A 48,988-nucleotide genomic window follows, 5' to 3' on the forward strand; every position below is an offset into this window, starting at 1 on the left:
ACCCTCGTAGCTCTCGCGGCTCTCGTCGCCGCCGTGACCGTCGTGGCCCTGGTAGCCCTCGTAGCCCGGGTGGGGGCGGTCCCCCTGATAAGAGGCGTCGTACGGCTGGTCGGTCATCTCACCCTCCTGCGAACGGCGGGAGCACCTCGACCGTGCCGCCGTCGGCCAGCCGTACCGTCTCATGTGCGCGGGTGCCCACGGGGTCACCGTCGACGAGGAACGAGCATCGTTGCAGGACACGCACGAGTTCGCCGGGGTGTCGCTCCCGCGCGGCGGCGAGCGCCTCGGCGAGCGTGGCCGCGTCGTGCGGCTCCTCGGCGACTCCGGCCGCGGCCTTGGCGGCCGCCCAGTAGCGCACCGTGACCTTTGCCATCTCGTTCCTCATGTCCGTTCGTCACTTCGCGTCTCGGTGGCCGGCGCGTTGGCCGGCAGGGCCCAGGCTAGCCCGCCCGTGCGACCGCCCAGTCCGCGATGCGGGCGAGCAGGCCGTCGTCCGCGGCGTTCTCCGCGTGGCCCATGCCGTGCTCGAGCCAGAGTTCGCCGTGTCCGTCGGAGGCCTCGGCCAGCATGCGGGGGTGGTCGAGGGGGAAGTAGGCGTCCCGGTCACCGTGGACGATCAGCAGCGGGGTGGGCGCGATCCCGGGCACCGACTCGACGGGGGACGGCGGCACCGGGTTCCACTCCCGGTGATGGATGCGCGTGCGGAACCCGTAGCGGCCGACCAGCCGGCCGGCCGGGCGGGTGACCAGCCAGTGCAGGCGGCGCATGGGAGCCGTGCCGCGGTAGTACCAGCGGGCGGGCGCGCTCACCGAGACCACGGCGTCCACGGCCTCCCCGGGCAGGGCCGCGTGCCGCAGGACCACGGAGCCGCCCATCGAGAAGCCGACGGTCACCACGCGCGTGTGCCCCAGCGAACGCGCCCAGGCGACGGCCGCGGCGAGGTCCAGCACCTCGCGGTCGCCGATGGTGGAGCGTCCGCCGGAGCGGCCGTGCCCCCGGAAGGAGAAGGTGACGACGGCTCCGCGCCGGGCGAGGACGGCGGCCGCCCGCCGCAGGTGCGGGCGGTCCACGTCACCCGTGAACCCGTGTGCGACGACGAACACCGGGCGGGAGGCGGCCGGCCGGGCCGCGTCGGCCGAATCCGCCGAATCGGCCGAATCCGCCGTTTCGTATACGGCCTCACCCGGTTCGTATACGGAATCGAGCGGAATCCCGTCGGCTGTGGTCAGAAACGTCCGCAATGGTGCGCACCCGCCCGTCTCGGAATGCGGACGAACGGTGGAACGCGCCACACGACCTGCCGGGCTCCTGCTCATGTGGGCTATTCTGCTGGACAGAGGACTCGGGCAGCGCAGCCCCCGGGTCCTTTCGTGCTTTCGGAAGCGTTGTATACGAAGCGGCGTCCGGGTGGGAAACACCAGGTGGCCGCGGGTGTACGGGCCCCGGGAACGCGAGCCGGCCGCAACAGCCGCAGTGCCGCACGACTCCCCCACCGCCCCCGAGGCGCGGGAGAGCCCCACGCAGGGACCGAGGAGGAACCAGACAGATGAGTTCTCTGCTGCTCCTGACCAACGCTCTCCAGCCGTCGACGGAAGTGCTGCCGGCCCTCGGCCTGCTGCTGCACAACGTGCGGGTGGCCCCGGCGGAGGGCCCCGCCCTGGTCGACACCCCCGGCGCCGACGTCATCCTCGTCGACGGCCGCCGCGACCTGCCCCAGGTCCGCAGCCTGTGCCAGCTGCTGCGCTCCACGGGCCCGGGCTGTCCGCTCCTCCTGGTCGTGACCGAGGGCGGTCTCGCGGCCGTCACCGCCGACTGGGGCATCGACGACGTGCTGCTCGACACCGCCGGTCCGGCCGAGGTCGAGGCGCGGCTGCGGCTGGCCATGGGCCGCCAGCAGATCGTGGCCGACGACTCCCCGATGGAGATCCGCAACGGCGACCTGTCGGTGGACGAGGCGACCTACAGCGCGAAACTGAAGGGGCGGGTCCTGGACCTCACCTTCAAGGAGTTCGAGCTGCTGAAGTACCTCGCCCAGCACCCGGGCCGGGTGTTCACCCGCGCCCAGCTGCTCCAGGAGGTCTGGGGCTACGACTACTTCGGCGGCACCCGCACGGTCGACGTCCACGTACGGCGTCTGCGCGCCAAGCTCGGCCCCGAGCACGAGTCGCTGATCGGAACGGTGCGCAACGTCGGTTACCGATTCGTTACCCCCGAGAAGGGGGAGCGGCCGACCGACGAGACGAAGGCCGGAACGGAGCGGTCCGGGCGGGCAAAGACGGAGGATGCGGACACCGCGGCGGCCCAGGACGCCGCCGAAGTGCCGGCGGACGCCTAGTACCCACCGGTAGCCCCGCACCCGCCCGGACAGGGCGTCGCCCACGCTCTGAGAAGGTTTTGTCCGCCCTGCCCAGAGCGGGTCCATCCGCGTAGACTCCGCGCGTGGCAAAGGTGACTCGCGATGACGTGGCACGGCTGGCGGGGACTTCCACCGCGGTCGTCAGCTACGTCATCAACAACGGACCCCGGCCGGTCGCCCCGGCCACGCGCGAGCGTGTCCTCGCCGCCATCAAGGAGCTGGGGTACCGGCCCGACCGGGTAGCCCAGGCGATGGCGTCCCGGCGCACCGACCTCATAGGCCTGATCATCCCCGACGCCCGTCAGCCGTTCTTCGGCGAGATGGCGCACGCGGTCGAACAGGCCGCCTCCGAGCGCGGGAAGATGGTGCTGGTCGGCAACACCGACTACGTCGCCGAGCGCGAGGTCCACTATCTGCGGGCGTTCCTCGGGATGCGGGTCTCCGGCCTGATCCTCGTCAGCCACGCGCTCAACGACCAGGCGGCCGCCGAGATCGACGCCTGGGACGCGCGCGTGGTGCTGCTGCACGAACGGCCCGAGGCCATCGACGACGTCGCCGTCGTCACCGACGACCTCGGTGGCGCCCGGCTCGCCGTGCGCCACCTCCTGGAGCACGGTCACGCGTACGTGGCCTGTGTCGGCGGCACCGCCGAGACCCCCTCCGTCGGCGACCCGGTCTCCGACCACGTCGAGGGCTGGCGGCGGGCCATGGACGAGGCCGGCATCAGCACGGAGGGCCGCCTCTTCGAGGCGCCGTACAACCGCTACGACGCCTACCGCGTCTCCCTGGAACTGCTGTCCGGCCCCGACCGCCCCCCGGCCGTCTTCTGCTCCACCGACGACCAGGCCATCGGCCTGCTGCGCGCGGCGCGCGAGCTGCGCATCGACGTGCCCGGCGAGCTGGCGGTCATCGGCTTCGACGACATCAAGGAAGCGGCCCTCGCCGACCCGCCCATGACAACGATCGCATCGGACCGCTCGGCGATGGCCCGCGCCGCGGTCGACCTCGTCCTGGACGACGGTCTGCGGGTGGCCGGGTCGCGGCGCGAGCGGCTCAAGGTGTTCCCCTCCCGCCTGGTGGCCCGCCGCTCCTGCGGCTGCGAGCAGCCCGCGGCGGCGGTCCGTCCGTGAGAGCCGCCTGAGAGCCGTCCCGGAGCCGTCCGGGAGGCGTCCGGGAGGCGGCGCCCCGCTGCCGGTTCGGCCTTTATGGCGGACATACGAGGTTCTGCTCCCGTTCTCAGGGAGCACTCAGGGTGCTCTCATGGTGAGGCGACACGCTTCTCTCCATGACCGAGAGCTTCCGCCGCAGCGGCGAGTACGAGAACCCGTACCAGGCCCCGTACGAGGGCGCCCGGCAGCACGCCTCCTCCCCCGCGTCCGCCTCTCCCGTGCCCCCCTCCCCCGTGAACCCGGAGTGGCCGCCCCCGCCGGCGTACCGGCCGGCCGCGCAGCCGCCGGTCGAGCCCACCGCCGTGTGGCAGACGCAGACCGGGGACGGCGCGGGCCACGGCCACGGCGGGGGCGCGGCCGCTCCGTTCGGCGCGACGGCCGCCGGGCCGACTCCGCCCGGCAGGAAGAAGCGCGCCCGCGGCCCGTTCGCGCTGCTCGCCGCCGTGGCGGTCGTGGCGGCCGCGATAGGCGGCGGCACGGCCTACGGCATCCAGGAGCTGACCGGCAAGGACACCGTGGTCTCGTCGTCCACCACCACCAGCGTGGTGCCGTCCGGCAAGACGGGTGACGTGGCCACCATCGCGGAGTCGGTCAGCCCGAGCGTCGTCGAGGTCGGCGCCACGCTCGCCAACGGGACCTCCACCGGCTCCGGCGTGATCATCACCGGCGACGGGGAGATCGTCACCAACAACCACGTCGTCGCGGGCGCGAACTCGATCAAGGTGACGACCAGCGACGGCAAGTCGTACACGGCCAAGGTCCTCGGCACCGACAGCAAGAAGGACCTCGCGCTGATCAAGCTGGAGAACGCCTCCGGGCTCAAGGCGGCGACCCTGGGCAACTCCGACGGCGTCAAGGTCGGCGACACGGTCGTGGCGATCGGCTCGCCCGAGGGCCTGACCGGCACCGTCACCAGCGGCATCGTCTCCGCCCTGAACCGGGACGTGACCGTCTCCACCGGAGAGAACCAGGGTCAGCAGCAGCAAGGCGGCGGGGACAACTGGCCGTTCCAGTTCGGCGGCCGTCAGTTCAACGGCGACACCGGCGAGTCCACCACGACGTACAAGGCGCTCCAGACGGACGCCTCCCTCAACCCTGGCAACTCCGGCGGCGCGCTGATCAACGCGGCGGGCGACATCATCGGCATCAACTCCGCGATGTACTCGGCCGCGGCGGACTCGTCCTCCTCCGACGCCGGCAGCGTCGGCCTCGGCTTCGCCATCCCGATCAACACCGTCAAGGCCGACCTCGCCACGCTGCGGGCCGGCGGATCCGACAGCTGAACCCCTCACCGACCGAGCCAGGGAGCACGTCATGATCCAGCAGGTTTCGCACACGGTGACCGGTGTCGGCGCGGCCGACCTCGCCCTGGCCCTCGACGTGGCGTCCGCGCTGCACCCGCCGACGACGGCCGGGCGGCGCGCGCCCGAGGTCGCGGCCCCGCAGCTGATGGGCCTGCGCACCACGGCCGCCCGCCCCCATCAGCGCAAGGTGCCGTTGAAGCGGCTCGCGGCGATGCGCGCCTGACCCCGCCCTTCACGCACACCACGCGAACCGTGCGACGCTGAACGCATCCAGCACGTTCAGCGGGCCGGCTCCCCGTCGTCCCACCACACCCGAGGAACCCACGCCCATGAGCCCCGCCGAAGGCGACCGCGAGACCCAGCGCATCCTGATCGTCGACGACGAGCCGGCGGTGCGCGAAGCACTCCAGCGCAGCCTCGCCTTCGAGGGGTACGGCACGGAGGTCGCCGTGGACGGCGCGGACGCGCTGGAGAAGGCGATCGCCTACCGCCCCGACCTGGTCGTGCTGGACATCCAGATGCCGCGCATGGACGGCCTGACGGCGGCCCGCCGCATCCGGGGCGCGGGCGACACCACCCCCATCCTGATGCTGACGGCCCGCGACACGGTCGGCGACCGGGTGACGGGGCTGGACGCGGGCGCCGACGACTACCTCGTCAAGCCGTTCGAACTCGACGAGCTGTTCGCCCGGGTGCGGGCCCTGCTGCGGCGCAGCTCCTACGCGGCGACGGCCGGCGCCGGGGCCCCGGCCGACGACGCCCTGGCCTTCGCCGACCTGCGCATGAACCTCGCGACCCGGGAGGTGACGCGCGGCGGACGCCCGGTCGAGCTGACCCGCACCGAGTTCACCCTGCTGGAGATGTTCCTCGCGCACCCGCGCCAGGTCCTCACCCGCGAGCAGATCCTCAAGGCGGTCTGGGGCTTCGACTTCGAGCCCTCCTCCAACTCGCTGGACGTGTACGTGATGTACCTGCGGCGCAAGACGGAGGCGGGCGGAGAACCGCGCCTGGTGCACACCGTGCGGGGCGTGGGGTACGTGCTGCGGCAGGGCGGGGCCGAGTGAACAGGGTCGGACGGAGGTTCCGGGCCCTGCCCATCCGGGCCCGGCTGTCGCTGCTGGTCGCCGCCGCGGTGGCCTTCGCGGTGGCGGCGGTGTCGGTGACCTGCTGGTTCATCGTGCAGGGGAAGCTGTACGACCAGGTGAACGATGACCTGACGGAGATGGCCCAGAGGCCGGGCACGGTCAACGCGCTTCTGCAGAGGTGCACACAGAGTCCTCGGGGGAGCACCCAGCCCTTCCCCGGCCGGAACAACTACGTCCAGGCGATCAAGGAACAGGGCGCTCCCTGCGTCGACCCGACCTCCCCCGGCACGGTCGAGGTCACGGGCTCCGACCACGAAGTGATCAAGAACGCGAAGAGGGGCGAAGCCCTCTTCCGCAACGGCACCGACGAGCACGGCAAAGCCGTACGCGTGCTGACGATGTACCTGGGAGTCGACCAGAACGACTCGCAGGGGGTCGCCCTGCAACTCGCGGTCCCCCTGAAGGGCACGCAGTCCACCCTCAACGAACTCGCCCTCATCCTCCTGCTCGTCTCCGGCATCGGCGTCGTGGGCGCCGGCGCCGCCGGGCTCGCCGTCGCGCGGGCCGGGCTGCGGCCGCTCGACAGGCTCACCGAGGCCGTCGAGCACGTGGCCCGCACCGAGGACCTGAACGTGCGGATCCCCGTCGAGGAGGACGCCGAGGACGAGGTTGCCCGGCTCTCGCGCTCCTTCAACTCGATGACCGCCTCCCTCGCCGGCTCCCACGAACTCCAGCAGCAGCTGATCGCGGACGCCGGGCACGAGCTGCGCACCCCGCTGACCTCCCTGCGCACCAACATCGAGCTGCTCACCCGCAGCGAGGAGACGGGCCGTCCGATCCCCGAAGCGGACCGCAAGGCGCTGCTCGCCTCCGTGAAGGCGCAGATGACCGAGCTGGCCGCGCTCATCGGCGACCTCCAGGAGCTGTCCCGCTCCGACGACCAGCGCGCCGAGCGCGTGCAGGTGGTGTCCTTCGAGGACATCGTCGAGTCGGCGCTGCGCAGGGCCAGGCTGCGCGGGCCTGAGCTCACCATCACCGCCTCGCTTGAGCCCTGGTACACCCGGGCGGAGCCTGCCGCGCTGGAGCGTGCGGTGGTCAACGTCCTGGACAACGCGGTGAAGTTCAGCCCCGAGGGCGGCATGGTCGACGTGCGGCTCGCGGACGGCACGCTGACCGTGCGCGACCACGGCCCCGGCATCCCCGCCGACGAACTCCCTTACGTCTTCGACCGTTTCTGGCGCTCGCCCGGTGCCCGCGCCCTTCCCGGTTCGGGGCTCGGCCTGTCGATCGTCGCCCGCACGGTGGAGCAGGCCGGCGGCCAGGTCACCCTGGCCCGGGCGGACGGCGGCGGCACGGTGGCGACGCTCCGGCTGCCGGGCGCGCCCGTCCCTCCCCCGGACGGACCCCCCGCCGCCTCGCCGCAACTTCCTTAGACGTCCGGCGAGTTCGGCAAGCTCCGGCAACCTTCCCGCGACGGACGGCGACTCCCCCGCAGTCAAGCCCCCACACACGGAAGGGTTCGCCGCATGAGCGAGCATCGCCGCACGTCACCGGAGCCGGCCGGGACGCCCGCCCCGGACGGCACGGCCGGATCGACCGCATCGGCCGGGCCCCGTCACCGCAGAGGCCGCAAGGCGCTCTCGGCCGGTCTCCCCCTCGCACTGATCGCCGCCGGCGCCGTCGCCTACGGCACCGGCCTCTTCGGCGCGGCCGGGCAGGCGACGGCGGCCGCCGCGACCACGGCCGCGCCCGACTGGACCACCGCCTCCGCCGACGGCTTCGCGTCCGTCCACGCCCTGGGCCAGAACGGCACGTACGGCGGCCGCGACGGCCGGACCGTCACCGTGAAGACCCTCGCCGACCTGGAGAAGTACGCGACGGCCCCCGAGCCGTACGTCATCGTCGTCGCCGCGACGATCACCATGAACCCGGTCGGCAAGGAGATCAAGGTCCAGTCGGACAAGACGATCGTCGGCTCCGGGACCGCCGGGCAGATCGTGGGCGGCGGCTTCTTCCTCGGCCAGGGCGTCCACAACGTCATCCTGCGCAACCTGACGATCCGGGACGCCTACCAGGGCGTCTGGAACGACAAGGAGCACGACTACGACGGCATCCAGATGGACGGCGCGCACCACGTCTGGATCGACCACAACGACATCCGGCACATGGCCGACGGGCTCATCGACAGCCGCAAGGACACGACCTACCTGACCGTCTCCTGGAACAAGCTGAGCCAGGAGAACAAGGCGTTCGGCATCGGCTGGACCGACAACGTCACCGCCGACATCACGATCCACCACAACTGGATCCGCGAGACCGAGCAGCGCAACCCCTCCACGGACAACGTCGCGCACGCGCACCTCTACAACAACTTCCTGGAGGACGTGGCGGGGACGGCGATCAAGTCGTCCTACGGCAACTACTCCCGCGGCCGGACCAACATGGTGCTGGAGAACTCCAACTTCCAGGGGATGACCGACCCCGTGGTCCGGGACGCGACGGCCACGCTCGTCCAGCGCGGCAACCTGTTCTCCGGCACGAGCGGCAGGAACGAGAGCGGCGGGTCGGGCGCGGCCTGGGACCCGAGGACGTACTACCCATACACCCTCGACAAGGCGGCGGACGTACCCGCCCTGCTCAAGTCCGGGGCCGGACCGCGCAGGTCGATCGGCACGACGACGGCCACCACGAGGTCGACGACGGCCACGACCGGGGCCGCGACGAAGGCCGCCACCGCTCGGGCCGCCGCCGCGACCACGCTCACCGTCGCCAAGGACGGCAGCGGGCAGTACTCGACCGTGCAGGCCGCCGTGAACGCCGTACCCGCGAACAACACCTCGCGCGTGGTGATCGCCGTCAAGCCGGGCACGTACCGCGAGCTGGTGAAGGTGCCGTCCGACAAGCCGCACGTCACCATCCGGGGCACCGGCGGCAGCCGCAAGGACACCACGATCGTCTACAACAACGCCTCGGGCACGCCCAAGCCCGGCGGCGGCACGTACGGCACCGGCGGCAGCGCGACCGTCGCCGTCGAGGCGGACGACTTCCAGGCCCGCAACCTGACCATCTCCAACGACTTCGACGAGGCGGCCCACCAGGACATCGCCGGCCAGGCGGTCGCCCTGCGCACCGCCGCCGACAAGGTGTTCCTGGACGGCGTCATCGTCAGCGGCGACCAGGACACCCTGCTGGTGGACACCGCCTCCAAGGACAGGCTCGGCCGCGTCTACATGACGAACTCCTATGTGATCGGCAACGTCGACTTCATCTTCGGCCGCGCCACCGCGGTGATCGACAAGTCCGTCATCACGCTCAAGAAGCGCTTCAACGGCACCTCGGCCGGCTACGTCACCGCCCCCAGCACCGCCGCCGGCCGCAAGGGCATCCTGATCGCCGGCACCACGATCGGCGGGGACGTCTCCGACCGCAGCTTCTACCTCGGCCGCCCCTGGCACGCCGGCGGCGACGCGAGCCTCGACCCGCAGGCCACGGTCCGCAACAGCACGCTGAGCGCGGCGATCAGGACCGCGCCCTGGACCGACATGAGCGGCTTCTCCTGGCGGGACGACCGGTTCGCCGAGTACCAGAACAAGGGCGCGGGAGCGGGCGCCGCGAGCACCGACCGGCCCCAGCTGAGCGCCGCGCAGGCCGCCGAGCAGGAGGTCGCGGACTGGCTCGGGGACTGGACCCCCACCGCGTCCTGACCTGACGGGGCGCCGGCCGCACGGCGGACGGGCGGCCGGCGCCCGCGTTCACACCGGCGGCGCCGTTCAAATCAGTGGCGGCGCAGCCGTGCGGCTGTTTGAATGCAGCGGCCTCCAATGCTGCCTGACGTACCGTCATATAGCGGACGTACAGGCGTACTTCAGGCGGCGAGCGGAGTAGCGCCACCGTCCCGCGACGGGACGGGCACAGGGCACGCACGGCAACTCTCGTCAGGGGGACCACCACCTTGAAACACGCACGGCGGATCATCACCACCGGTGCGGTCGCCGCCGCCTGCGCCGGAGCCGTCGCCTTCGCGTCGGCCCCGCTCACCTCCCACCACCCGCCCGCCTCCCGCGCCGCCGCCGGTCACGCGGCGCCGGCCGCCGACGGCGCGCCCGGCTACGCGGTCGAGGACTTCGCCTACCCCGGCGCCGACGCCGTCAAGGCGCAGCGTGGCATCACGCTCAAGCGCGGCGACGGCCACATCACGCTCGCCGACTGCGCCTCCGGCGCCGGTCTGCTGGAGGTGTACTCGCGCAGGAGCGACAAGGTCTGCTTCCGCGCCACCGGCGCCTCCGGCCGCCTCACCCTGGAGATCCCCTCCGTCTACGGAGTGAAGGGCGAGGCCGGCCACGACGCCGCCGTACAGCTCACCGCCGACGGAGCCACGCAGAACCTCGACGTCGGCAGGGGCGAATGGAAGGCGGCCGGCGAGGCCGCCGATCCGGACGGCCGGGAATTCGTCCTGGTCGAGATACGCACCAGCAGGTAACACCGAACGGGGAAGACGACCACCACATGACCACCACCGGCAAACGCTCCACCGCGCTCGCGGCCCTCGTGACCGCCGCCGTCATCGGCGCCCCCCTCCTCTCCGCGCACGCCGTCTCCGGCAAGCCCGAGACCGACTCCAGCCACGCCTACACCGCCCGCCTCGACATCGGCGGCGGCGCCAAGGGGTGCTCCGCGGTCCTGATCGCCCCCCAGTGGCTCGCCACCGCCGCGTCCTGCTTCGCGGACCACCCGGCCGACTCCGTCAGGATCCCCGCCGGGGCGCCCCGGCTGAAGACCACGGCGACCATCGGACGCACCGACCTGACCACCGCCGCGGGCGTCGTCCGAGGCGTGGTCCAGCTCGTCCCGCGCGACGACCGCGACCTGGTCCTGGCCCGGCTGTCCGCGCCCGTCGCCGGCATCGCCGCGCCCGGCCTCGCCGCCACCGCCCCGGCCGCGGACTCCGCCGTGTCGGTCACCGGCTACGGGCGCACCAAGGACGAGTGGGCCCCGCTCAAGCTTCACGGCGACAGCTTCCTGGTCGATCAGGTCGGCGCCACCGACCTCACCGTCCACGGCGCCTCCGGCGCGGCGATCTGCGCCGGCGACTCGGGCGCCCCCGTCGTCGCCCCCGGCGGCCTGATCGGCGTCGCCTCCCGCTCCGACCAGGGCGGCTGCTTCGGCTCCGACCCCGCGCAGACCTCCACCAGCGGCGTCGTCACCCGCACCGACGACATCGCCGCCTGGATCCGGTCCACCACCGAGTCCGCCCCCTTCACCGACTTCAACGGCGACGGCGTCGAGGACACGGCCGTCGGCGACCCCAAGGCCGCCGTCGGCGGCGACGCCGAGGCCGGGGCGGTCCACGTCGTCTACGGCGGCGGCAAGGGCGCCGCCGAACTGGACCAGGACCAGGACGTCGTGCCCGGCGGCGCCGAGCCCGGCGACCGCTTCGGCTACGCCCTGGCCACCGTCGACTACGACAAGGACGGCTACACCGACCTCGCCGTCTCCACCCCGTACGAGGACGCCGGCACCGTCGCCGACGTCGGCATGGTCTCCGTGGTCTACGGCTCCCCCGACGGCCTGGGCAAGGGACGCGCCTCCGACAACTACGCGCAGGGCGAGGGCACCGGCGGGCTGAAGGGCGCGGCCAAGGAGAAGGGCGACACGCTCGGCTACTCCCTGGCCGCCGGCATCACCCGCGACGACGAGCCCTACATCGTGATCGGCGACCCGGGCGAGGACGTCGGCTCCGTCGTCGACGCCGGCTCCGTGGTCTACGTGCACGGCGACACCAACGTGTACCTCTCCCAGAACGCCGGGCTGCCGGGCTCCCCCGAGACCGGCGACAAGGTGGGCACCGCCGTCGCCGCCGACATGACGAACATCGTCATCGGCATACCGGGCGAGGACATCGGCGACAAGGCCGACGCGGGCGGCCTCGCCGTCCTGACCCACACCCTGGGCGCGAACGCCCAGCCGGTCGTGCGCGCGGGCATCGACCAGGACCTCGACAAGATCTCCGGGGGTGCGGAGAAGGGCGACGAGATGGGCAAGTCCGTCGCCATCGTCCCCAAGGGCACGAACGGCGACTCGATCGTCGCCGTGGGCGCGCCGGGCGAGTCGATCGTCCCGTCGGGCACCACCACGAACGTGGCGAACGGCGGCACCGTGTTCGTCATCGCCTTCCCCGCCAAGAGCGACTGGTCGCAGCAGACGGTGATCAACCAGGACCAGGCGAGCGTGGTCGGCGGCGTCGAGACCGGCGACCGGTTCGGCGAGAGCCTCGCCGCCGTGAACCTCGCCCCCGGCAAGGCCGCGCCGGGCTGGGCCGACCTCCAGCTCGCCGTCGGCGTCCCCGGCGAGTCCCAGGGCACGGTGGCCGGCGCGGGCTCCGTGCAGACGTTCTCCCTGGTGGGCGCCCCCGGCGACCACGACGACGTCCTGTACGCGGGATACAACGGCGTGCCGGGCACGCCGGGCGCCGACCAGCACATGGGCCAGTACATCGACGCGTCCCCGACGCATGTCTCCATCGGCATGCCGAACGGGCCGCAGGCCGGCGGATCGGTCTACCAGGCGCCGTGGAACAACGTCGTCTCGCACGCGGACGGCGCCGACCCGAACGAGACCGTCACGGTGCTCCGGCCGGGCGCGGGCGGCATCCCGGCGGGCGGCAAGGCGTTCGGCTGGGTCATCAGGTGACCGCAGGGCGGTGACGGCCGCCCGGCCGACGGACGGGCGGCGAGAACACGACGAGGCGGCCGCGTTCGTGACGCGGCCGCCTCGTCGTGTCGAGAGGGGCGCCACCGCGCGGTGTGCGACCGCGCGGTGGCTGTGCCCGTGCACGTGGTGCCGGTGCACGGCGGGGGTACTGCCGTACTGCTGGGGCGCTGCTGCCCTGCGGTGGTGCTACTGCACGACGGTGATCCGGTTCGCCGCCGGCGGGGCCAGCGGGGCCGACGCCGAGGAGTTGGCCGTCAGGTACTGCTCCAGAGCGGTCAGGTCGTCCGCGCCCACCAGGTCGTTCGTGCCCAGACCCAGCGTGGTGAAGCCGTCGCCGCCGCCCGCGAGGAAGCTGTTGGTGGAGACGCGGTAGGTGGCGGCCGGGTCGATGGCCACGCCGTCGAGCCGGATGGAGTCCGTGACGACACGGTCCGCGCCCGCCTTCGTCATGTCCAGCGTGTACGTCAGGTTGGCGGACGGCTGAAGGATCTTCGGCGCGCTCGCGTTCACCCCGCTCACCTGCTCCTTGAGGACCTGGATCAGCTGGGCGCCGGTGAAGTCCTGGAGGTTCACGGTGTTGGAGAACGGCTGCACGGTGAAGCCCTCGGCGTAGGTCACCACGCCGTCGCCCTCAGCGCCCTTGGCCGCGTAGGTGAGGCCGGACCGGACGCCGCCCGGGTTCATCAGCGCGACGTCGGTCCCCGCGTCGAGCTTCCTGCCGTACCAGAGCTGGGCGTCCGCGATCAGGTCGCCCATCGGCGACTCGGTGCCCGTGCTCGGGACGTCCGCGGTGATGTAGCCGATCGCGCGGTTGCCGATCGGCGCCGCCAGCGTGTTCCACCGGGAGATCAGCTCGGTCATGTCCGGCGCCTTGGCGACGGTCCGGGTGACCACGTGGTTCGCCGACCGGACCGCCGTGCGCGCGATGTCGCCGGTGCGGCGGTCGTACGTCAGCGTGGTGTCCGTGTAGAGGCGGCCGAAGGAGGACGCCGACGTGACCGTGCGCGGCCGGCCCGACGGGTCCGGGATCGTGCAGGCGTAGGCCGTGTGCGTGTGGCCCGTCACCAGCGCGTCCACCGCCGGCGTGACGTTCTTCGCGATGTCCACGATCGGGCCGGAGATCCCGGCGCCCGCGCCCGGCGAGTCGCAGTCGTAGTTGTAGGAACCCGAGGCCGGCAGACCGCCCTCGTGGATCAGCGCCACGATCGACTTGACGCCCTGCTTCTGAAGCACCTTGGCGTACTTGTTGATCGTCTCGACCTCGTCCTTGAACGTGAGGCCCTTCACGCCCTCGGCCGACACGACGCCCGGAGTGCCCTCCAGCGTCACGCCGATGAAGCCGATCTTGACGTCCTTCTTCTTCCACACCCAGTACGGCTTCAGGATCGGCTTGCCGGACTTCTCGTTCAGCACGTTCGCCGCGAGGTACGGGAAGTCGGCGCCCCGGAACCTCTTGCCGCCGTAGCAGCCGTCGGTCGGATGACAGCCGCCCTTCTGCAGCCGGCCCAGTTCCTTCGCGCCCTCGTCGAACTCGTGGTTGCCGACGGAGGTGACGTCCAGGTCGAGCCCGTTGAGCGCCTCGATGGTCGGCTCGTCGTGGAACAGGCCCGAGACCAGCGGGGAGGCGCCGACCATGTCGCCGGCGGCGGCGGTGACGGAGTACGGGTTGCCCTTGCGGGCCTCACGCAGATGGGTGGCGAGGTACTCCACACCGCCCGCGTCGATCGTCTTCGTCGTACCGTCCGCCTGGAGCTCCGTGACCCGGCCCGAGGAACCGGACGGCGGTTCCAGGTTGCCGTGCAGGTCGTTGAAGGACAGCAGTTGCACGTCCTGGTAGCGGCTCGGCGACGGCTTGCCGTGCCCGCCCTCGTGGGCGTCCGCCGGGAGCGCGGCGGCGAGCGCGCCGGCGGTGGCGAGAACCGCGGAGGCCGCGACAAGACGGTACGTACGGCGCCGGCCGGGTCTGTCGGCCCGGTGCGGCTGGGAAGTGGCTGGCATGCGCCCCCCTGTGGTCGGCTGGGAATAGGTGGCTCCCGTCCGGCGCAGCCTAAGGTCAACGCGCGTAGCGCGACAGGGGGTTCATGGTTACATCCTGGTTTCCCTTTGCCCCCTGCTTTGCCCCCACTTTGCGGCGTCCGCCCCTTACCCTCGTACGCATGACCAGCGACGACATCGCACGGATCCCCGGCTCCCGATCCATCGAGACCCACTCCGAGCTCACCCCCGCACAGGCCGAGGCCGTCCTCGACCTGCTCGCGGCCGCCGCCCGGACGGACGGCCAGCAGGCGGTGTCCGAACAGGGCCGGCTGCAACTGCGCGGAGGCCCCCGCGACGGCGTCAGTCATCTGGTCCTCACCCTCGACGGCGAACTCGTCGGATACGCCCAGCTGGAGGACACCGACCCGGTCGAGGCGCCCGCCGCCGAACTGGTCGTCCACCCCTCCCACCGCGGCCACGGGCACGGCCGGGCCCTCGGCTCGGCCCTGCTCGCCGCCTCCGGCAAACGGCTGCGGGTCTGGGCGCACGGCGGCCACTCCGCCGCCCGGCACCTCGCCCAGGTCCTCGGCCTGACGCTGTTCCGCGAACTGCGCCAGATGCGGCGGTCGTTGACCGACCTCGAACTGCCCGAGCCGGTGCTGCCCGCGGGCGTCGGCGTGCGCGCCTTCGTCCCCGGGCAGGACGACTCGGCCTGGCTCGCCGTCAACGCCGCCTCCTTCGCCCACCATCCCGAACAGGGCTCCCTCACCCAGCGAGACCTCGACGACCGCATGGCCCAGCCCTGGTTCGACCCCGCCGGCTTCTTCCTCGCCCACCGCGGCGAGCGGCTCGTCGGCTTCCACTGGACCAAGGTCCACGCCGAGGACCAGCTCGGAGAGGTGTACGTCCTCGGCGTCGCCCCCGACGCCCAGGGGAGCGGCCTGGGCAAGGCCCTCACCACGATCGGCCTGCGCCACCTCGCCGCGCAGGAACTCCCCACGGCGATGCTGTACGTCGACGCCGACAACAAGGCGGCGGTGTCGGTGTACGAACGCCTGGGCTTCGTCACCCACGAAACGGACCTGATGTACCGCTCGGAAACGTGAGCCGGGGGGTGGAGGCATCAGGGCGGGTGCGGGCGTCGGGGGCGGGTGGCGTGGAGGGCCGCAGGACCAGCTCGGTCTCTCAGCCCTAGCTCCTCCCGGTTCCGGTCATCTCGGTCATCTCGGCCCTCTACGCCGTCCGTCGGGCCGGCGCGGGCGCGGGTGCGGACGCGGGTTCAGGCGCAGGCGCAGGCCGCGGCGGCCGACGGGTTCTCCGAACAGGGCGACCACCGTCAGGGCGGCCGCTCCCAGCAGTGCGGTCCACACCCCGCGCGAGGGGTCCCAGCCCCTCGACAAGGGCGGCGCGAACGGCTGCGACCACTCGGGCAGCGGAGCCAGCGCGGTGAGGACGACGGCGAGCAGGACGCCGGACGTCGCGAGGGCCCCACCGCCGCTCCCGGCGGTGCGGCGCAGTCCCAGCGCGGCGAGCGCCAGCACGAGGGCGAGCAGCCCCGCGGCTTCCAGCGTCAGCCCGCCCCACGGCAGCAGCCCGCGCTCGTCCGGCCCGACCGCCCGGGCGCCCCCGGTCAGCACACCGGCCCAGCCCAGCCCCACGGACACCACGGCCACGCCGGCGCGCAGGGTGCGCGGCAGCCAGCGCGGCACCGGCGTCACCTCGGTCGTGGCGGCCGCGGCGTCGTCCAGCACGAACGCCGCGCCCACGGCGAGGAGCACCGCTCCCGCACGGATCAGCAGCACCGCCTCGGAGAGCCGCAGACCGGACGGGACGGCAGCGGGGACGCTCACGAGCAGCCACCCGACCGCCCCCGTGACCAGCAGCGGCGTCGTACGGGCGGAGCGCAGCACGTACGGCACGAGCTGCGGCCACAGCCGCCCGGCGCGTTCTCCCCGCGCCTCGCCCCTTCCACGCACCTCGCTCGCTTCCCGCGCTTCGTCCGCTTCCCGTGCTGCGTCGGCTCCGCGTGCCTCGCCTACTCCTCGCACTTCTCCGCCTCCTCGGGCACCTCGACGCCCAGGAGCCTCGCGGCCTGCGCGGTCGTCGTGCCCGGGGACGTCAGCTGCGCCCAGTGGGCCTTGACGCGCGCCGTCATCGCCGCACGCGGACGCTTCAGCAGTTCCCGGACGACCGTCGTCTGCGGGCCCGTCAGGCTCATTCCGTTCGTCGGGGCCAGGACGACGGCCGGGCCGCTGAGGCTGTCGTCGAGCCGCACGTTCCGGAAGGTGGCCGTCGGGGTGGGATCGGTGCTCAGGACCAGCCACATGACGGTCACCGCACGCGCGTCGTCGCAGAGGCCCTGCGTCGTCATGTCCTCCCTGCCCCCGACCAGGACCACGGCGGCGCCGACCGCGAATTCGGGGACGCGGTTGCCGCCCCAGCGGGTGCCGACGCTCACCTCGCCCGGCGTCGTGGAGGGTTCGAGGGCTCCGTCGACCTCCACCTGATCGTCCAGGTAGACACGCTGGCGGATCGTCAGGCGCGCCTCGGCGGCCGCGCCTGCGGCCGCGGACTGCACGCGGTCGACGACCTCGGCCCACTCGGAACGCACACCGCTCCACTCGTCGAAGGAGCAGTAGGTCGAGCGGCCGCGCCGCTCGCACGACTGGACCTTCTGCGGGGTGGCGGCCGCCGTTCTGCGGGCCTTGTCCAACGCCTCCGCCTCCCGCGGGTACTGGCCGACCGCACCGGTCACGGTCACCGCCAGCGCGAGGACGGCAGCCGCCCGGACGGCCCGGGTGCGGCCGCCGGAGCGCAGCAGCGCCACGCAGGTCAGCACCGCGCACAGACCCGTCACGTACAGGGCGTGCCAGCCGGCCGGGCGGCCGAGCAGATCGCTGGGCACCGGGTCGCCGCCGCTTTGGACCGCGAAGAGGAACGGCGAGAGCCAGCCCTCCCACCGGCCCGAGTCCTCCGCGGCGGAGGCGACGACGAAGAGCATGTAGAGGGGGATCGAGAGCAGTATGGGAACGAAGGAGGACGGCAGCAGACGGGCCAGCAGCACTCCCAGGACACCGGCCAGCAGCACGGTCAGGGGCGCGACGGCCAGCTCTCCCACCGAGCCGTGGCCGATCGCGCCGGGCTTCAGCGCCTCCCGCGCGAACTCGACCGCGACGACGAGCGCGGTGAGCGCCGCGAACGGCACCACGGACAGCACATGGGCGATGGTGCGCCGCCAGGGCTCCATCGCCAGGACGTCGAACTGCTGCTCCGTGTGGTTCTTGCGGGAGCGCAGCACAGCCGCGTTGCAGCAGATGAACACGGCGACGGCGAACAGCAGAGGCTCCGCCTGGGTCTGCCGGTCGACGGTGTTGAGCACGGGATAGTCGTCCATGCCGTCCCGGTGCATGAGCCGCAGGGCCACGAAGCCGATGTAGAGGGCGAAGGTCAGCAACAGCGGGACCTGCAACAGCAGTTCGCGGACCTCGAACCGGGCGAGGGCGAGGACGGCCCGGACGCGGTGACCCTCGCGCGGGGGCTCGGCGAACGCCGCCGCCGGCTCGGTGGTCGTCATGGTCGCCGCGCTCATGCCGCCACCGCCGCGTCGTCGCCGTCGAGAGCGAGCAGGTACCCGTCCTCCAGGGTGGGTTCCAGCAGGTCGGCGCCCTTCGGCGGGTCACCCACGTTCCGGAAGGCGCCGGTGCCGGTGCGCCAGCCGGCCAGAGCGCCGGGGTCGCGTTCGGCGCTGCTCCACACCCGGCCCGCCGCGCGGGCGGTCAGCTCGGCCGGAGTGCCCTCGAAGCGGACCCGGCCGCGGGCCAGCACCACCACACGGTGGCAGAGCATCGCCACGTCCTCCGTCAGGTGCGTGGACAGCAGCACCGTGCGGCCCTCGCCCGCCTCGGCGATCAACTCCCGGAAACGCATCCGCTGTTCGGGGTCGAGACCGACGGTCGGCTCGTCCAGCACCAGGAAGCCGGGGTCCCCGACGAGGGCCGCGGCCAGGGCGACGCGCTGACGCATGCCGCCGGACAGCCGCTTGATGCGGGTCCCGCGCACGTCGGAGAGGTCGACGGCGTCCAGCACGCGCCGCACCTCGCGCAGCCGGGCGGAGCGGTCGGTCAGCTCTTTCAGGATCGCCACGTAGTCCACGAAGTCGAAGGCCGTGAAGTCCGGGTGGAAGCCGGGGTTCTGCGGCAGATAGCCGAGCGTGCGGCGCAGCGCGAGCCGTCCGGAGGCGGTGCCGGGATCATGGCCGAGGGCCGTGAACCGCCCGCCGTCGGGCGGGACGGCCGTGGCCAGTACCCGCAACAGACTCGTCTTCCCCGCGCCGTTGGGACCCAGCAGGCCCGTGACGCCCCTGCGCAGGCGGAGTGAGACCCCGTCGAGGGCCCGGGTCCCGCCGAAGCGCAGCGACAGGTCGGTGGCCGTCACGGTGGCGGGGCCCGAGGCGCCGCGCCCGCCGTGCCCGGTGACAGGTCCGGTGGCGGGCCCGGTCGCAGGCCCGGAAACGGGCTCCGGACCGGGCTCCGGAACGGGTCCCGAGGCGGATGCGGTGGTCATGTGAGGCTCCTGGGAATCCGGTTGAGGGACGGGGACGGGGGCGGGGGCGGGGGCGGACGGGGAAGCGGGGAAGGAAGGGGAGGCGGGGAGGGAAGCGGGAGCGGGGCCGGATCCGGGTGCGGCGCCGGGATCCGGATCGGCGCCGCCGTCGTCCTGGTCGGGGCCCGGGAGGCGGGTCATGCGGCGCCGCCGTCGTGGAAGCCGCCCAGAGGACGCGCGTCGAAGCGGTCCCGGCCGTGGTAGAGCAGGAGGGCGGCGAGGGCCGTCACCGCCGCCGCGGCCGCCTGACCCCCGGCCGTGAACGGGGAGAGGGTGTCGTGTGCCGGCGTCTGGTTCCCGGTGAGGACCAGCAGCGTCAGCCATCCCCCGCCGACCAGGACGGGCGCCAGGACCGAACCCAGCCGGGCGCTCAGCGCGAGCCCCGTGGCCGTCAGGGCGAGCGCCGGCAGCAGCCAGGCCAGGGCCGGCAGCCCGTACCCCGGGAGGGCCAGCGTGGCCAGGCCGTTGCAGAACAGCCCGGCGGTGAGCACCGCCACCGTGCGGATCATCAGCAGCCGGAAGCCGTGCAGCGGGGCGACCACCGCCATCTCGTACGTCGGGTCGAGCGAGGGCCCGTAGGACAGGGCGACCCCCGCGAGCGGGAGCAGCGGGGCGAGCGCGAGGAACAGCGTCGGCCGATCCGCCACGCGCACCGCCAGCACCGTCGTGACCAGCAGGAACAGCACCGAAAGCAGCCAGGAGCGCCGCAGCACCGGAGTCGCGGCGAGCAGCCGCGCGGTGTGGTCGGCCACGCCGAGCCGCGTCAGCAGCCGCTCGACCGGGCCCGGCCGCGGCGCGTCCAGCTCGGCGTCCAGCCGCTCCCAGGCGGCGTCCAGGGCGACCGGGTCGACGGCCTCGGCGAGCCGGGCCCGGCACAGGGCGCATCCGGTGAGATGGGCGTCGGCGGACCACAGCAGGGGTGGTGCCAGCTCCCCTTGCGCGTAGGCGCGCAGGTCGTCCTCCGCCACGTGCCACGTCATGCCATGACCTCCCTCGACCGTTCGTCGCCCGCGCGGACGCGCAGACCCGCTCCGCACACGTACCGGCTCATGCCAGCGCCTCCCGCAGTTGCTTGCGGGCACGCAGGGCCCGCGTCTTGACGGTGCCGGGCGGGATGCCGAGCAGCACGGCCGCCTCCCGGGTGGTGAGCCCGTCGATGACGGTGGCCTGCAAAACGGCACGCAGCTCCGGCGAGAGGCGGGTGAGGGCCCCGGCGAGATCGCCGTGCTCGACTCCCGCGAGCACGCGCTCCTCCGCCGAGGCCTCGTCGCGATGACGCAGCCGGGCCAGCGTCTGCCGCAGCCGGCCACGCGCCCCGTCCCCGCGCACGGCGTCCACCAGACGACGCGAGGCGATGCGCCACAGCCAGCCGGCCGCGTCGGAGGAGCCCTGCTCACGGTGGCGGGCGGTGCCGCGCCACACGGCGAGGAACGTCTCCTGGACGACGTCGTCGACTATCGCCGCGTCGGCGCACCGGCCGCGCATGCGCGCGGCCAGCCAGGGGGCGTACCGCCGGTACAGCTCCTCGAAGGCATGACGGTCCCGGTCCGCCGCGATGGCCCGCAGCAGCTCCCCGTCGCTTCTCGTTTCGCTCACATCTCCTCATCGGACGAGCCCCGCCGCTCGGTTCACACTTCCGCGCACGATCTTTTCCGACCGGCCCCCGGCCCCCCTCTCCGCACCCGGTTCTCCGCCCCCTGCGCGCGCTGTTTCCGCACGCCCACGCCCTGCTTTCCGCACGCTCCACCGCATCCGGCCGGGCCTCGCCCTCCGCACCCCACCCCGTCCGGCTCACGCCTCGCCCCCGTCCGGCCCCCGGGACCCGTCCCATCCGCCCCCCGTCCGCCCCGGGGAGCCGCCCGCCGATATCCCGCACGCCATGTCTCCGTAACCGTCGGTTAAGACGGCCTTGCGAGGCTCGCCGGATGAAGCCCGCCGTGCCCGAGCCTTCGCCGCCTCCCGGGGGAATCGAGCCCTCCGGAGGTTCCCCCGCGATCCCGCGCGCACGTTCCGACGCGCCTGTCTCGCCGTTCGCGCGGAAGAATGGGTACATGAGCCAGTCAGACACCCAGGCCGAGGTCCAGCACGCGCAGCCCTCCGTGGGCTCCATAGCCGCGCACCGCCCGCACACCGTGGCTGCCGTCGTCTCCGATCTGGAGCCCGACATCGATGCCGACCTCGACACCTACGAGGAGGCGCCCTACGACGGACCCCAGCTCCCGCAGGGCCGTTTCCTCGACCGGGAACGCAGCTGGCTCGCGTTCAACGAGCGCGTCCTGGAACTCGCCGAGGACCCCGACACGCCTCTCCTGGAGCGGGCGAACTTCCTCGCGATCTTCGCCAGCAACCTGGACGAGTTCTTCATGGTCCGGGTGGCCGGACTGAAGCGCCGCATAGCCACCGGCGTCGCCACCCGCTCCGCGTCCGGCCTCCAGCCCCGCGAGGTGCTGGAGATGATCTGGGCGCGCTCGCGCGAGCTCATGGCCCGGCACGCCGCGACCTACCACGAGGACATCGCCCCCGCACTCGCGGAGGAGGGCATCCACCTGGTCCGCTGGAGCGAGCTCACGGAGAAGGAGCAGGCACGCCTGTTCACCCTCTTCCGGCACCAGATCTTCCCGGTCCTGACCCCCCTCGCCGTCGACCCCGCGCACCCCTTCCCGTACATCTCGGGTCTGTCGCTGAACCTCGCGGTCGTCGTGCGCAACCCGGTCAGCGGCCACCGGCACTTCGCGCGGGTCAAGGTGCCGCCGCTGCTGTCCCGCTTCCTGGAGAGCTCCCCCGGCCGCTACGTCCCCATCGAGGACGTCATCGGCGCCCACCTGGAGGAGCTCTTCCCGGGCATGGAGGTGCTGGAGCACCACGCCTTCCGCCTCACCCGCAACGAGGACCTGGAGGTCGAGGAGGACGACGCCGAGAACCTGCTCCAGGCTCTGGAGAAGGAGCTGATGCGGCGCCGCTTCGGGCCGCCGGTGCGCCTGGAGGTCGAGGAGTCCATCGACCGCGAGGTGCTCGACCTGCTGGTGCGCGAGCTGAAGATCTCCGAGGCGGAGGTCTACCCGCTGCCCGGCCCGCTCGACCTCACCGGCCTCTTCCGCATCCACGGCCTCGACCGGCCCGAGCTGAAGTACAAGAAGTTCATCGCCGGCACCCACCGCGACCTGGCCGAGGTCGAGTCGGCGTCCCCGCCGGACATCTTCGCGGCCCTGCGCAGCCGCGATGTCCTGCTGCACCACCCGTACGACTCGTTCTCGACGTCCGTGCAGGCGTTCCTGGAGCAGGCGGCGCTGGACCCGGACGTCCTCGCCATCAAGCAGACCCTGTACCGCACCTCGGGCGACTCGCCGATAGTGGACGCGCTCATCGAGGCCGCCGAGACCGGCAAGCAGGTCCTCGTCCTGGTCGAGATCAAGGCCCGGTTCGACGAGCACGCCAACATCAAGTGGGCGCGCAAGCTGGAGGAGGCCGGCTGCCACGTCGTCTACGGCCTCGTCGGTCTGAAGACGCACTGCAAGCTGTCGCTGGTGGTCCGCCAGGAGGGCGACACGCTGCGGCGCTACTGCCACGTCGGCACCGGCAACTACCACCCGAAGACGGCCCGGCTCTACGAGGACCTCGGTCTGCTCACCGCCGACCCGCAGGTCGGCGCGGACCTGTCCGACCTCTTCAACCGGCTCTCCGGCTACTCCCGCCGCGAGACCTACCGCCGTCTCCTGGTCGCCCCCAAGTCGCTGCGCGACGGCCTGATCTCGCGCATCGACAAGGAGATCCAGCACCACCGCGCGGGACGGCCGGCGCACGTGCGCATCAAGGTGAACTCGATCGTCGACGAGGCCCTCATCGACTCCCTCTACCGGGCGTCGCAGGCGGGCGTGCCGGTCGACGTGTGGGTGCGCGGGATCTGCGCGGTGCGCCCCGGCGTTCCCGGCCTGTCGGAGAACATCCGCGTCCGCTCCATCCTCGGCCGTTTCCTGGAGCACTCGCGGGTCTTCGGCTTCGGCAACGGCGGGGAGCCCGAGGTGTGGATCGGCAGCGCCGACATGATGCACCGCAACCTCGACCGCCGTATCGAGGCCCTGGTCAGGGTCACCGACCCGGGCCACCGGGCGTCGCTGAACCGGTTGCTGGAGACCGGCATGTCCGACGGCACCGCCTCGTGGCACCTCGGCCCGGACGGCGAATGGACCCGGCACGCGACCGACGCGGACGGCGCCCCCCTGCGCAACGTCCAGGAGATGCTCATAGACGCCCGGAGGCGCCGGCGTGGCACAGCGACACCCTGACCTGACCGGCCCCGCGGCCGGGCCCGCGACGACGGGGGACGTCCTCGCGGGCCACCTCCGGGCCCAGGCGACGGAGTTCCTCCGCGCGCTGCGCCTGCACCGGGAGGCGGGAAGCGCCGCGTCGCACGGCGCGTCCCACGCGCGCGCGGGGGACCTCGGCGCCGGCCGGTCGCACCCGCGCGCGGGGGACGCCGGCCCGGCGGGCGGGCCGCCCCCGGACCGGGTGGACGCCGTGCGCGCCCTGCGCCGTTCGGCCCGCCGCATCAGCGGCGCCCTGCACACCTTCCGCCCTCTCCTCGACCCCGAGTGGGCGGAGGAGATCCGGCCTGAACTGGTCTGGCTGTCGGGCACGCTGGCACTGGAGCAGGCGTACGGGGCCCGCCTGGAGCGGCTGCTGCTGGCGTTGAACCGGCTCTCGGGCACGGCCCCCAGCCCTCCCGCCCCGCCCCCGGCCGTGCCGCCCCGGACCACGCCCGCCCACCTGCCGGTACCCCTGCCGGCGCCGGTGTCCGCACCGGCCCCGGCCTCCGTACCCGTCCAGGCACCGGAGCAGACACGGGCACAGGGACCGGCACGGGCGCAGACGCAGGTTCGGGGGCATGCGCCGGAACCGGCGAGTGACGCGCCCGGTGGGGCGGCGGCCGCCGGTGGCCGTGCCGGGGCCCGTCCGGCCGCCCAGGACCGCGGCAACGGCAACCTCACCGTGGGCGCGGCGAAGGCGGGCGCCCTCCTGGACCGTCAGCTCACCCTCGCCCGCACCCGGGCCCACTCCGCCGCGCTCCAGGCCCTCGGTTCCTCCCGCTTCCACGCCGTCGCCGACAAGGTCGCCGTCCTCGCCAGCGAGGTCCCCCTCGCGCCGGCCGCCCTCACCACCGACCTGCGTCCCCTGGTGCTGGCGGCGGAGAAACGTCTCGCCGACGCGGTCACCGCGCTGCCGCTCATCACCGCGGGCAGCCCGTACAACGCGCAGGCCCTGGTCCACGGCCTCTCCCCGGACCCGTCGCCGCACCCGCAGGACGCGCCCTGGCACCAGGTCCGCCTGCTCCTGCGGCTGCACCGGTACGCCTGCGAGGCCGTCCACGGGGCCGGCGCTCCTGTGGAGGTCCGGCTGCTCGCCGCGGGCGAGGCCCTCGACCGGCACCGCGACGCGTCGGAGGCGGCGTCGGCCGCGGCCCAGGCGGCCCGCACCCCGCGGATCGCCCCCGCGACCGCGTACGCGCTCGGGGTGCTCCACGCCGACCAGCGCCACGAGGTGGAGGCGGCGCGGTACGCCTTCCAGCGGATGTGGCAGAAGCAGCTCGCCGGCGCCGCCGGCGCACCCTGACCGGACGGGCGGTGAGAACGAGGTGAGCACCGCGGGAAACCCCGACGAGGACGCCGTCGTCCACGCGGCCGGGTGTGTGCTGTGGCGACGGTCCCCGGTGGACGCCACGCTCGAGGTGTGTCTCGTGCACCGTCCCAAGTACGACGACTGGTCGCACCCCAAGGGCAAGCTGAAGCGCGGTGAGGACGCCCTCGCGGGCGCCTTGCGCGAGGTCGAGGAGGAGACGGGCCACCGGGCCGTCCCCGGCGTGCCCCTGCCGACCGCCGAGTACGAGGCGAACGGCCGGCCCAAGCAGGTCCGCTACTGGGCCGCCGAAGCCGTCGCGGGGACGTTCACCCCGAACGACGAGGTGGACCGCGTCCTCTGGCTGTCCCCGCCCGCCGCCCGCGACCGGCTCACCCAGCCGAGGGACCGGTACCTCCTGGACGCCCTGCTGCACGTCCTGCACCCGGCCTGACGGACGCCGGGACCGCCGAGGCCGCGCGCTCCCCCTCCCCCCGGTCCACCGGGGACGCGGTCTTCCCCGTGTCCTCGGCGTGGCGTTTTCCGTGCCCCTGGGCCTGCCGGCCCGCCTGCCGCGCGCCCTGCTCATCCGGACCGACGGGCCCTAACCGCACCGTCCCCAGGGATTCACCCGCCGTTCATTCGTGCCCGTGAGCGCCTTCACCTGATCTGCCTAATTTCGGCCTTACGTGGTGCGGCTCGCGAACGAGCGGCACGCAACGGCGGCAATCGCACCGTCCGTGCCGGACGGCGCCGATCCGCACCACGCAGCACCGGACCGCACGAACCGCAGCACATCGCACCACACCGCACGAACCGCAGCACATCGCACCACACCGCACCACTCGCACTTCGCACACTCCGCACGCCGCCGGATTCAGGACGGCGGCTCCTGGAAGGACCTTCCCCAAGTGAAGCTTCAGCGCATGAACCGGCGGGCTCTCTCCCTCGGTGCTCTCGCCGTCTCCGGCGCCCTGGCCCTCACGGCGTGCGGCTCCGACGACACCGGCTCCCAGTCGAAGAGCGGCGGCAACTCCTCCGCCGCCGCGGCCGCCGGGTCCGTCAAGTGCGACGACGCCAAGGGCCAGCTCCTCGCGGACGGCTCCTCCGCGCAGAAGAACGCGATCGACGCCTGGGTCAAGAACTTCACCCAGGCCTGCCCCGGCGTCCAGGTCAACTACAAGGGCTCCGGCTCCGGCGCCGGCGTCACCGCGTTCACGCAGGGCCAGATCGCCTTCGCCGGCTCGGACTCCGCGCTCAAGCCCGACGCCGTCGCCGCCTCCAAGTCGGTGTGCAAGGGCGGCCAGGGCATCGACCTGCCCATGGTGGCCGGCCCGATCGCCGTCGCCTACAACGTCTCCGGCGTGGACAACCTCGTCCTCGACGCCGCGACGATCGCCAAGATCTTCGACGGCAAGATCACCAACTGGAACGACGCCGCGATCGCCAAGCTCAACCCGGGCGCGAAGCTTCCCGACCTGAAGATCCAGCCGTACCACCGCTCCGACGAGTCGGGCACGACGGACAACTTCACCAAGTACCTGATCGCCGCCGCCCCGAACGACTGGAAGTACTCCGGCGGCAAGGCCTGGCAGGCCAAGGGCGGCCAGGCCGCGGCCGGCTCCTCCGGCGTCGCCCAGGGCGTGAAGCAGACCAACGGCGCGATCGGCTACATGGAGCTGTCCTACGCCAAGGACGGTCTGGGCACGGTCGCCGTCGCCACGGGCGCCGCCGCGCCGGTCAAGCCCTCCTCCGACGGCGCCACCAAGGCCGTCGCCGCCGCGAAGATCGTCGGTACGGGCAGCGACCTGTCGCTGAAGCTGGACTACAACACCAAGGCCGACGGCGCCTACCCGCTCACCCTGGTCACGTACGAGATCGCCTGCGACAAGGGCAACAAGGCCGACACCCTGCCCGCGACCAAGGCGTTCCTGCGCTACATCGCCGGCGCCGAGGGCCAGGGCATCCTCTCGGGCATCGACTACGCGCCGATCCCCGACGCCATCATCTCCAAGGTCCGCACCACCATCGAGGGCCTGAGCTGATCCGAAGGGTGCGGTCCGGCCGGGGGGGACCCGGCGCGGACCGCACCCGTCCGGTGCACCGCCGCCAGGGGCCACGCGCGATCCGGCCCCAACCGAGCCGCCCACACCCGCCGGCGGCTCCGCAGACCGGAGATCCCCATGGACATGACGACGCAGCAGACGGACACGTCCGACACCCCGCCTCCCCGGACCCCGCCGACCACGACCCCGTCTCCCACGACCCCACCGCCCCCGCCGCCCCTGTCGCCCGAGCAGAAACGCGCGGCCCGCGGCGCCACCCGCCCCGGTGACCGCGTCTTCCTCGGTCTCTCCCGCGGCTCGGGCATCCTCCTGCTGGTGATCATGGCCGCGATCGCGGTCTTCCTCACCTACCGGGCCTGCCTGGCCATCAGCGAGGACGAGGCGAACTTCCTCACCGCCTTCGAGTGGAACACCAGCCTCGTCCCGCCGAGGTTCGGCATCGCGGTGCTGGCCTTCGGCACGGTGGTCTCGTCGGTCGTCGCGATGGTCATCGCGGTCCCCGTCGCCGTAGCGATCGCCCTCTTCATCACCCACTACGCGCCGCGCCGCATGAGCGGCCCCGTCGCGTACGTGATCGACCTGCTCGCCGCCGTCCCGTCCATCGTGTACGGCCTGTGGGGCGCCCTCGTCCTCGTGCCCCACATGGACGGCCTGTTCGGCTGGCTGGACGACTACCTGGGCTGGACCGGCGTCTTCTCCTGGGACCGGGGCGCCCCGCGCTCGATGCTCACGGTGGGCGTCCTGCTGGCCGTGATGATCCTGCCGGTCATCACCAACGTCAGCCGCGAGGTCTTCCGCCAGGTCCCGCAGACGCACGAGGAGGCGGCGCTTGCGCTGGGCGCCACGCGCTGGGAGGTCATCCGCATGTCGGTGCTGCCCTTCGGCCGCTCCGGCGTGATCTCCGCCTCGATGCTCGGCCTCGGCCGCGCCCTCGGCGAGACGATGGCCGTGGCCACCGTCCTCTCCCCCGACTTCGACATCCACGCCAGCCTGCTGAACCCCGGCGGCGGCACCTTCGCCCAGAACATCGCCAGCAAGTTCAACGAGGCGACGGAGTTCGGCCGGGACGCGCTCATCGCCTCCGGCCTGGTCCTGTTCGTCATCACGCTGCTGGTCAACGGCGCGGCACGCCTGATCATCGCGCGCCGCAAGGAGTACTCGGGGGCCAACGCATGAGCCACGCAAGCGCAGTAGCCGACAAGAGCCCCGGCACGCTCCGCGGCGCCGTCCTGCCGTCCTGGTCCGCGTGGGCCACGGCGGCCGGCTCGCTCGCCCTCGCGGCCGTCATCGGCCTCGTCGGGGGCCTCGACAGCAGGATCCAGTGGGGCCTGATCGCCGGCGTCCTGTTCGTCGTCTCCACCTACGTCGTCACCGCGAAGGTGGAGGGCCGCCGCCAGGCCAAGGACAGGATCGCGACGACCCTGATCTGGGTGGCGTTCCTGCTGGCGGTGGTCCCGCTGGTCTCCCTCCTGTGGACGACGGTCCGGCGCGGCGTGAAGGTCCTGGACGTCTACTTCCTCACCCATTCCATGGGCGTGGTCGCGGACAGCGAGCCGGGCGGCGGCATCTACCACGCCATCCTCGGCAGCCTGGAGCAGGTCGGGCTCGCCACCGCGATCGGCGCCCCGATCGGCATCCTGACGGCGATCTACCTGGTGGAGTACGGCCGGGGCGGTCTGGCGAAGGCGGTCACGTTCTTCGTCGACGTCATGACCGGCATCCCCTCCATCGTGGCGGGCCTGTTCATCCTCAGCCTGATGCTGATGCTGGACATGCAGCCCTTCGGCTTCGCGGGCTCGCTGGCGCTGGCGATCCTGATGATGCCGGTGGTCGTGCGCTCGACGGAGGAGATGCTGAAGCTCGTCCCGAACGAGCTGCGCGAGGCGTCGCTCGCCCTGGGCGTCCCCAAGTGGCGCACCATCCTCAAGGTGGTGGTCCCGACGTCGGTCGGCGGCATCATCACCGGCGTGATGCTGGCGATCGCCCGCATCGCCGGCGAGACGGCCCCGGTCCTGCTCCTGGTCTTCGGCAACCCCTTCATCAACGCGAACCCCTTCGAGGGCGCGCAGGCGTCGCTGCCGCTGTACATCTACCAGCAGTACGCGCAGAGCGCGGGCTCCACGGCGGCGTACGACCGCGCCTGGGCGGCGTCGCTCACGCTGATCGCCTTCGTGATGATCCTCAACCTGGTGGCTCGAGGCATCGCCCGCTGGAAGGCCCCCCGTTGACGACACCGTGCGGCCTGCGCCGCGCGGCCTGGTCGCTGAAGCGGCCACAGCGACTGATCGATACGACCGGGAAGTGAAGCAAGACATGGCCAAGCGAATCGACGTGAGCGGGCTCACCGCCTACTACGGATCCCACAAGGCGATCGAGGACATCTCGATGACGGTCGAGCCGCGTTCGGTGACGGCGTTCATCGGCCCCTCCGGCTGCGGCAAGTCGACGTTCCTGCGCACGCTGAACCGGATGCACGAGGTGACCTCCGGCGGCCGCGTCGAGGGCAAGGTGCTCCTGGACGACGAGGACCTGTACGGCGCGGGCGTGGACCCGGTGTCCGTGCGCCGTGAGGTCGGCATGGTCTTCCAGCGGCCGAACCCGTTCCCCACGATGTCGATCTTCGACAACGTGGCGGCGGGCCTCCGTCTGAACGGCAACCACAAGAAGTCCGCCCTCGCGGACATCGTCGAGAAGTCCCTCAAGGGCGCGAACCTCTGGAACGAGGTCAAGGACCGCCTGAACAAGCCCGGTGCGGGCCTGTCCGGCGGGCAGCAGCAGCGTCTGTGCATCGCCCGCGCGATCGCCGTGGAACCCAAGGTCCTGCTGATGGACGAGCCCTGCTCGGCCCTCGACCCGATCTCCACCCTCGCCATCGAGGACCTGATCGGCGAGCTGAAGGAACGCTTCACGATCGTCATCGTGACGCACAACATGCAGCAGGCGGCCCGCGTCTCGGACCGCACGGCGTTCTTCAACCTGGCGGCGGTCGGCCGGCCCGGCCGCCTGATCGAGCTGGACGACACGGAACGCATCTTCTCCAACCCGTCCGTCCAGGCGACCGAGGACTACATCTCAGGCCGCTTCGGCTGACCCGAACCCCTCGCGGTGCTGCATGGCGGTGCCACCGCGAGGCCCGAGAGCCCGCCCCCTGTCACGCAGGGGGCGGGCTCATGCCGTCCCGGCCGGGACGGGGGTGCGAAGGGGCGCAAGGGCGGGTGGGCGGGCCCGGCCCGGTCTACAGGAACGCCAGGTCCACGATCCAGAACGCGCACGCCGCCACCAGTGCGGCCGCCGGCATGGTGATGAACCAGCCGAGCACGATGTTCTTGGCCACTCCCCACCGCACGGCGTTGATCCGCTTGGTCGCCCCGACACCCATGATCGCCGAGGTGATCACATGCGTCGTCGAGATGGGCGCCTTGAACAGGAACGCCGTCGTGAACATGATCGACGCCCCGGTCGTCTCCGCGGCGAACCCCTGCGGCGGGTCGAGCTCGATGATCTTCCGCCCGAGCGTGCGCATGATGCGCCAGCCGCCCGCGTACGTCCCCAGCGACAGCATCACGGCACAGGCGATCTTCACCCAGACCGGGATCGGGTCGTCCGCCCCCTGCACGTCGCCGATGACCAGCGCCATCACCACGATGCCCATGGTCTTCTGGGCGTCCTGGAGACCGTGGCCCAGCGCCATGCCCGCCGCGGAGACGGTCTGCGCGATACGGAAGCCCCGCTTCGCCTTGTGCGGGTTGGACCGCCGGAACAGCCACAGGATGGCCGTCATCACGAGGTAACCGACGACGAGTCCGACGACCGGCGAGAGGAACATCGGGATGACGACCTTGTCCATCACCCCGGACCAGATCACGTCCGTGCCGCCCGCGAGCGCGGCCCCCACCATCCCGCCGAACAGCGCGTGCGACGACGACGAGGGCAGCCCGAAGTACCAGGTGACGAGGTTCCAGACGATCGCCCCGATGAGCGCCGAGAACAGGATCCCCATTCCCTTGGACCCGTCGGGCGTCTCGATCAGGCCCTTGCTGACGGTGTGCGCGACGCCGCTCCCGAGGAACGCGCCTGCGAGGTTCATCACGGCGGCCATGGCCAGCGCCGCCCGCGGCGTCAGCGCCCGGGTGGACACGGACGTGGCGATGGCGTTCGCCGAGTCGTGGAAGCCGTTGGTGTAGGTGAATCCGAGCGCGACGCCGATGGTCACGACCAGAGCAAAGGTGTCCATGAAAGGTTCAGGACTCCTTGACCGCGATGGTCTCCACCGTGTTGGCCACGTGCTCGAAGGCGTCGGCGGCCTCCTCCAGCACATCCACGATCTGCTTCAGCTTGAGCACCTCGATGGCCTCGTACTTGCCGTTGAAGAGATGCGCCAGCAGCTTGCGGTGGATCTGGTCGGCCTGGTTCTCCAGCCGGTTGACCTCGATCCAGTACTCGGTGAGGTTCTGCATCGTGCGCAGGTTCGGCATGGCCTCGGCGGTCAGCTCCGCCGCCCGCGCCAGCACCTCGATCTGCTGCTCGACGCCCTTGGGCAGCTCCTCCACGTTGTAGAGGACGACCAGGTCGACGGCCTCCTCCATGAAGTCCATGATGTCGTCGAGGGAGGACGCGAGGTTGTAGATGTCCTCGCGGTCGAAGGGCGTGATGAACGAGGAGTTCAACTGGTGGAAGATCGCGTGCGTGGCGTCGTCACCTGCGTGTTCCGCGGCCCGCATACGCTCGGCGATCTCGGCCCGGGCGGAGGTGTCCGCCCCGAGGAGTTCCATCAGGAGTTTCGAGCCCGTGACGATGTTGTTCGCCGACGCGGCGAACATGTCGTAGAAGCTCGTCTCCCGGGGGGTCAGACGAAAGCGCACGTGGGGTCCTCAAGATGCATCGGTTTCGGTCAGGCTGATGCTAGGCGCATCATCCGGCCACGGCTAATGGGCCGTCCACCAGTGTCGCCCATCGCGCGGGGAGACCGGCAGGGGGGCGACCGGCGGAGCGCGACCGGCGGCCGTCCGCCCGCGAAAGTTCGGTAGGATATACCCAGTAGGGGTATATGTCTGGAGCTGGAGCGCTGGAGGACACGATGACGACCACCGAGGCCGGCGCGAAAGCCCCCTCCGCCCCCGAGCCGGGCCCCGCCCCCGAATCCGGCGCCGTGGCCGAAACCGACCGGCCCGCCGTCGCGGCGGTCCACGGCTACCACGACCAGAAGGCCGAGCACCTCAAGCGCCTGCGCCGGATCGAGGGCCAGATCCGCGGCCTTCAGCGCATGGTGGACGAGGACACCTACTGCATCGACATACTCACCCAGGTCTCGGCGTCCACCAAGGCCCTTCAGTCGTTCGCACTGCAACTCCTGGAGGAGCACCTGCGCCACTGCGTCGCCGACGCGGCGCTCAGGGGCGGTGACGAGATCGACGCGAAGGTGGAGGAGGCGACGAAGGCGATCGCCCGCCTACTGCGCACCTGACCCGCCGGACCCGCCCGGACCGCCGCCCGCCTCGGGCTCCTCGCCCACGCGCAGCACGAGGTCGATGCTCTCCATGCTGAGCCGTTCCCCGCCCGCCGCCGAGGCCGCGATGATCAGCTCCCCGCACAGCTCGATCTCGGCGAGGGCCACGTGGTCCTGAACTGCCGTACCGCCGCCCGGAGCCACGCGCATCACCTCGTCCCTGCCGTCACCGGCTTCCTAGAGTAGGGAGCGCTATACACCGTGCGCATGGCACGGACGGGCTAGTCCTTGTGCCTCCGTGGCCGAAATCCTCTTCTCGAAGAGCCCCGGAACACCTCAGAACCATGTGAATCCGCACGAAACACGGCAAAAACGCCGGAGAGGCGGAGAGCCGCAGAGCCGGTGGGACGACGCCGCCGACGACGCCCGCCGACGCGCGTTCAGTCCTCGGCGATCCGGCCGGCGTAGATGTCGCCCGGAGCCGGCAGCCGCACGTCGACGGGCGCGCCGAAGTCGTACAGCAGCGTCGTGGAGGCGACCGCGACGGCCTCGCCCCGCCGCCCGCCCGGCCCGCCGTGCCCGTCCTGCCCGGCCCCGCCTTCCTCGCCGCCCCGGGCTTCCTCGGTCCCCCGGCCGTTGACGAAACTGAACCGGTGCCGCACCTTGCGGATGCGCCCCTCGTCGTCCAGATACGCGTCGAACGGCACCCGGGCCGTGGCGAACCCCTCGGCCGCCGCCCGCAGCGAGTCCCGGCCGCCCGCCGACGCGTCCCGCGCGGCGACCGCCAGGTCGGCGGTGCCCCGGTAGTGCCGTACCGCCGTCCCGGCCACCTCGGTCCGCCCCACGTACGTCGCCGACCGCGTCCCGCGCAGCACCTCGGCGGCGGCGAACGGATCGGTGGCCCCGCCGGTCACCAGGTTCCCGTCGGACAGCGTGGCCGTCTCCACCCGCACCCATTTGTCGGCGGGCACGCCCGCGCCCCGGTTCTTCATGAACAACGCCCCGGGCGCGAGGAGTTCGGTGATCGGCCGGTGCTCGCTGGTCCCGGCGGGGTCCTGCGGCAGCATCACCTTCAGCTCCCCGAGCTGCCGGCGGTAGTCGTACACCCCCTGCCCCCGGATGGTCACCCGCGTCCCGCCGGTGGCCATCTCCATCGACGTACGGGCCTTCGACGTGCCCGCCTCGACGAGCGCGTCCGCGGCCCGGTGCAGGATCTCGACGGGGTCGCCGCCCCGGTCGTCCCCGGCGGCGCGCCCGGTCCCGGAACACCCGGCGGCGCACACGCAAACCCCGGCCACGATCCCCGAGAGGACCGCGGCGCCCCTCTGCCTGCGCTGGCGCTCCGTCATGGCCTGTCTACCCCCAGCCGGTAAGTCCGTCACGGGCCTGCTGCCGTACCGGCTAACGACGGGCGTGTGCCCCCCGTCACGCAGGCCGGGGGGCCGGCGACCGCCATACGGGTCCTTTGCCGGGGGTGGGTACGGTGGTCCCATGACGCAGCAGGACGGCCCGGCCCCCTCCCGCCCCGCCGGGGAACACCGCACCACGACCGTCGAGCAGGGCCGGTTCTGCCTGGCCCGGTGCACCTGCGGCTGGCGCGGCCCGGCCCGCAGGGCGAGGAGCCTGGCGAGATCGGACGCGGAGTCCCACCCGCGGGACTGACGTCACCGTTGCGTCACCGCTCGCACCGTCCGGAACCCCTGGTTCCTTGGCCTCGTCCCCCTCGGTGAAGCCGACGGGCGAGGGAAGGCTCAAGGACATGGAACGGCGAAGGTTCATCGTGGGCGGCTCGGCCGCCGTCGCGGCGGCGGCGACCGCGTGCAAGGCGACCGGCGGCAGCGCGAGCGCCTCCACCCCGGTCACGGGGCGCACGGGCTCCGCAGGGGACGCGGGAGCGGCGCTGACGACGACCGGGGTCGCCGCCCCCGCCACCTGGACGGCGCTGGCCCGCGACCTGGACGGCACCCTGGTCCGTCCCGGCGAGGCCTCCTGGACCGCCGCCCGCCAGCTCTACAACACCCGATTCGACGGCCTCAAACCGGCGGCCGTCGCCTATGTCGCGCACGCCGACGACGTCCGCACCGCCATGGCGTTCGCCCGCGCGCACCGCACCAAGGTCGCGATCCGCAACGGCGGCCACTCCTACGGCGGTTGGTCCTCGGGCGACGGCCGGCTGATCATCGACGTCTCCAAGCTGAACAGGGTCCGGGCGAGCGGCGGCACGGCCGTGGTCGGCGCGGGCGCCAAGCTGATCGACGTCTACCGGGCGCTCGCCGCCAAGGGCGTCACGATCCCGGCGGGCTCCTGCCCGACGGTCGGCGTCTCCGGCCTGGTGCTGGGCGGCGGCCACGGAGTCGTCTCCCGCGCCTACGGCCTGACCTGCGACAGTCTCACCCGGGCGACGATCGTCACCGCCGACGGCAAGCAGCTCACCGCCGACGCGACGACGAACAAGGACCTCTTCTGGGCCCTGCGCGGAGCCGGCAACGGCAACTTCGGCGTCGTCACGGAACTGCAGTTCCGCACGCACGCGGCGCCCCAGGCCGTGACGGGCTACCTCACCTGGCCCTGGTCGAGGGCGGCCGCGGTGGTGAAGGCCTGGCAGGAGTGGGGGCCGTCCCAGCCCGACGAGATCTGGTCCTCCCTGCACGTGGCGAACTCGCCGGGCGGCACCCCGACCATCTCCGTCGCCGCCTTCTGCATCGGCACCTACGGCCAGCTCCAGAACGCGGTCGACCGGCTCGCGGACCGGGTGGGCGCGCCCGCGTCGAGCGTCTCCCTGCGCCGCCGCACGTACGAACAGGCGATGGAGGCCTACGCCGGCTGCTCGTCGTTCTCCTCCGACGCCCAGTGCCATCTGCCGGGCTCCACGCCGGGCCGCTCCGCGCAGGGGAAGCTGGTGCGCGAGACGTACGCGGCCCGCTCCGACTTCTTCGACGTGTCGCTGTCCGCGGCGGGCATCCAGGCCCTGCTGAAGCAGATCAGGTCGGTGCAGGGCGGCTCGGGCAGCATCGCCCTGACCGCGCTGGGCGGCGCGATCAACCGGGTCTCCCCCACGGCCACGGCGTTCGTCCACCGCCGCTCGCGCATGCTGGCGCAGTACATCGTGTCCTGGCGGGCGGGCACGACCGGGGCGGCGGCGCAGTCCTGGCTGAACACGGCGCACAAGGCGATGGCCCCGTACGCGTCGGGCGCCGCCTACCAGAACTACGCGGACCCGACGCTGGCGAACTGGCGCAAGGCCTACTACGGCGATGCGCTCCCCCGCCTGACGCAGCTGAAGAAGCAGTACGACCCCGACGGCTTCTTCACCTACCCCCAGGCCCTCTGAGCGCAGGACCCGTACGGGGTCCTAGGCGGCCTAGGACCCGTAGGACCCGTACGGAGTCCTAGGCGGCGAGGTCGCGTTCCTCGGCGGCGAGTCCGGGGCGCGCGCCGGTCGGCAGACCGTCCCGCTCCCCGGTCCGGGCGGCGCGGCCGCGCACCAGCCACCCGGCGCGCGGCGACCGGTCGATGGCCTTCAGCACGGGGGTGAGCAGCATGGAGGCGACGGGCGACAGCAGCAGCGTCACCGCGGTCCCGAGCGCGAACCCGCCCACGACGTCGGTCGGGTAGTGCACGCCCATGTACACCCGGCAGAACCCCTCCAGCAGGGCGATCCCTATTCCGACGAGCCCGAACCTGCGGTTGGCGACGAACAGGCCGACGGCCATGGCCATGGTGAGGGTGGCGTGGTCGCTGACGAAGGAGTAGTCGGTCTTGCCGGAGACCAGCACTTCGAGCCCCTGATGGTCCCGGAAGGGCCGCGGCCGCTCCACGAACCCCCTTATCGGCACGTTCACCAGCACGGCCACTGCGGCGGCGAGCGGCGCCCACACCAGGGCGGCCACGGAGGACGCGGCCTCCTCGGCCCCGCCGGGCCGGCGCCGCACGCCCCACCAGCACCACACGATCAGCAGCGCCATGGCGAGCAGCAGCCCGTACTCGCCCACGAACTCGACCACCCGGTCGAGCCAGTGCGGCGCGTCCTTGGCCAGTCCGTTGATGTCGTAGAGGAGGTCGACGTCGGGGTTCGACCCGGATTCGGCGAGTCCAGCCATGGTGCTGCGGCCCCTTCGTCGTGTTCTGCTCGGCACGCCTCACGTGCGCCCGCTCCAACAGGAACGCACGGCCCCGGTTGATACGTTCCGCTCTCCACTGAATGATCACTCAGACGTTATCGAAGAGAGACAGGTCTCCGCAGCTCAGCGCCGGGTGGGCGGCCCGGCTCAGACGGTCGTCGGGAGCGCTTTCGCGCCATCTTCGGTGACCCGGGTGGCCCCGAAGTACTCGGAGGTGTCGACCGGGTCGAACCGGATCACGGCGCCCGTGTACGGCGCGTCGATCATGTATCCGCCGCCGACGTAGATGCCCACGTGGTGGATGGCCCGCGAGTTGCCGGGGTCGGTGGAGAAGAACACCAGGTCCCCGGGCAGCAACTCGCTGCGCTTGGGGTGCGGTCCGGCGTTGTACTGGTCGTTGGCGACCCGGGGCAGGGTGATCCCGACGCTTTCGTAGGCGGCCTTGGTCAACCCGGAGCAGTCGAAGCGTCCTCCCTGGTCGGCGGTGCCGTTGCCGCCCCACAGGTAGGGCGTCCCGAGCTTCTTCTGGGCGAAGTAGATGGCTCCGGCGGCCTGCTTCGAGGGGTCCACGCGGGTCACCGGCGCGGTGAAGGACTCCTCCAGCGTCGTGATCGTCTTCACGTAGTTGCGGGTCTCCGAGTACGGCGGGACGCCGCCGTACCTGATGACGGCGTCAGGTCCCGCGTTGTACGCGGCGAGCATGTTGTGCGTGGCGTTGCCGGGGACGGTCTTCACGTACGACGCGAGCTGGCAGTCGTACGACGCGGCCGACGGAATCGCGTCATTCGGGTCCCAGACGTCGCGGTCGCCGTCGCCGTCGCCGTCGACGCCGTGCGTGGCCCAGGTGCCGGGGATGAACTGCGCTATCCCCTGTGCGGCCGCGGCGCTTTGCGCCCTCGGGTTGAACCCGCTCTCCTGGTACAGCTGGGCCGCCAGCAGCGCGGGGTTGAGGGCCGGGCAGAGATTGCCCCATTTGGCCACGAGCGGCTGGTAGGCCGCGGGCACGGCGCCCTTGGCCAGTTGCCTGGTCGCTCCGCTCACCTGGTTGGCGAGGTTCCCGCCGATGACGTAGACGCCGATGACGAGCGCCATCATGAAGGCGGTTCCGGCGCCGGCGACGGCGGTCACCACGATCCAGGTCCTACGCACCGTCAACCGCCCCTCGCCGCCCGGGAGTCCGCCTCGGACAGTGTAGGGGCGGCCCCGTCACGATGGGGTGAACGCACCTCGACGGAGAGCCGCCGGGCGCCGCCCGGCGGGCCGTCGCCTCAGGGGTCGGCGGTCGCGGCGCGGTACAGCTCGGCGGCCTCCGCGCCCAGGACGACGCTGTAGGACACGTCGGCCGTGGACCCGCCCTGCTCATGACCGCCCAGGACGCCCACGACCCGGCCGTCCCCGTTCACCCACGGGCTGCCGCTCGTACCGCCGGTGAGGCCGGGGCAGGCGATGCGCTGCTGGGACCGGTCGTGCGGGGTGGGCCGATTGGTGCAGCGGACCGGGTCCTCGGCGTCGTGCGGGTATCCGGTGACGGTCACCGCCGTGGCCCCGGTGGCGGTGCCGGTGGCGAACCGGTTGGCGCCGACGACGTCCTCGACGCCCTCGGCCTTCAGCTCGTCCAGGGCGGCGAACGCCACGTCGCTGTCCTCGTCCCGGTTCTTCGCCCACCCTTCGGGCAGGAAGACCCGGTCGACCTTCCAGACGCCGTAGGGGGCCCGTCCCTCGCGGTACCCGGGGACGAAGACGAACTCACCGTCCCCTTCGAGGCAGTGCGCCGCCGTAGCGATGAGGTTGTGGTGCGGGCTGCGCACGACGGACGCGGTGCAGAAGTGCTCGCCGACGAGGCTGCCCGCCTCGGCGTCCTCGGCGGCGAACAGCGCGCCGACCCGGGCGCTCTGCGGCGTCGCCACAGCGACGGCCGTCACCCCCAGGGGGCCGGGCCCGCCGTCGGCGGCCGCCTCGGAGGCGGAGGTGACGGCCAGCATGATGACCGCACCGAGCAGGGCGTTTCGCTTCATCGGGTTCACTGTGTCCCACGAAGGTGAGAGAAACGTCGGTTACCACTTTCGACGCTACCCGCACTCGGCCCGCACAATCTTCCCGGTTCCGGACGCGCGTACGAGGATCGCCGGGCGCGGGCGGGGAAGACCGGTACGGCCGCGGGGGGCGCGGGCGCCGGGGGCAGCGGGGTCGGCCGTTGGGCCATTGGAGTGACTCCCGTCCGTCTTCGGATGACGAGCGCTCCAGAGCCGTCGTCACGGCGAATCGCCGTGCGCGGGACGCATTCGCCCCGGCCCCGCGGGCGGACGAATTCGATCACTTCGCATTCGAGGAGCGCACTGAAAGCGCTGAAAGCACGGAAAGCGCTGAAGCGCGGCGGAGCGCATACCGGAAACGGCCCGGCCGAATGAACGGCCCACAGCCGACAGTCGAAGGGCCCTCCCGGCGGTCGCCGAAAGGGCCCCTCTCACCGGATGTGCGTCTACCAGCGGTACCAGCGGCCCTTACGGCCGCCATGTCCGGCCGGGCGGACCACGAAGCCCACCAGCCAGACCGCCAGAACGATGACGGCGATCCACCACAGCGCCTTCAGGGCGAAGCCGGCGCCGAACAGAACCAGGGCGAGAAGCAGAACAAGAAGCAGGGGAACCATGTTTATCGACCTCCGCAAAGTCAGGTGCCCCGCGAAATCCCCTTCACGCCCATGAATTCCGGACGCATGTCCGCGGGAATCCGGGTCATACGAACCGGCCCGAAGACGCTCCGGCCTCAGAGGAACCGGCGGATAGGCAGGACGGCGGTCTCGCGCGCCCGCTGGAGCACGGAACGCCGCTTCCACCGCCCTTCCCGGATCAGCTCGGCGGACTTCACGTCGTCGTCGAAGTGCCCGTCCAGGGTGGCCGTGAACTCCTGGTCCAGCACGGCCAGCATGATCTCCTCGTCGTGGTCGAGGGAGCGGCGGTTGAAGTTGGTCGAGCCCACCAGCGCGGCCACGCCGTCGACGGTGATGACCTTGGCGTGCATCATCGTCGGCTGGTACTGGTAGATCTTCACACCACAGGCGGTGAGGTCCTCGTAGTAGTGCTGGCCGGCCAGCTGGCAGACCCGCTTGTCGGTGTACGGGCCGGGCAGCAGGATCTCCACCTCCACGCCCCGCCGGGCGGTGGCGCACAGGAGTTCGATGAAGAAGGCGTCCGGCGAGAAGTAGGCCGTGGCCAGCCGGAAACGTTCCTCGGCCGACTCCAGCATCACCCGGATCAGGGTCTGCATGTCCTGCCAGCCGAAGCTGGCCGAGCCGCGCACCACCTGCACCACCGCGTCGCCCTGCGGCCGGTGCGACACGAACCGGTCCCGGTCGTCGAAGAGTTCGTCGTGGCACTCGGCCCAGTTCTGCGCGAAGGCGGCGGCGACACCGTCCACGGCCGGCCCGCGGACCTCGACGTGGGTGTCGCGCCACTCGTTCTCGTTGCGCGCGTTGCCGCACCACTCCTCGGCGATGCCGACCCCGCCCGTGAAGGCCGTCCGCTCGTCCACGACGAGGACCTTGCGGTGGCAGCGGTGGTTCTGCTTGAACGGCGAGAGGGTCAGGGGTCTGCGGAACCAGGCCACCTGCACGCCCGCCCGCTCCATCTCCGCCAGCAGATCCTTCTCGATCAGCCGGCTGCCGAACCCGTCCAGCAGCAGCCGCACCCGTATGCCCGCCGCGGCCCGGTCGGCCAGCGCCCGCGCGAAGTCGCGGGCGACGTCCCCCCGCCAGTACACGAACGTCATCATGTCCACGGTGTGCTCGGCGGACCGGATGGCCGAGAGCATCGCCGGAAAGATCTCGTCCCCGTTGCGCAGCGCGGTGAGCGCGTTGCCCTCGGTCGCCGCGATGCCGATCAGCCGCTCCAGGCGGCGGCGTATGCGCGAGGCGCGCTCCGAGAACTCCGTCACCGGAGCCCCTGCGCCGCCTTCGCCGTCGACGCCCGGAGAGGTCGGCTCGGTCCGGTTCTGCGTACTGGTCATGGGTTCACCGGCCGGCGCTCGGAGGGGACGGGCAGCCGCGCGGCCCGGTCCGGCACGGGACGCGGCGAGCAGACTTTACTCCGCCTTCACCCGATCCCCACGGCGGCCGCCCCCGCCCAGGCCCGGCCCCGCACCCGGCCCCACGCGGTTCCTCCGCACCGCCGCACAGCCGCACCGCCGAGCCCCGCGACCCCGGCGCCCCGCGCTCGGGACCGTCCTCATCCGCTGACTTCTCATCACTTCCTGTGCGGACCGTGAGATGTTCGCCGTGAGACCATCGAAACGCAGGCTCACCCGACCGGCCGTCAGAAACGGCACAGAGCCGTGAAGTGGGCTAACGACGGAACCACACCACAGGTTCCGCACCGACCTCATTGCCCGGCGTTACCTGCCGTGATACACAGAGTGACCATACGAGCCAATCGTACGAATCCGGTCCGTCAATGACGTCAAGTCGACATACGACGGCGACTTTGTCGGCGAGAATGAGACGTGACCTCTGCACACCGGCAGAGGAGCGGCGGAACTACCCACCAGGGGCGGTGACTTACATGCTGTTTGCGGCCGACAAAGGCGACATCAACACCATCATCGGCGGGATCGCTCCGGACTGGGGGCCCTTCGGCAGCCTGGGCAACGAGGCCAAGGTGATGATCGAGGTCGTGATGGCGGTCGCCATCCTCCTCTGCCTCGGCATCGCCATCTGGGGCGCGGCCAAGCAGCGCATCGGCGCGACTGCCCTGCGGGACACCTTCAGTGCGGAACAGGGCAAGGGCCTGATCATCGCCGGCCTCACGGGAGTCTTCATCATCGGCTCCCTCGGCACGCTGTTCACGATCGTGTACGGCATGGCCGTGTAACCGCGCCCCTCCGCACACCCCCGTCCGTCCGGGCGCGCCCGGCCCGCCATCCCCACCCACCTGTCGTGCCCACCGGCTGAGGTTGCGTTTCCCTGATGTCCCTGATGTCGAGTCACCACACCGCGCCCGCGCGGGAACCAGCACGGCTACCGTCGTACTACCACGCGTTCCGGTACGGCAACGAGGGGGCGTTCCCGGCATGACTCCCGGCGACGAACACGACTACGGCGAGTCCGCGCGCCCCGAAGAGGGCCGCGGCTACGGCGGCACCCGTCTGCGCCTGCCCGAGAACGACCCCTACGGTGGCGCCCGCAAAGGCGGCCGCTCGTCGTCGCGCAACCTGGTCACCGTGGTCGGCGTCGTCGTCCTGCTGATCGCGGCGATCGCCTTCGCGAACCGTGGCGGAGGCGATTCCCCTTCCACGTCGACCGACGCAGGCGAACCCGGCAAGCCAGCCGCGACCAGCACGGCGGCCACGGGGACGAAGCCCGTGCAGTCGAAGACGGGCGGCGTCCCGTCCGGCTTCGCCCACACCCAACAGGGAGCCGAGTCGGCCGCCGCCAACTTCGCGGCGGCCCTGGGCTCGACCGGCATGTTCCGCAAGGACAGCAGGCACGACCTCGTCGACACCGTCTACACCGCCGCCACGGCGGCCAAGCTGCAGCCCGCGATGGACCAGGCGTATTCGGCCGGCTTCCTCGCGAAGATGGGCCTCGACGCCGACGGCAACGCCCCCACGGGCGACACCTTCGTCTCGCGCGTGGTCCCCGTCGGCACGACCGCCCGCGCGTACTCCGACAGCACCGCCAAGGTCGCCGTCTGGTACCTGGGCCTCATCGGCATGTCCGGAACCACCTCGACCGACCCGGTCACCTCGTCGTGGAAGACCTGGACCTTCGACCTCCAGTGGACCGACGGAGACTGGAAGATCGTCCGCGACACCCAGCAGGACGGCCCGGCCCCCGTCCCCGGCGACGACCCGGCGGCCACCTCCGACGTGATCAGCAAGGCCATCCAGGAATACGGAGGGCTCACGTATGCCCGGTAAGCCGCGCCGTCTGCTCCGGCTCACCGGAGTCGTGACGGCCCTTCAGGCCTCGGCCGTCCTGCTGGCCACCCGCGCCGCGGCGGCCCCCTCGCCCGGCCCCTCGCCGACGCCCTCCCCTTCCGGCAGCCTGGACTGCAGCCTCATCACCGGCGATGCCAAGAAGTACTGCGAGAGGGGCAACGCGGGCTCGGGCACCACCCCCGATCCAGGCGTCTCCGACACCCTCGACCCGCTCTCCTCGCTCGCCAAGGGCTGTGCCGACGCCGCCTCCTGGACCGTGGACAAGCTCAGCGCCGCCGTCAAGGACACGGCGAACGTGGACTTCACCAACGAGAAGTTCCTCCAGCAGTACGCCGTCGTCTTCGCGGCCTCCACCGTACTGACGCTGCTGCTGTGGCTGCTGGCCGTCGCCAAGCGGGCGGTGCGCGGGGTCCCCCTCACCACCGCCATCGGCGAAGCCGTCGGCTTCCTCTGGCTGACCGTCCTGGCCTCCGCCTTCACGCCCCTGATCCTCTACACCGTCGTCTCCGCCACGGACGGCATCACGGACGTCCTCGCCAAGACCACCGGCAACCAGACCGACACGTTCTTCGGCACGTTCTCCGCCGCACTGGCCAAGGGCGAGAACATCGGCGGCGGCCCGATCATGCTGATCGTGGTGTCCCTGGTGTCGATCCTCGCCGCCGGAGTGCTCTGGCTGGAGCTGGTCATCCGGGCCGCCCTGCTGTACGTCGGCGCGCTGCTCGGCACCGTCGTCTACGCGGGCCTGGTCGACAAGAACCTGTGGAACCACGTCCGCCGCTGGGCCGGCATCATGATCGCCGTCATCCTGGTCAAACCGGTGATCGTGATCGTCCTCGGGCTGGCCGGTGCGCTGTCCGCCGGGGACGGACCGAACGCCTTCTCGGCCGTCGTCTCCGGTCTCGCCATCATCCTGCTCGCCATCTTCGCCAGCGCGATGATCTACCGCTTCGTCCCCGGCTTCGGCGACGAGATCGCCAACGGCCGCAACAACCGCATCATGCAGGGCGCCGAGGGCAAGGCCGCGGCCGTCATCAGCTCCCCGGCGACCCTCGTCGCCCAGGGCATCAAGACCCACAGCACCCGTGCGGACAACAACGGCGGCGGCCAGTCCGGCTCCTCCGGCGCCCGCCCCTCCAACCCGGCCGGCGGCGGGATGGCCGCGCACAGCTCGCGCGGCTCGAACGCCGGCGGCGGATCCGTCCCCTCCGCCGCGCCCGCGCCCCGCGCGAGCAACCCGGTCAACTCCCCGCACGCCGGCAACACCCGCAACAGCAGTACCAACCGCACGGGAGGTGAAGGGCGTTGACGACCGATTCCCACGTGTCCCACGCGGTCACGCCCCGCCGTACATATCTGATCGGCCGCGCCAGGCCCAACGCGATCGTCGGCCGCAACCGCGAGTCCGGCGAGATCGCGCTCATCGTCCTCGGCGCGTTCCTCGGCATGATGTGCGGTCTCCTCGTCCCCGTCCTCGCCCTGCGCATCGTCCTGCTGAGCGGCTTCCCCCTGCTCGCCGTGGCCGCCGTCTACGTGCCGTACAAGCACCGCACGTTCTACAAGTGGTTCGAGATCAACCGCAGCTACAAGCGCACCCTGCGCCGGGGCACCACGTACCGCTCGTCCGCCGTCGAGGCCGGCACCCGGCTGGACGGCCAGGAGGTCGAGGTCGGACCGCCCCCGGGCATCGGCCGCATCAGCTGGCTGGCCGCGCCCTTCGGCCCCGACGAGATCGCCGTCCTCCTGCACGCCGACCGCCGCACGGTGACGGCCGCGATCGAGATCGAGGGACCGGGCGTCGGCCTGCGCGACAGCGAGGACCAGGAAGCCCTCGTCGACCGCTTCGGCACCCTCCTCAAGCACGTCGCCAACGGCGACGGCTTCGTCACCCGCCTCCAGATCCTCGCCCGCACCCTCCCCGCCGACCCCGACGCCCACGCCAAGGACGTCGCCGTCCGGGGCGACGAGCGGTCCCCCGACTGGCTGGCCCGCTCCTACGACCAGTTGCAGTCCATGGTGTCCACGAGCAGCGAGCAGCACCGCGCCTACCTCGTCGCCTGCATGCACTTCACCCGCGAACTGGCCGCCGAGGCGCACGCCATGGCACGCGCCGCCCGCCCGCAGGCCGGCCGCAGACTCGACCGCGACGCCGGCCTCGCCGTCGTCATGGCCCGCGAACTCACCGACATCTGCTCCCGGCTCCAGGAGGCCGACATCCGCGTCCGCCAGCCCCTGGGCCAGGGCCGGCTGTCCTCCCTCGTCCACTCCATGTACGACCCGGACCACCCGATCGACCACATCCAGGCGATGACCAAGCGCAACGCCTGGCCGGCCGAGCTGGACGCCATGGAGCCCACCTACCTCCAGGCCAAGACCCGCGAGTCGACCACCCGCGCGCCCTGGTGCCACGCCACGGCCTGGGTGAAGGAGTGGCCGATGACCCCCGTGGGCGTCAACTTCCTGGCCCCCCTGCTGGTCCACACCCCGGACGTCATCCGCACGGTCGCCGTCACCATGGACCTCGAACCCACCGAGGTCGCCATCGAACGCATGCTGACGGAGAAGACGAACGACGAGGCGGAGGCGAGCCGCGCCGCCAAGATGAACCGCACCGTCGACCCCCGCGACGTCGCCGCCCACTCCCGCCTCGACCAGCGCGGCGAGGACCTGGCGTCCGGCGCGGCAGGCGTGAACCTGGTCGGCTACATCACCGTCTCCTCCCGCAACCCCGAGGCACTGGCCCGCGACAAGCGGACGATAAGGGCGTCCGCCGGAAAGTCGTACCTGAAGCTGGAGTGGTGCGACCGCGAGCACCACCGCGCGTTCGTGAACACCCTCCCGTTCGCCACCGGAATCCGAAGGTAGGGGCTTCACATGCGGGACCCGATGTCCGTCCTCACCGACGCCTTCACGTCCTTCCTGTTCGGCAAGGTGGAGACGACCCGCCTTCCGGTCCGCACCTCCACCGGCCAGGCCCAGGCGGTCTACCTCCCCACGGCCGCCCCCGGCCTCGGCGACTCCGGCGTCATCATCGGCCGCGAGGTCTACTCCGGGAAGGGCTACATCTACGACCCCTTCCAGCTGTACGGCCAGCAGCTGCCCGCCCCGCACTGGCTCGTCCTCGGCGAGTCCGGCAACGGCAAGTCCGCCCTGGAGAAGACCTACGTCCTGCGCCAGCTCCGCTTCCGCGACCGCCAGGTCGTCGTCCTGGACGCCCAGGGCGAGGACGGCGTCGGCGAGTGGAACCTCATCGCGCAGGCGCTCGGCATAACTCCCATCCGCCTGGACCCGGCGGCCGCCCTCGACCACGGCATCCGCCTCAACCCCCTGGACCCGTCGATCACCACGACGGGCCAGCTCGCGCTGCTGCGCACGATCATCGAGGTGGCCATGGGCCACGGCCTCGACGAACGCTCCGGCTTCGCGCTCAAGGTCGCCCACGCCTACGTCAACGAGACGATCGTGGAGCGCCAGCCGGTGCTCACCGACATCGTCGAGCAACTGCGCCACCCCGAGCCGGAGTCGGCGGAGGCGATGAACGTCGCCATAGACGACGTGCGGGCCTGGGGCCTGGACGTGGCGCTGGTCCTGGACCGCCTCGTCGACGGCGACCTGCGCGGCATGTTCGACGGCCCGACCACCGTCGGCATCGACCTGGACGCCCCGCTGATCGTCTTCGACCTGTCCCACATCGACCGCAACTCCATCGCCATGCCGATCCTGATGGCGATCGTCGGGGTGTGGCTGGAGCACACCTGGATCCGCCCCGACCGGGTCAAGCGCATCTTCCTCGTCGAAGAGGCCTGGCACATCATCAACAGCCCGTTCGTCGCCCAGCTCTTCCAGCGGCTGCTGAAGTTCGGGCGCCGGCTCGGCCTGTCCTTCGTCGCGGTCGTGCACCATCTGTCCGACGTGGTGGACGGCGCGGCCGCGAAGGAGGCGGCCGCCATCCTGAAGATGGCCTCGACCCGCACGATCTACGCCCAGAAAGCGGACGAGGCGAGGGCCACCGGCCGGGTGCTCGGCCTGCCGAGGTGGGCGGTGGAGATCATCCCGAGCCTCACCCCCGGCATCGCGGTGTGGGACGTCAACGGCAACGTGCAGGTGGTGAAGCACCTGGTCACCGAGACGGAACGGCCGCTCGTCTTCACCGACCGGGCGATGACGGAATCCTCCGCCGACCGCACCATGTCCGACGACGACGCCCTCCTCGCCGCCGAAATGGAACAGGAACGCAGGGCGGCGGCCTTCATGGAACAGCACCTGGCCGACTTGGACGGCTCGTCCGAGTCGACGGTGGCGTAGGCGGGCGGGAGTGGCCATGAGACCGGGTGACGAGCAGCGCCCCGCCGGCCAGGGAGGCGTCCCCGACGGCCTCCTGGTCGGCATACTCGCCTTCCTGCTCGGCATGACGCTGCTGGTCTGGGCGGCGACCGGACTGGCCGCCCTGTTCGCGCACGGCTCCTGGCCCGCGGGCGTCGCCTTCACCCGCACCCCGCAGGCCATGCGCCACCTCGTCGCCCAGCCCCACGACGTCCCCGGCGCCTGGCCGGACGCCACGGCCTCGGACCTGTCGGGCTACGGCCTGTTCTGGGGCCTGTTCATCGGCGAACTGATGATCCTCTTCGTGCTGACGGTGTTCGGGATAGGGACCTTCGCCCGCTGGAAGGCGGTCCGCGCCACACGGCACGCCAAGACCGCGCCCCCGGCCCGGGAACAGACCCCGCAACAGACCCCGCCGCCCCACCACGAGGTCCCCACCCAGCGCGTCGACCCCGGCCCCCTCGCACCCCCGGCCCAGACCCCGGCCCCCACGACTGCCTCCCAGCCCGCCGAACCCGCGTCCGCGGCACCGGCCCAGGCGACGCCGGCAACCGCGCCGCTCCCCCTGACCGTCTCCGCGCCGGCCGAACGGCCCACCGCACCCGTGGCGGCCGCCGAACCCCTGACCGGCTGGGCGACGGGCCGCACCGAGACCGCGGTCCACTACGCCCCGGCCGACGTCCGGCACGCCACCGCCGCCCGCGCCGTGCGCGAGGCCGAGGGCCCCGCCCTCGTCCTCACCTCGAACCCCGCGCTCTGGCAGGACACCAAGGACGCCCGCGCCAAACTGGGCCCCGTCCACCTCTACGATCCCGTCCACCGCTGCGACACCCCCGCCCGGCTCCACTGGTCCCCCACGGCGGGCTGCGAGGACAAGGCCACCGCGACGGCCCGCGCGGCCGCGCTCCTGGCCCCGGTCCGCCCCACCGCCCGGCTGGACCAGGCGGTCACCGACACCGCCGAAACCCTCCTCCGCAGCTACCTGCACGCCGCCGCCATCGACGGCCGCACCGTCCGGCACGTCCACCGCTGGTCCCAGGGGGCCGGGATCCAGGAAGCGGTCCGCACACTCCGCACCAGCCCCAAGGCGGCCCCCGGCGCGGCAGGCGAACTCGAGGCCGCTCTCACCGCACACCCCGAACGCCGGGACATCGCACAGGAACTGACCTCCCGTGCGCTCACCGCCCTGTCCACGATCAACATCCGTGAGGCATGCACTCCAAACCGAAGTGATGCCCTCGCCTTGGATTCCTTCGTGGACGAAGGGGGAACGCTTTACGTGGTCGGCGAATCCCTCGAGGACCCCAGGACACACCCCGGCGCGATGCCCCTCCTGACGGCCCTCGTCTCGAGCGTGGTCGAGCGCGGCCGGCGCATGGCCGAACGGTCATCCTCCGGTCGCCTCGACCCACCACTCACCCTGGTCCTCGACGACGTCGCGGCCGTGGCCCCCATCCCCCAGCTCCCGGACCTGCTGTCCACCGGACGCGACCGCGGACTGCCCACACTGGCCCTGCTCCGCTCCCGCGAACAGGCCAGGGCCCGCTGGCCCCACCACGAACTCCCGGCCTGACGACTACGCCCGGCCGGTCCGTTCGACCGCCATCTCGATCTCCCGCCGCTCTTCGAAAGCGACACCGGTGGGCGAGAAGCCGAGCCGCCGGTAGCAGGCGAGCGCCCGCCCGTTGTCCTCGTGCACGACGAGCCGCACCCGCTCCGCGCCCCACGACCACGCCCACTCCACCGCCGCGCCGAACAGCGCCTCGATCACGCCCGTTCCGCGATGCCCGGCCCGCACGAACACCCCGACGACGCACCCTTGCAACCGCTCCACGGCCGACCCGGCCCAGTCGACGCTGCCGGCCGCCTCGACCAGCACGGTGACGGTGCCCGCCAACTCCCCGTCGGGTGTCTCCGCGACGAACTGACGGGCCCCGGCCCCTCCATCGGCACCGCCGGCGGTCCGCTCTCGCCAGAAGTCGTCCGGCCGGACGACCGCCTCGTCGTACGTCTCGTAGAAGGCGAGATCCGCCACCGGGTCGCGCAGCGCCAGCAACCGGAGAGCCTTCACCGAGGGCCACTCGTCCGCCCGAACAGCCCGAACCTCATACGTGTACATGCAAATCACCGTAGCGCCCCCACCGGCCCCGCCCCACCTCTTTTCCCCTTCATCGAGGCACATCGGAGGTACAACGCAGAAAACCCCCGCACCAACGGTGCGGGGGTTTCCCATAAAATTTGTTCGGCGGTGTCCTACTCTCCCACAGGGTCCCCCCTGCAGTAC

General features: G+C 72.1%; 44 protein-coding genes. 26 read left to right on the forward strand and 18 right to left on the reverse strand.

Features of this window, described 5'->3' with window-relative positions; all coding sequences use genetic code 11:
- Positions 1-118: 118 nt before the first annotated feature.
- Positions 119-373, reverse strand: coding sequence for a MoaD/ThiS family protein (locus ACGFSH_RS19235; protein ID WP_329411339.1), 255 nt, complete (start codon positions 371-373; stop codon positions 119-121).
- Between the two features lie 67 nt (positions 374-440).
- Positions 441-1,316: an alpha/beta hydrolase family protein gene (locus tag ACGFSH_RS19240; protein WP_393349934.1), complete on the reverse strand. Its 876-nt coding sequence runs from the start codon at positions 1,314-1,316 to the stop codon at positions 441-443.
- A gap of 230 nt (positions 1,317-1,546) precedes the next feature.
- Here ACGFSH_RS19240 and ACGFSH_RS19245 point away from each other — a divergent pair, with 230 nt between their 5' ends.
- The 9 genes from ACGFSH_RS19245 to ACGFSH_RS19285 all read left to right on the forward strand — a co-directional run bounded on the left by ACGFSH_RS19245 (position 1,547) and on the right by ACGFSH_RS19285 (position 12,604).
- Positions 1,547-2,335, forward strand: coding sequence for a response regulator transcription factor (locus ACGFSH_RS19245; protein ID WP_393349937.1), 789 nt, complete (start codon positions 1,547-1,549; stop codon positions 2,333-2,335).
- A gap of 104 nt (positions 2,336-2,439) precedes the next feature.
- Entirely contained in the window at positions 2,440-3,486 is a 1,047-nt protein-coding gene (locus ACGFSH_RS19250; RefSeq protein WP_393349940.1) for a LacI family DNA-binding transcriptional regulator, read from the forward strand.
- Between the two features lie 155 nt (positions 3,487-3,641).
- A complete protein-coding gene (locus ACGFSH_RS19255; RefSeq protein WP_393349943.1) occupies positions 3,642-4,808 on the forward strand; it encodes a S1C family serine protease in 1,167 nt (388 codons plus the stop codon).
- A gap of 31 nt (positions 4,809-4,839) precedes the next feature.
- Positions 4,840-5,052, forward strand: a complete 213-nt coding sequence (locus ACGFSH_RS19260; protein ID WP_393349945.1) for a hypothetical protein — start codon at positions 4,840-4,842, stop codon at positions 5,050-5,052.
- Between the two features lie 106 nt (positions 5,053-5,158).
- Positions 5,159-5,893: a response regulator transcription factor gene (locus tag ACGFSH_RS19265; RefSeq protein ID WP_393349947.1), complete on the forward strand. Its 735-nt coding sequence runs from the start codon at positions 5,159-5,161 to the stop codon at positions 5,891-5,893.
- Positions 5,890-7,347: an ATP-binding protein gene (locus ACGFSH_RS19270; RefSeq protein WP_393349950.1), complete on the forward strand. Its 1,458-nt coding sequence runs from the start codon at positions 5,890-5,892 to the stop codon at positions 7,345-7,347. The genes ACGFSH_RS19265 and ACGFSH_RS19270 overlap by 4 nt, the downstream gene beginning before the upstream one ends.
- Before the next feature lie 93 nt (positions 7,348-7,440).
- Entirely contained in the window at positions 7,441-9,618 is a 2,178-nt protein-coding gene (locus tag ACGFSH_RS19275) for a pectinesterase family protein (RefSeq protein ID WP_393349953.1), read from the forward strand.
- A gap of 248 nt (positions 9,619-9,866) precedes the next feature.
- Positions 9,867-10,394: a hypothetical protein gene (locus tag ACGFSH_RS19280; protein ID WP_393349956.1), complete on the forward strand. Its 528-nt coding sequence runs from the start codon at positions 9,867-9,869 to the stop codon at positions 10,392-10,394.
- 26 nt (positions 10,395-10,420) lie between these two features.
- Complete coding sequence (locus ACGFSH_RS19285; RefSeq protein WP_393349958.1) at positions 10,421-12,604, forward strand: trypsin-like serine protease; 2,184 nt, start codon at positions 10,421-10,423, stop codon at positions 12,602-12,604.
- Positions 12,605-12,811: 207 nt separating this feature from the next.
- On the opposite strand, the gene ACGFSH_RS19290 is transcribed toward ACGFSH_RS19285, so the two are convergent.
- Positions 12,812-14,623, reverse strand: coding sequence for a bifunctional metallophosphatase/5'-nucleotidase (locus ACGFSH_RS19290; RefSeq protein WP_393349960.1), 1,812 nt, complete (start codon positions 14,621-14,623; stop codon positions 12,812-12,814).
- Between the two features lie 158 nt (positions 14,624-14,781).
- Here ACGFSH_RS19290 and mshD point away from each other — a divergent pair, with 158 nt between their 5' ends.
- Positions 14,782-15,708, forward strand: a complete 927-nt coding sequence (mshD, locus tag ACGFSH_RS19295) for a mycothiol synthase (RefSeq protein WP_393349963.1) — start codon at positions 14,782-14,784, stop codon at positions 15,706-15,708.
- Between the two features lie 114 nt (positions 15,709-15,822).
- Here the strand turns inward: mshD and ACGFSH_RS19300 are convergent, their stop codons facing one another.
- From ACGFSH_RS19300 to ACGFSH_RS19320, 5 genes are all read right to left on the reverse strand, one after another.
- The gene (locus tag ACGFSH_RS19300) at positions 15,823-16,578 is read right to left on the reverse strand and encodes a hypothetical protein (RefSeq protein ID WP_393349965.1); all 756 of its coding nucleotides are present in this window, start codon (positions 16,576-16,578) and stop codon (positions 15,823-15,825) included.
- A gap of 59 nt (positions 16,579-16,637) precedes the next feature.
- Positions 16,638-18,191, reverse strand: a complete 1,554-nt coding sequence (locus ACGFSH_RS19305; protein WP_393349967.1) for an ABC transporter permease — start codon at positions 18,189-18,191, stop codon at positions 16,638-16,640.
- Positions 18,188-19,165: an ABC transporter ATP-binding protein gene (locus ACGFSH_RS19310; RefSeq protein WP_393349969.1), complete on the reverse strand. Its 978-nt coding sequence runs from the start codon at positions 19,163-19,165 to the stop codon at positions 18,188-18,190. Before ACGFSH_RS19310 ends, ACGFSH_RS19305 begins: the two co-directional genes overlap by 4 nt.
- A gap of 176 nt (positions 19,166-19,341) precedes the next feature.
- Positions 19,342-20,184, reverse strand: coding sequence for a zf-HC2 domain-containing protein (locus ACGFSH_RS19315; RefSeq protein WP_393349971.1), 843 nt, complete (start codon positions 20,182-20,184; stop codon positions 19,342-19,344).
- A gap of 67 nt (positions 20,185-20,251) precedes the next feature.
- Positions 20,252-20,800: an RNA polymerase sigma factor gene (locus ACGFSH_RS19320; protein ID WP_393349973.1), complete on the reverse strand. Its 549-nt coding sequence runs from the start codon at positions 20,798-20,800 to the stop codon at positions 20,252-20,254.
- Between the two features lie 455 nt (positions 20,801-21,255).
- On the opposite strand from ACGFSH_RS19320, the gene ACGFSH_RS19325 reads away from it, so the two are divergent.
- From ACGFSH_RS19325 to pstB, 7 genes are all read left to right on the forward strand, one after another.
- Positions 21,256-23,487, forward strand: coding sequence for an RNA degradosome polyphosphate kinase (locus ACGFSH_RS19325; RefSeq protein ID WP_393349975.1), 2,232 nt, complete (start codon positions 21,256-21,258; stop codon positions 23,485-23,487).
- The gene (locus ACGFSH_RS19330) at positions 23,468-24,811 is read left to right on the forward strand and encodes a CHAD domain-containing protein (protein ID WP_393349977.1); all 1,344 of its coding nucleotides are present in this window, start codon (positions 23,468-23,470) and stop codon (positions 24,809-24,811) included. The genes ACGFSH_RS19325 and ACGFSH_RS19330 overlap by 20 nt, the downstream gene beginning before the upstream one ends.
- 22 nt (positions 24,812-24,833) lie before the next feature.
- Entirely contained in the window at positions 24,834-25,268 is a 435-nt protein-coding gene (locus ACGFSH_RS19335) for an NUDIX hydrolase (RefSeq protein WP_393349979.1), read from the forward strand.
- Between the two features lie 457 nt (positions 25,269-25,725).
- Positions 25,726-26,859, forward strand: coding sequence for a phosphate ABC transporter substrate-binding protein PstS (gene pstS, locus ACGFSH_RS19340; RefSeq protein WP_393349981.1), 1,134 nt, complete (start codon positions 25,726-25,728; stop codon positions 26,857-26,859).
- Positions 26,860-26,997: 138 nt separating this feature from the next.
- Entirely contained in the window at positions 26,998-28,056 is a 1,059-nt protein-coding gene (pstC, locus tag ACGFSH_RS19345) for a phosphate ABC transporter permease subunit PstC (protein ID WP_393349983.1), read from the forward strand.
- Entirely contained in the window at positions 28,053-29,108 is a 1,056-nt protein-coding gene (gene pstA / locus ACGFSH_RS19350; protein WP_393349985.1) for a phosphate ABC transporter permease PstA, read from the forward strand. The genes pstC and pstA overlap by 4 nt, the downstream gene beginning before the upstream one ends.
- Before the next feature lie 85 nt (positions 29,109-29,193).
- A complete protein-coding gene (gene pstB, locus ACGFSH_RS19355; RefSeq protein ID WP_393349987.1) occupies positions 29,194-29,970 on the forward strand; it encodes a phosphate ABC transporter ATP-binding protein PstB in 777 nt (258 codons plus the stop codon).
- A 145-nt stretch (positions 29,971-30,115) separates the two neighbouring features.
- On the opposite strand, the gene ACGFSH_RS19360 is transcribed toward pstB, so the two are convergent.
- Positions 30,116-31,114 (reverse strand): anion permease, encoded by a 999-nt coding sequence (locus tag ACGFSH_RS19360; RefSeq protein ID WP_393349989.1) that lies wholly within the window; start codon positions 31,112-31,114, stop codon positions 30,116-30,118.
- A 7-nt stretch (positions 31,115-31,121) separates the two neighbouring features.
- Positions 31,122-31,742 carry a DUF47 family protein gene (locus tag ACGFSH_RS19365; protein WP_329411376.1) on the reverse strand — a complete coding sequence of 207 codons (621 nt, stop codon included), beginning with the start codon at positions 31,740-31,742 and terminating at the stop codon, positions 31,122-31,124.
- Between the two features lie 215 nt (positions 31,743-31,957).
- On the opposite strand from ACGFSH_RS19365, the gene ACGFSH_RS19370 reads away from it, so the two are divergent.
- On the forward strand, positions 31,958-32,344 hold the full coding sequence (locus ACGFSH_RS19370; protein WP_393350076.1) for a metal-sensitive transcriptional regulator: 387 nt from the start codon (positions 31,958-31,960) through the stop codon (positions 32,342-32,344).
- Here the strand turns inward: ACGFSH_RS19370 and ACGFSH_RS19375 are convergent.
- Together ACGFSH_RS19375 and ACGFSH_RS19380 are read right to left on the reverse strand one after the other, a co-directional pair.
- Positions 32,330-32,536 (reverse strand): hypothetical protein, encoded by a 207-nt coding sequence (locus tag ACGFSH_RS19375; RefSeq protein ID WP_393349991.1) that lies wholly within the window; start codon positions 32,534-32,536, stop codon positions 32,330-32,332. The genes ACGFSH_RS19370 and ACGFSH_RS19375 overlap by 15 nt on opposite strands.
- A gap of 230 nt (positions 32,537-32,766) precedes the next feature.
- Positions 32,767-33,675: a hypothetical protein gene (locus ACGFSH_RS19380; RefSeq protein ID WP_393349993.1), complete on the reverse strand. Its 909-nt coding sequence runs from the start codon at positions 33,673-33,675 to the stop codon at positions 32,767-32,769.
- A 142-nt stretch (positions 33,676-33,817) separates the two neighbouring features.
- Between ACGFSH_RS19380 and ACGFSH_RS19385 the strand changes: the two genes are divergently transcribed.
- The gene (locus ACGFSH_RS19385) at positions 33,818-33,988 is read left to right on the forward strand and encodes a hypothetical protein (protein ID WP_393349995.1); all 171 of its coding nucleotides are present in this window, start codon (positions 33,818-33,820) and stop codon (positions 33,986-33,988) included.
- Between the two features lie 97 nt (positions 33,989-34,085).
- Complete coding sequence (locus ACGFSH_RS19390) at positions 34,086-35,657, forward strand: FAD-binding oxidoreductase (RefSeq protein WP_393349997.1); 1,572 nt, start codon at positions 34,086-34,088, stop codon at positions 35,655-35,657.
- Positions 35,658-35,715: 58 nt separating this feature from the next.
- On the opposite strand, the gene ACGFSH_RS19395 is transcribed toward ACGFSH_RS19390, so the two are convergent.
- From ACGFSH_RS19395 to ACGFSH_RS19415, 5 genes are all read right to left on the reverse strand, one after another.
- Positions 35,716-36,426 carry a phosphatase PAP2 family protein gene (locus tag ACGFSH_RS19395; RefSeq protein WP_393349999.1) on the reverse strand — a complete coding sequence of 237 codons (711 nt, stop codon included), beginning with the start codon at positions 36,424-36,426 and terminating at the stop codon, positions 35,716-35,718.
- A gap of 168 nt (positions 36,427-36,594) precedes the next feature.
- Positions 36,595-37,602 (reverse strand): NlpC/P60 family protein, encoded by a 1,008-nt coding sequence (locus ACGFSH_RS19400; RefSeq protein ID WP_393350001.1) that lies wholly within the window; start codon positions 37,600-37,602, stop codon positions 36,595-36,597.
- Positions 37,603-37,715: 113 nt separating this feature from the next.
- Positions 37,716-38,462, reverse strand: coding sequence for a trypsin-like peptidase domain-containing protein (locus tag ACGFSH_RS19405; protein ID WP_393350003.1), 747 nt, complete (start codon positions 38,460-38,462; stop codon positions 37,716-37,718).
- Between the two features lie 464 nt (positions 38,463-38,926).
- On the reverse strand, positions 38,927-39,097 hold the full coding sequence (locus tag ACGFSH_RS19410) for a hydrophobic protein (protein ID WP_069770632.1): 171 nt from the start codon (positions 39,095-39,097) through the stop codon (positions 38,927-38,929).
- A 116-nt stretch (positions 39,098-39,213) separates the two neighbouring features.
- Entirely contained in the window at positions 39,214-40,452 is a 1,239-nt protein-coding gene (locus tag ACGFSH_RS19415) for a phosphatidylserine/phosphatidylglycerophosphate/cardiolipin synthase family protein (RefSeq protein ID WP_393350005.1), read from the reverse strand.
- A 551-nt stretch (positions 40,453-41,003) separates the two neighbouring features.
- On the opposite strand from ACGFSH_RS19415, the gene ACGFSH_RS19420 reads away from it, so the two are divergent.
- The 6 genes from ACGFSH_RS19420 to ACGFSH_RS19445 all read left to right on the forward strand — a co-directional run bounded on the left by ACGFSH_RS19420 (position 41,004) and on the right by ACGFSH_RS19445 (position 48,277).
- Positions 41,004-41,312: a hypothetical protein gene (locus ACGFSH_RS19420; protein ID WP_003991275.1), complete on the forward strand. Its 309-nt coding sequence runs from the start codon at positions 41,004-41,006 to the stop codon at positions 41,310-41,312.
- Between the two features lie 199 nt (positions 41,313-41,511).
- On the forward strand, positions 41,512-42,360 hold the full coding sequence (locus tag ACGFSH_RS19425; RefSeq protein WP_393350008.1) for a hypothetical protein: 849 nt from the start codon (positions 41,512-41,514) through the stop codon (positions 42,358-42,360).
- Positions 42,350-43,690 (forward strand): hypothetical protein, encoded by a 1,341-nt coding sequence (locus ACGFSH_RS19430; RefSeq protein WP_393350010.1) that lies wholly within the window; start codon positions 42,350-42,352, stop codon positions 43,688-43,690. The genes ACGFSH_RS19425 and ACGFSH_RS19430 overlap by 11 nt, the downstream gene beginning before the upstream one ends.
- Positions 43,687-45,246, forward strand: a complete 1,560-nt coding sequence (locus tag ACGFSH_RS19435; protein WP_393350012.1) for an SCO6880 family protein — start codon at positions 43,687-43,689, stop codon at positions 45,244-45,246. The genes ACGFSH_RS19430 and ACGFSH_RS19435 overlap by 4 nt, the downstream gene beginning before the upstream one ends.
- 9 nt (positions 45,247-45,255) lie before the next feature.
- Complete coding sequence (locus ACGFSH_RS19440) at positions 45,256-46,686, forward strand: ATP-binding protein (protein WP_393350015.1); 1,431 nt, start codon at positions 45,256-45,258, stop codon at positions 46,684-46,686.
- Positions 46,687-46,702: 16 nt separating this feature from the next.
- Positions 46,703-48,277 (forward strand): TraM recognition domain-containing protein, encoded by a 1,575-nt coding sequence (locus ACGFSH_RS19445; RefSeq protein WP_393350017.1) that lies wholly within the window; start codon positions 46,703-46,705, stop codon positions 48,275-48,277.
- A 3-nt stretch (positions 48,278-48,280) separates the two neighbouring features.
- On the opposite strand, the gene ACGFSH_RS19450 is transcribed toward ACGFSH_RS19445, so the two are convergent.
- Complete coding sequence (locus tag ACGFSH_RS19450; RefSeq protein ID WP_393350019.1) at positions 48,281-48,823, reverse strand: GNAT family N-acetyltransferase; 543 nt, start codon at positions 48,821-48,823, stop codon at positions 48,281-48,283.
- Between the last annotated feature and the right edge of the window lie 165 nt (positions 48,824-48,988).

Origin of the sequence: Streptomyces sp. NPDC048481, from assembly GCF_043200075.1 — a bacterium.
Classification (GTDB): Bacteria; Actinomycetota; Actinomycetes; order Streptomycetales; family Streptomycetaceae; genus Streptomyces.

Coding starts and splice junctions, on each gene's coding strand:
- ACGFSH_RS19235 (WP_329411339.1), bottom strand. CDS start 373: ATGGCAAAGGTCACGGTGCGCTACTGGGCGGCCGCCAAGGCCGCGGCC.
- ACGFSH_RS19240 (WP_393349934.1), bottom strand. CDS start 1,316: ATGAGCAGGAGCCCGGCAGGTCGTGTGGCGCGTTCCACCGTTCGTCCG.
- ACGFSH_RS19245 (WP_393349937.1), top strand. CDS start 1,547: ATGAGTTCTCTGCTGCTCCTGACCAACGCTCTCCAGCCGTCGACGGAA.
- ACGFSH_RS19255 (WP_393349943.1), top strand. CDS start 3,642: ATGACCGAGAGCTTCCGCCGCAGCGGCGAGTACGAGAACCCGTACCAG.
- ACGFSH_RS19260 (WP_393349945.1), top strand. CDS start 4,840: ATGATCCAGCAGGTTTCGCACACGGTGACCGGTGTCGGCGCGGCCGAC.
- ACGFSH_RS19265 (WP_393349947.1), top strand. CDS start 5,159: ATGAGCCCCGCCGAAGGCGACCGCGAGACCCAGCGCATCCTGATCGTC.
- ACGFSH_RS19275 (WP_393349953.1), top strand. CDS start 7,441: ATGAGCGAGCATCGCCGCACGTCACCGGAGCCGGCCGGGACGCCCGCC.
- ACGFSH_RS19285 (WP_393349958.1), top strand. CDS start 10,421: ATGACCACCACCGGCAAACGCTCCACCGCGCTCGCGGCCCTCGTGACC.
- ACGFSH_RS19290 (WP_393349960.1), bottom strand. CDS start 14,623: ATGCCAGCCACTTCCCAGCCGCACCGGGCCGACAGACCCGGCCGGCGC.
- mshD (WP_393349963.1), top strand. CDS start 14,782: ATGACCAGCGACGACATCGCACGGATCCCCGGCTCCCGATCCATCGAG.
- ACGFSH_RS19305 (WP_393349967.1), bottom strand. CDS start 18,191: ATGAGCGCGGCGACCATGACGACCACCGAGCCGGCGGCGGCGTTCGCC.
- ACGFSH_RS19310 (WP_393349969.1), bottom strand. CDS start 19,165: ATGACCACCGCATCCGCCTCGGGACCCGTTCCGGAGCCCGGTCCGGAG.
- ACGFSH_RS19315 (WP_393349971.1), bottom strand. CDS start 20,184: ATGACGTGGCACGTGGCGGAGGACGACCTGCGCGCCTACGCGCAAGGG.
- ACGFSH_RS19325 (WP_393349975.1), top strand. CDS start 21,256: ATGAGCCAGTCAGACACCCAGGCCGAGGTCCAGCACGCGCAGCCCTCC.
- pstC (WP_393349983.1), top strand. CDS start 26,998: ATGGACATGACGACGCAGCAGACGGACACGTCCGACACCCCGCCTCCC.
- pstA (WP_393349985.1), top strand. CDS start 28,053: ATGAGCCACGCAAGCGCAGTAGCCGACAAGAGCCCCGGCACGCTCCGC.
- pstB (WP_393349987.1), top strand. CDS start 29,194: ATGGCCAAGCGAATCGACGTGAGCGGGCTCACCGCCTACTACGGATCC.
- ACGFSH_RS19360 (WP_393349989.1), bottom strand. CDS start 31,114: ATGGACACCTTTGCTCTGGTCGTGACCATCGGCGTCGCGCTCGGATTC.
- ACGFSH_RS19370 (WP_393350076.1), top strand. CDS start 31,958: ATGACGACCACCGAGGCCGGCGCGAAAGCCCCCTCCGCCCCCGAGCCG.
- ACGFSH_RS19375 (WP_393349991.1), bottom strand. CDS start 32,536: ATGCGCGTGGCTCCGGGCGGCGGTACGGCAGTTCAGGACCACGTGGCC.
- ACGFSH_RS19380 (WP_393349993.1), bottom strand. CDS start 33,675: ATGACGGAGCGCCAGCGCAGGCAGAGGGGCGCCGCGGTCCTCTCGGGG.
- ACGFSH_RS19385 (WP_393349995.1), top strand. CDS start 33,818: ATGACGCAGCAGGACGGCCCGGCCCCCTCCCGCCCCGCCGGGGAACAC.
- ACGFSH_RS19390 (WP_393349997.1), top strand. CDS start 34,086: ATGGAACGGCGAAGGTTCATCGTGGGCGGCTCGGCCGCCGTCGCGGCG.
- ACGFSH_RS19395 (WP_393349999.1), bottom strand. CDS start 36,426: ATGGCTGGACTCGCCGAATCCGGGTCGAACCCCGACGTCGACCTCCTC.
- ACGFSH_RS19405 (WP_393350003.1), bottom strand. CDS start 38,462: ATGAAGCGAAACGCCCTGCTCGGTGCGGTCATCATGCTGGCCGTCACC.
- ACGFSH_RS19410 (WP_069770632.1), bottom strand. CDS start 39,097: ATGGTTCCCCTGCTTCTTGTTCTGCTTCTCGCCCTGGTTCTGTTCGGC.
- ACGFSH_RS19415 (WP_393350005.1), bottom strand. CDS start 40,452: ATGACCAGTACGCAGAACCGGACCGAGCCGACCTCTCCGGGCGTCGAC.
- ACGFSH_RS19420 (WP_003991275.1), top strand. CDS start 41,004: ATGCTGTTTGCGGCCGACAAAGGCGACATCAACACCATCATCGGCGGG.
- ACGFSH_RS19425 (WP_393350008.1), top strand. CDS start 41,512: ATGACTCCCGGCGACGAACACGACTACGGCGAGTCCGCGCGCCCCGAA.
- ACGFSH_RS19430 (WP_393350010.1), top strand. CDS start 42,350: ATGCCCGGTAAGCCGCGCCGTCTGCTCCGGCTCACCGGAGTCGTGACG.
- ACGFSH_RS19440 (WP_393350015.1), top strand. CDS start 45,256: ATGCGGGACCCGATGTCCGTCCTCACCGACGCCTTCACGTCCTTCCTG.
- ACGFSH_RS19445 (WP_393350017.1), top strand. CDS start 46,703: ATGAGACCGGGTGACGAGCAGCGCCCCGCCGGCCAGGGAGGCGTCCCC.
- ACGFSH_RS19450 (WP_393350019.1), bottom strand. CDS start 48,823: ATGTACACGTATGAGGTTCGGGCTGTTCGGGCGGACGAGTGGCCCTCG.